This window comes from Ligilactobacillus salitolerans, assembly GCF_003864415.1.
Lineage (GTDB): Bacteria > Bacillota > Bacilli > Lactobacillales > Lactobacillaceae > Ligilactobacillus > Ligilactobacillus salitolerans.
In genome coordinates this window covers 1-46521 of the sequence record NZ_BFFP01000016.1, presented here as the reverse complement: position 1 = coordinate 46521, position 46521 = coordinate 1, and the positions used below count along the sequence as shown (strand labels likewise).

The 46521-nt window shown below is 43.7% G+C and carries 48 protein-coding genes, 2 pseudogenes, 1 riboswitch and 1 other annotated feature; of the genes and pseudogenes, 31 read left to right on the top strand and 19 right to left on the bottom strand.

Annotation, left to right across the window (positions count from 1 at the left end; genetic code table 11):
* Window positions 1–239 precede the first annotated feature (239 nt).
* The gene (locus LFYK43_RS05955) at window positions 240–2765 is read left to right on the top strand and encodes a M1 family metallopeptidase (RefSeq protein WP_124976397.1); all 2526 of its coding nucleotides are present in this window, start codon (window positions 240–242) and stop codon (window positions 2763–2765) included.
* 463 nt (window positions 2766–3228) lie between these two features.
* On the opposite strand, the gene LFYK43_RS05950 is transcribed toward LFYK43_RS05955, so the two are convergent.
* Entirely contained in the window at window positions 3229–4080 is an 852-nt protein-coding gene (locus LFYK43_RS05950; protein ID WP_124976395.1) for an aldo/keto reductase, read from the bottom strand.
* Window positions 4081–4296: 216 nt separating this feature from the next.
* On the opposite strand from LFYK43_RS05950, the gene LFYK43_RS05945 reads away from it, so the two are divergent.
* Genes LFYK43_RS05945 through LFYK43_RS05930 form a run of 4 tightly spaced genes read left to right on the top strand, consistent with a single transcriptional unit; the run spans window position 4297 to window position 7390 of the window.
* Window positions 4297–4752, top strand: a complete 456-nt coding sequence (locus LFYK43_RS05945; protein WP_369692900.1) for a CopY/TcrY family copper transport repressor — start codon at window positions 4297–4299, stop codon at window positions 4750–4752.
* A 17-nt stretch (window positions 4753–4769) separates the two neighbouring features.
* Entirely contained in the window at window positions 4770–5141 is a 372-nt protein-coding gene (locus LFYK43_RS05940; protein WP_124976393.1) for a cupredoxin domain-containing protein, read from the top strand.
* Between the two features lie 45 nt (window positions 5142–5186).
* Window positions 5187–5459 carry a cupredoxin domain-containing protein gene (locus LFYK43_RS05935; protein ID WP_124976391.1) on the top strand — a complete coding sequence of 91 codons (273 nt, stop codon included), beginning with the start codon at window positions 5187–5189 and terminating at the stop codon, window positions 5457–5459.
* On the top strand, window positions 5459–7390 hold the full coding sequence (locus tag LFYK43_RS05930) for a copper-translocating P-type ATPase (RefSeq protein ID WP_124976389.1): 1932 nt from the start codon (window positions 5459–5461) through the stop codon (window positions 7388–7390). Before LFYK43_RS05935 ends, LFYK43_RS05930 begins: the two co-directional genes overlap by 1 nt.
* Before the next feature lie 104 nt (window positions 7391–7494).
* On the opposite strand, the gene LFYK43_RS05925 is transcribed toward LFYK43_RS05930, so the two are convergent.
* The 3 genes from LFYK43_RS05925 to LFYK43_RS05915 form a co-directional block, all read right to left on the bottom strand.
* Window positions 7495–8793: an MFS transporter gene (locus LFYK43_RS05925; RefSeq protein WP_124976387.1), complete on the bottom strand. Its 1299-nt coding sequence runs from the start codon at window positions 8791–8793 to the stop codon at window positions 7495–7497.
* A gap of 424 nt (window positions 8794–9217) precedes the next feature.
* Complete coding sequence (locus LFYK43_RS05920) at window positions 9218–9934, bottom strand: gamma-glutamyl-gamma-aminobutyrate hydrolase family protein (RefSeq protein ID WP_124976386.1); 717 nt, start codon at window positions 9932–9934, stop codon at window positions 9218–9220.
* Between the two features lie 13 nt (window positions 9935–9947).
* A complete protein-coding gene (locus LFYK43_RS05915; RefSeq protein WP_124976384.1) occupies window positions 9948–10442 on the bottom strand; it encodes a C39 family peptidase in 495 nt (164 codons plus the stop codon).
* A 130-nt stretch (window positions 10443–10572) separates the two neighbouring features.
* On the opposite strand from LFYK43_RS05915, the gene LFYK43_RS05910 reads away from it, so the two are divergent.
* Window positions 10573–12183 (top strand): peptide ABC transporter substrate-binding protein, encoded by a 1611-nt coding sequence (locus LFYK43_RS05910; RefSeq protein ID WP_124976382.1) that lies wholly within the window; start codon window positions 10573–10575, stop codon window positions 12181–12183.
* A gap of 287 nt (window positions 12184–12470) precedes the next feature.
* Here LFYK43_RS05910 and LFYK43_RS05905 read toward each other — a convergent pair whose 3' ends face one another.
* The 5 genes from LFYK43_RS05905 to ppsA all read right to left on the bottom strand — a co-directional run bounded on the left by LFYK43_RS05905 (window position 12471) and on the right by ppsA (window position 20172).
* The gene (locus LFYK43_RS05905) at window positions 12471–13151 is read right to left on the bottom strand and encodes a fructose-6-phosphate aldolase (protein WP_124976380.1); all 681 of its coding nucleotides are present in this window, start codon (window positions 13149–13151) and stop codon (window positions 12471–12473) included.
* Between the two features lie 18 nt (window positions 13152–13169).
* Window positions 13170–15608, bottom strand: coding sequence for a glycyl radical protein (locus tag LFYK43_RS05900; protein ID WP_124976378.1), 2439 nt, complete (start codon window positions 15606–15608; stop codon window positions 13170–13172).
* Window positions 15609–16069: 461 nt separating this feature from the next.
* Entirely contained in the window at window positions 16070–16888 is an 819-nt protein-coding gene (locus tag LFYK43_RS05895; protein ID WP_124976376.1) for a glycyl-radical enzyme activating protein, read from the bottom strand.
* 180 nt (window positions 16889–17068) lie between these two features.
* Window positions 17069–17611, bottom strand: coding sequence for a hypothetical protein (locus tag LFYK43_RS05890; RefSeq protein ID WP_124976374.1), 543 nt, complete (start codon window positions 17609–17611; stop codon window positions 17069–17071).
* 164 nt (window positions 17612–17775) lie between these two features.
* Window positions 17776–20172 carry a phosphoenolpyruvate synthase gene (gene ppsA, locus LFYK43_RS05885; RefSeq protein WP_124976372.1) on the bottom strand — a complete coding sequence of 799 codons (2397 nt, stop codon included), beginning with the start codon at window positions 20170–20172 and terminating at the stop codon, window positions 17776–17778.
* A 494-nt stretch (window positions 20173–20666) separates the two neighbouring features.
* Between ppsA and jag the strand changes: the two are divergent.
* The 3 genes and pseudogenes from jag to gloA2 form a co-directional block, all read left to right on the top strand.
* A pseudogene (gene jag / locus LFYK43_RS13045) lies at window positions 20667–21431 on the top strand (RNA-binding cell elongation regulator Jag/EloR); the annotation flags it as partial.
* Between the two features lie 100 nt (window positions 21432–21531).
* Window positions 21532–21999: a MarR family winged helix-turn-helix transcriptional regulator gene (locus LFYK43_RS05875; RefSeq protein WP_124976368.1), complete on the top strand. Its 468-nt coding sequence runs from the start codon at window positions 21532–21534 to the stop codon at window positions 21997–21999.
* Window positions 22000–22122: 123 nt separating this feature from the next.
* Entirely contained in the window at window positions 22123–22503 is a 381-nt protein-coding gene (gloA2, locus tag LFYK43_RS05870) for an SMU1112c/YaeR family gloxylase I-like metalloprotein (RefSeq protein WP_124976366.1), read from the top strand.
* Between the two features lie 117 nt (window positions 22504–22620).
* Here gloA2 and LFYK43_RS05865 read toward each other — a convergent pair whose 3' ends face one another.
* Complete coding sequence (locus tag LFYK43_RS05865) at window positions 22621–23178, bottom strand: M15 family metallopeptidase (RefSeq protein WP_124976364.1); 558 nt, start codon at window positions 23176–23178, stop codon at window positions 22621–22623.
* 311 nt (window positions 23179–23489) lie between these two features.
* Here LFYK43_RS05865 and LFYK43_RS05860 point away from each other — a divergent pair, with 311 nt between their 5' ends.
* From LFYK43_RS05860 to LFYK43_RS05845, 4 genes are read left to right on the top strand one after another with little or no spacing between them, the layout of a single operon-like run.
* Window positions 23490–24104, top strand: coding sequence for a DUF1700 domain-containing protein (locus LFYK43_RS05860; RefSeq protein WP_124976362.1), 615 nt, complete (start codon window positions 23490–23492; stop codon window positions 24102–24104).
* Window positions 24104–25057, top strand: coding sequence for a DUF4097 family beta strand repeat-containing protein (locus tag LFYK43_RS05855; RefSeq protein ID WP_124976360.1), 954 nt, complete (start codon window positions 24104–24106; stop codon window positions 25055–25057). The genes LFYK43_RS05860 and LFYK43_RS05855 overlap by 1 nt, the downstream gene beginning before the upstream one ends.
* 31 nt (window positions 25058–25088) lie before the next feature.
* Window positions 25089–25409: a PadR family transcriptional regulator gene (locus LFYK43_RS05850; RefSeq protein ID WP_124976358.1), complete on the top strand. Its 321-nt coding sequence runs from the start codon at window positions 25089–25091 to the stop codon at window positions 25407–25409.
* Window positions 25410–25432: 23 nt separating this feature from the next.
* Window positions 25433–25699, top strand: a complete 267-nt coding sequence (locus tag LFYK43_RS05845) for a PspC domain-containing protein (RefSeq protein ID WP_124976356.1) — start codon at window positions 25433–25435, stop codon at window positions 25697–25699.
* A gap of 57 nt (window positions 25700–25756) precedes the next feature.
* On the opposite strand, the gene LFYK43_RS05840 is transcribed toward LFYK43_RS05845, so the two are convergent.
* The 6 genes from LFYK43_RS05840 to LFYK43_RS05815 form a co-directional block, all read right to left on the bottom strand.
* On the bottom strand, window positions 25757–26038 hold the full coding sequence (locus tag LFYK43_RS05840) for a hypothetical protein (RefSeq protein WP_124976354.1): 282 nt from the start codon (window positions 26036–26038) through the stop codon (window positions 25757–25759).
* A 61-nt stretch (window positions 26039–26099) separates the two neighbouring features.
* Window positions 26100–26948, bottom strand: a complete 849-nt coding sequence (locus LFYK43_RS05835) for an amino acid ABC transporter substrate-binding protein (RefSeq protein ID WP_124976352.1) — start codon at window positions 26946–26948, stop codon at window positions 26100–26102.
* The gene (locus tag LFYK43_RS05830) at window positions 26945–27601 is read right to left on the bottom strand and encodes an amino acid ABC transporter ATP-binding protein (protein WP_124976350.1); all 657 of its coding nucleotides are present in this window, start codon (window positions 27599–27601) and stop codon (window positions 26945–26947) included. Before LFYK43_RS05830 ends, LFYK43_RS05835 begins: the two co-directional genes overlap by 4 nt.
* A 310-nt stretch (window positions 27602–27911) precedes the next feature.
* Window positions 27912–28553, bottom strand: coding sequence for an amino acid ABC transporter permease (locus tag LFYK43_RS05825; RefSeq protein ID WP_124976348.1), 642 nt, complete (start codon window positions 28551–28553; stop codon window positions 27912–27914).
* 208 nt (window positions 28554–28761) lie between these two features.
* Window positions 28762–28996, bottom strand: a binding site (T-box leader).
* A 73-nt stretch (window positions 28997–29069) separates the two neighbouring features.
* Entirely contained in the window at window positions 29070–29849 is a 780-nt protein-coding gene (locus tag LFYK43_RS05820) for a hypothetical protein (protein ID WP_229717979.1), read from the bottom strand.
* Complete coding sequence (locus tag LFYK43_RS05815; protein ID WP_124976346.1) at window positions 29849–30409, bottom strand: GNAT family N-acetyltransferase; 561 nt, start codon at window positions 30407–30409, stop codon at window positions 29849–29851. Before LFYK43_RS05815 ends, LFYK43_RS05820 begins: the two co-directional genes overlap by 1 nt.
* A 133-nt stretch (window positions 30410–30542) precedes the next feature.
* Between LFYK43_RS05815 and LFYK43_RS05810 the strand changes: the two genes are divergently transcribed.
* From LFYK43_RS05810 to LFYK43_RS05735, 16 genes and pseudogenes are all read left to right on the top strand, one after another.
* Window positions 30543–31712, top strand: a complete 1170-nt coding sequence (locus tag LFYK43_RS05810) for an MFS transporter (RefSeq protein ID WP_124976344.1) — start codon at window positions 30543–30545, stop codon at window positions 31710–31712.
* A 5-nt stretch (window positions 31713–31717) separates the two neighbouring features.
* On the top strand, window positions 31718–31984 hold the full coding sequence (locus LFYK43_RS05805; RefSeq protein ID WP_124976342.1) for an ACT domain-containing protein: 267 nt from the start codon (window positions 31718–31720) through the stop codon (window positions 31982–31984).
* A 34-nt stretch (window positions 31985–32018) separates the two neighbouring features.
* Window positions 32019–32165: a hypothetical protein gene (locus LFYK43_RS12535; RefSeq protein WP_158609195.1), complete on the top strand. Its 147-nt coding sequence runs from the start codon at window positions 32019–32021 to the stop codon at window positions 32163–32165.
* A gap of 13 nt (window positions 32166–32178) precedes the next feature.
* Window positions 32179–33522: a PFL family protein gene (locus LFYK43_RS05800; RefSeq protein WP_124976340.1), complete on the top strand. Its 1344-nt coding sequence runs from the start codon at window positions 32179–32181 to the stop codon at window positions 33520–33522.
* An 81-nt stretch (window positions 33523–33603) separates the two neighbouring features.
* Window positions 33604–33694, top strand: a riboswitch (TPP riboswitch).
* A gap of 148 nt (window positions 33695–33842) precedes the next feature.
* On the top strand, window positions 33843–34415 hold the full coding sequence (locus LFYK43_RS05795; RefSeq protein ID WP_124976338.1) for an ECF transporter S component: 573 nt from the start codon (window positions 33843–33845) through the stop codon (window positions 34413–34415).
* 17 nt (window positions 34416–34432) lie between these two features.
* Entirely contained in the window at window positions 34433–35857 is a 1425-nt protein-coding gene (locus tag LFYK43_RS05790; RefSeq protein ID WP_124976336.1) for an ATP-binding cassette domain-containing protein, read from the top strand.
* Window positions 35854–36510, top strand: coding sequence for an energy-coupling factor transporter transmembrane component T family protein (locus LFYK43_RS05785; RefSeq protein ID WP_124976334.1), 657 nt, complete (start codon window positions 35854–35856; stop codon window positions 36508–36510). The genes LFYK43_RS05790 and LFYK43_RS05785 overlap by 4 nt, the downstream gene beginning before the upstream one ends.
* Window positions 36511–36544: 34 nt before the next feature.
* Window positions 36545–37114: an energy-coupled thiamine transporter ThiT gene (thiT, locus tag LFYK43_RS05780; protein WP_124976332.1), complete on the top strand. Its 570-nt coding sequence runs from the start codon at window positions 36545–36547 to the stop codon at window positions 37112–37114.
* Between the two features lie 114 nt (window positions 37115–37228).
* Window positions 37229–37747, top strand: coding sequence for a hypothetical protein (locus LFYK43_RS05775; protein WP_229717978.1), 519 nt, complete (start codon window positions 37229–37231; stop codon window positions 37745–37747).
* A 102-nt stretch (window positions 37748–37849) separates the two neighbouring features.
* Window positions 37850–38818 carry a phosphoglycerate dehydrogenase gene (locus tag LFYK43_RS05770; protein ID WP_124976330.1) on the top strand — a complete coding sequence of 323 codons (969 nt, stop codon included), beginning with the start codon at window positions 37850–37852 and terminating at the stop codon, window positions 38816–38818.
* A gap of 24 nt (window positions 38819–38842) precedes the next feature.
* Entirely contained in the window at window positions 38843–39313 is a 471-nt protein-coding gene (locus tag LFYK43_RS05765; protein WP_124976328.1) for a VanZ family protein, read from the top strand.
* A 15-nt stretch (window positions 39314–39328) separates the two neighbouring features.
* Window positions 39329–39877, top strand: a complete 549-nt coding sequence (locus LFYK43_RS05760) for a hypothetical protein (protein WP_124976326.1) — start codon at window positions 39329–39331, stop codon at window positions 39875–39877.
* A 402-nt stretch (window positions 39878–40279) separates the two neighbouring features.
* A pseudogene (locus LFYK43_RS05750) lies at window positions 40280–41092 on the top strand (HAD-IIB family hydrolase).
* 50 nt (window positions 41093–41142) lie between these two features.
* Window positions 41143–41670, top strand: coding sequence for a GNAT family N-acetyltransferase (locus LFYK43_RS05745; RefSeq protein WP_124976320.1), 528 nt, complete (start codon window positions 41143–41145; stop codon window positions 41668–41670).
* A gap of 192 nt (window positions 41671–41862) precedes the next feature.
* Complete coding sequence (locus LFYK43_RS05740) at window positions 41863–43077, top strand: RNA-guided endonuclease TnpB family protein (protein ID WP_124976318.1); 1215 nt, start codon at window positions 41863–41865, stop codon at window positions 43075–43077.
* A gap of 358 nt (window positions 43078–43435) precedes the next feature.
* Window positions 43436–43996 carry a GNAT family N-acetyltransferase gene (locus tag LFYK43_RS05735; protein ID WP_124976316.1) on the top strand — a complete coding sequence of 187 codons (561 nt, stop codon included), beginning with the start codon at window positions 43436–43438 and terminating at the stop codon, window positions 43994–43996.
* Window positions 43997–44045: 49 nt separating this feature from the next.
* On the opposite strand, the gene LFYK43_RS05730 is transcribed toward LFYK43_RS05735, so the two are convergent.
* Both LFYK43_RS05730 and LFYK43_RS05725 read right to left on the bottom strand, forming a co-directional pair.
* Complete coding sequence (locus tag LFYK43_RS05730) at window positions 44046–44348, bottom strand: type II toxin-antitoxin system RelE/ParE family toxin (RefSeq protein ID WP_124976399.1); 303 nt, start codon at window positions 44346–44348, stop codon at window positions 44046–44048.
* Window positions 44338–44622 (bottom strand): plasmid mobilization protein, encoded by a 285-nt coding sequence (locus LFYK43_RS05725; RefSeq protein WP_124976314.1) that lies wholly within the window; start codon window positions 44620–44622, stop codon window positions 44338–44340. The genes LFYK43_RS05730 and LFYK43_RS05725 overlap by 11 nt, the downstream gene beginning before the upstream one ends.
* 402 nt (window positions 44623–45024) lie before the next feature.
* Here LFYK43_RS05725 and LFYK43_RS05720 point away from each other — a divergent pair, with 402 nt between their 5' ends.
* Entirely contained in the window at window positions 45025–45399 is a 375-nt protein-coding gene (locus LFYK43_RS05720) for a bacteriocin immunity family protein (protein ID WP_124976312.1), read from the top strand.
* A gap of 209 nt (window positions 45400–45608) precedes the next feature.
* Window positions 45609–45932 carry a MoaF-related domain-containing protein gene (locus LFYK43_RS05715; protein ID WP_124976310.1) on the top strand — a complete coding sequence of 108 codons (324 nt, stop codon included), beginning with the start codon at window positions 45609–45611 and terminating at the stop codon, window positions 45930–45932.
* A gap of 175 nt (window positions 45933–46107) precedes the next feature.
* Here the strand turns inward: LFYK43_RS05715 and LFYK43_RS05710 are convergent.
* Window positions 46108–46521: transposase (locus tag LFYK43_RS05710; RefSeq protein WP_174713969.1), on the bottom strand; the 414-nt coding region annotated here is incomplete at its 5' end.

Sequence of the window (46521 nt, the reverse complement as noted above, 5' to 3'; positions counted from 1 at the left end):
TAAAACAAGTTAAATTACCTAGATAAGGATACAAACAAGAAGTTTCGAAGTAAATTTTTTAATTCACAATCATTTAGTCAGAATTCGTCCAAAATCGGGAGAAGGAAAGTGACCAACTAAAAACGGCCACTTACAATGAAAGTATTTCGTAGCTTATCTGGCATTTATTAGAGTATAATGAAATTACTGATTAACAGCGTTTTTTACGTTGCTTGAAATTTAAGGAGGTATGTATTTTCGTGACACGTTTATATGATGATTTTAAACCGACAGACTACAAGGTATATTTAGACATTGATCGGTCTGCCAAATTGATCACCGGTCAAACGGAGATCAGCGGGCAAGCACTTTCGGCTCAGATCGCCATCAACCAGAAGTTCTTAAAGGTTGCACGCGTTCAAGTTGCAGGCAATGATGTTGAATTTGCTGTGGATGACCAGGCTGAAACGATCAAGGTTACACTGGCTCAACCAGGAAACACAACTCTCACAATCGACTACACAGCTCCTTTGACTGATACTATGATGGGGATCTACCCGTCCTACTACCAGGTTAATGGGGAAAAGAAGCAATTGATCGGGACACAGTTTGAGACTACGGCTGCCCGGCAAGCCTTTCCCTGTGTCGATGAACCAGCAGCTAAAGCGACATTTGAATTAGCAATTAAATTTGACGAGCATCCAGGTGAAACAATTATTGCTAACATGCCTGAAACTGAGGTTAAAGACGGTGTACATTACTTTGAAAAAACAGTTAAAATGTCCACTTACCTGGTAGCCTTTGCCTTTGGCGAGATGCAAAGCAAGCTCACGCAGACTAAGAGCGGCGTGCAGGTTGGTGTTTTCTCAACCAAAGCTCACCAGGAAAATGAACTTGATTTTGCGTTAGACATTGCGAAACGCTCGATCGAATTTTTTGAAGATTTCTACCACACACCTTATCCGTTGCCGCATTCTTGGCAATTAGGACTACCGGACTTTTCTGCCGGGGCAATGGAGAACTGGGGCTTAGTGACCTACCGTGAAGCATATCTGGTCATCGACCCAGAAAACACTTCACTGGAAGTCAAGGAACGTGTCGCAACAGTGATCGCGCACGAATTAGCTCATCAATGGTTTGGCGACTTAGTCACCATGCAGTGGTGGGATGACCTTTGGCTCAATGAAAGTTTTGCCAACATGATGGAATACGTCGCAATCGATGCCTTGGAACCAGACTGGCATATTTGGGAACTGTTCCAGACAGCTGAAGCTTCCGCTGCCTTGCAGCGTGACGCGACTGATGGAGTGCAGTCTGTGCATGTCCAAGTTGAAGAACCAGCTGAGATCGATGCGATTTTTGATGGGGCGATCGTTTATGCTAAGGGTTCGCGGATGCTGGTCATGGTCCGGGCTTTGATCGGTGATGATGCCTTGCGTCAAGGCTTGAAGGCTTATTTTGAAGCACATCAATATGGCAATGCCACTGGGGCAGATCTCTGGGATGCCTTGGGACAGGCAGCCGGCATTGACCTGGCAACAATCATGAATACATGGTTGGAGCAGCCAGGGTACCCGGTTGTTAGTGTCCAGGTCGTGGACGGCAGATTGACCCTCTCACAGCAGCAGTTTTTCGTTGGTGAAGGCAATGAAGTCGGCCGCTTGTGGCAGATCCCGTTAAACGGCAACTATGAGGCAGTACCGCAGATCATGGCGGAACAGACGATCGAACTGGGCGATTACGCAACATTACGCGCAGCTGCTGGCCAGCCTTTGCGTTTGAACTTGGGGAATGATTCACACTTTATCGTTAAATACGATGACGGGCTCTTGGAAGATATTTTGGCAAACGCTAAAGATTTGGATGCTATCACTCAACTGCAATTGTTGCAGGATCTGCGTTTGCTCGCAGAAGGGCGGCAAATTTCATACGCCAGTGTCGTCCCGTTGCTAAAGGACTTCGCTGACAGCAAATCTAACCTAGTGAATGTTGCCTTGTACCAAATCACAGGCAACTTGAAGAAGTTCGTGCAGCCGGACTCAACAGAGGAAAGCAATTTACGTGAGCTGTTTGATCAGCTAAGCGGCGCACAGGTTCAGCGGTTAGGCTGGCAGCCAAAAGACGGCGAATCGATTGATGATCAGCTGACTCGTCCGTATATTTTGAACGCTGCGTTGTATGCGCAAAACGCTGATGCCATCGCGCAAGGGCATGCTTTATATCTTGAGAAAAAATATGAGCCAGCTTCATTGCCGGCTGACACCCGTCCTTACATTTTGCAAAATGAAGTAAAAAATTATGGCAGCCCAGAATTGTTTGATCAGTTACTGGCTGAGCACGGTAAAACTTCTGATGGTAATTACCAAGCCGGCATTGAATTTGCACTGACTAAGACGTCAGATCAGGACTTACTCGCTAAGATCGTAGCCGACTTTGAGAACAGTGACGTGATCAGACCGCAAGACCTGCGGGGCTGGTACCGTGATGTTTTGGCCAACGATAAAGGTCAGCAGGCAGCTTGGGATTGGATCCGGCAAGAATGGCAGTGGCTAGAAAAAACAGTTGGCGGCGACATGGAGTTCCCAACGTTTATTACAGTTACCGCTGGAGTCTTCCATACACCGGAGCGTTTAGCTGAGTTCAAGGAATTCTTTACACCTAAGCTTGATGTCTCTGGCTTGAAGCGCGAGATCCAGATGGATACCAAGGTGATCGAGAGTCGGGTTGCTTTGATCGAGGATGAAAAGGCAGCTGTCAATGAAGCAGTAGCACAAGCTATCAAATAATTATCAAGATAGACCTCTAGTGTGTACCAGGCACTAGAGGTCTATTAAATTATTCAATTTGATTCAATTAGGGATGTGGATACAAGTCGGGCGAAGTAGTATCCAGGAAAGGCGGTCGTGGATACAAGTCAGGCAGAGTAGTATCCAGGAAAGAAAGTCGTGGATACAAGTCGGGCAAAGTAGTATCCAGGAAAGGCGGTCGTGGATACAAGTCAGGCGAAGTAGTATCCAGGAAAGGCGGTCGTGGATACAAGTCGGGCGAAGTAGTATCCAGGAAAGACGGTCGTGGATACAAGTCAGGCAGAGTAGTATCCAGGAAAGAAAGTCGTGGATACAAGTCGGGCAGAGTAGTATCCAGAAGGATGTGGAGGTACATCGTCCAGAGTAACCTCCACATATCAACAAGCAACAAAAAAGGAGCGAGCCTCTCAGTCACGAGAAGCCCACTCCTTTTGTTATTTATTTAAAATGGAACAGTATCGGGATTATTGCCGTAGCCGCCGACACCAACTAAGGCATCGAGTTCGGCCATTTGAGCGTCCGTTAATTCAAAATCAAAAATCTGAGTATTTTGCTGGATCCGATCAGCATGAACTGATTTAGGCAGCGGCAGGTATTCGCGTTGTAAAGACCAGCGCAAGCAGACCTGAGCTACAGAGTGGTTGGTTTCTGCCGCCAATTTTTGTAAGGTCGGGTCGCTGAAGATCTTACCGGTACCAAATGGACTATAAGCCTCCAGCAGGATCTTGCGGTCGCGACAGTAGTTAACTAATTCATCATCATGGTCGCCGGGGCAAAGATGGATCTGGTTGACCATCGGCACGATCGTTTGTGTTTTTTCCAGGACTTCTAAATGGTGCTTGCGGAAGTTGGAGACACCGATCGCGCGGACTTTGCCAGCCTTATAAGCATCTTCAAAGGCACGCCAGGTTTCTTGCAGGTGCTTTTCCCAGTCATCATTTCTGTAAGGGGCTGGGTTTGGCCAGTGGATCAAAAAGAGATCGAGGTGGTCAAGCTGAAGATCCTTCAAGGTCTGGTCCAAACCGGCAGTTGCATCGTCATAGCTGTGGAGGGTATTGGTCAGCTTGCTGGTGACAAAAATTTCATCCCGCGGAACACCGCTGGCCTTGATCCCACGGCCGACACTTTTTTCATTGCCATACATTTCGGCTGTGTCAATGTGGCGGTAACCAGCGTCAAGAGCGGCTTTCACAGAAGATTCAGCAACATCTCCGTCTGGAGTCTGCCAGGTACCAAAGCCGACGACCGGAATTTCAACGCCATTGTGCAATGTGTAGGTGCTTGTTAGATCCATAGATAAAACCTCGCTTTTCATGAATTTATGATTCCTTACTATTATATAAATAATCTGAAGTGATGTAAAATGTTGAATTTTGTTTGAATTGGGTCTAAGAGTTGAAATAGCTTGTTTACTGACAAACAAGAAATATTTTCCTTTTTCGTTGACAAATGTAAATCATGAGGTATGATAAAGGTGAAATGACAGATGTAAACGAAAGGAGCAAAGTCAATGCAAATGGTACAAGAGAGTCCGGAGATGACGACCTCTGAGTGGGAATTGATGCGGATCATTTGGACAAAAGGCAAGGCAACCAGCAGCGAAGTCAGTGATTTGATCCAAGGCAAAAAAGCGTGGACTGAATCGACAGTCAAAACCTTACTGCGACGCTTGGTCAATAAGCGCGCTTTAGCCACGGAAAAGGAAGGACGGCGCTTTATCTACCTGCCGCAAGTCACTGAGACTGAAGCGATGGATCAGATGACTAGTGAAACCTTCGCTCGGATCTGTGCTATGAAAAAGGGCCAGGAACTGGTCAAATTACTGACAGAAACGCCGCTGAGTCAAAACGATATTACAGAGATGCAGGATATTTTGAAACAGAAGGCAAAAACGGCACCTTCCCAAGTCGCCTGTGATTGTCTGGCAGATCGAAGCCAGTGTCAAGCTAACGGATGCTGTCAGTGAAAGGAGCGAAATAAGTCATGGTAAAAATTATTGTTTTACTGGTGGGCTTGGCTTTAATTGGTTTTATTATCTGGTGGTTTTTCGCCAAACATGAGACTGAGCAAGGCACAGCCGAAGTCCAAGCTGATCAGCAAAGTATCGACGTTGAAGTCAAAGGCGGCTATTCACCTGAAACTGTGGTTTTGAAAAAGGGCGTGCCGGCAAAGATCAATTTTACACGCAGGGATCCATCCAGCTGTTTGGACCGTGTCGTTTTTCCGGATTTTGGGATCAACCAAGAATTGCCTAAAGATGAGACTAAGACAGTCAAGATCGATACCAGCAAAGCAGGTGAGTTTCAGTGGGCCTGCGGTATGGACATGTTTCACGGTAAATTGATCATTAAATAGTGCGGCGGCTAGCAAGAGAGAAAAAAATTAATGGAGGAATTTACGATGAGCGAGAACACACAAAAGGTTAATGTAACAGTTGCAGGCGGTTATGACCCAGAAGTAGTCACTTTAAAGCAGGGAGTGCCGGCAGAACTCACCTTCACCCGAACCAGTGAGCAGGGGTGTTTGGACGTCGTGCACTCTAAGGAGCTTGGTTTTGAAGAAGAGCTGCCGTTAAATGTCTCGAAGACAGTGACAGTGGCGACAGATAAAGCCGGGGAATATCAGTTTAGTTGCGGCATGGACATGTTTTTCGGGAAAGTAGTTGTTGAGTAATGAAAATTACAACACGTTTTTGGATCTCACTGGTTTTATCGCTGCCCATGCTGGTGGAAATGATCTTAAAGCCGTTGACTGGGTGGATGCTGCCTGGCGGACACTGGACCATGTTCGTGTTGACGACCATTGTGATGGGACTTTCAGCGGGGCCATTCATTCAGAGTGCCTGGGCCTCATTTAAAAAGCACCATTCGAATATGGACACCTTAGTGGCAATTGGGACCGCAACCGCCTACTTCTATAGTATCTATGCTTTATTGACACACAAGCAAGTCTTCTTTGAAAGTGCAGCTTTTGTGACGACCTTTGTTTTGTTAGGTCAGGTATTTGAAGAGCGAATGCGCAACAATGCATCGAATGCGATCGAAAAATTATTCAGTCTCCAGGCAAAGGAAGCTGAGGTCAAACGTGACGGCCAGTTCGTTAAGGTTCCGCTGGACCAGGTCGTCGTCGGTGATGAGATCAGAGTTAAACCAGGTGAAAAGATCGCTGTTGACGGGGAAGTTATTTCTGGCAGTTCGACGATCGATGAATCAATGGTGACCGGTGAAAGTCTGCCTGTTTCACGCCAGACAGGCGATTCAGTGATCGGCTCGACACTCAATAAAACCGGGACATTAACTTTTCGGGCTAAGAAGGTCGGTGGCGATACACTCTTAGCCCAAATTGTGGAGCTGGTCAAAAAAGCACAAAATAGCCATGCGCCGATCCAGAAACTGACTGATAAAGTATCAGACATTTTTGTGCCGGTCGTTTTGATCGTTGCGATCGCGACATTCTTGATTTGGTATGTCTTACTAGGACTCAACCTGGCAAATGCACTGATTTTTGCCGTGGCGGTCGTTGTGATCGCCTGCCCGTGTGCTTTGGGCTTGGCGACACCGACTGCTTTGATGGTCGGGACCGGTCGCGGAGCTAAGATGGGGATCCTGATCAAAAATGGTGAAGTTTTAGAGACTGTCAATGACGTCAAAACGGTGGTCTTTGACAAAACGGGCACGATCACGGTTGGCAAACCGGTCGTGACAGATGTTCGCGGTGAGCAAGACCAAGTCCTGCAAGTTGCTGCAGCCTTGGAAGAGAACTCGGAACATCCATTGGCTGAGGCGATTTTGGATGCAGCTAAGGAAAAGCAGACAGCATATCCAGCAGCTACGGACTTTCAAGCTATTTCTGGCCAGGGTGTGGCGGCTAAATTCAACGGCCAAGATGCCTTTGTGGGGAATACTAAATTGCGTCATGATTATCAAATGGACGAAGACCTGCAAAAAGAGATGGAAACTTTGCAAGATCAAGCTAAGACGGTAGTGCTAGTCGGGCTTAACCAGCAGGTGATCGGTCTGATCGCAATTCAGGATACCCCAAAGGAAACCTCTGCGGCCGCCATTTCAGCTTTGAAAGCACGCGGCTTGAAGACGGTCATGCTGACTGGCGATAATCAGCGGGTCGCACAAGCAATCGCCAAAGAAGTCGGCATTGATCAGGTGATCGCAGAAGTTCTGCCGGCTGATAAAGCTGAGCAGATCAAGCAGCTTCAAGGCAGCGGCAAAGTGGCATTTGTCGGCGATGGGATCAATGACGCTCCTGCTCTGAGTACTGCTGATGTTGGGATCGCGATGGGGTCCGGAACTGATATCGCGATCGATGCTGGCGGGATCGTCCTGGTCAAAAACGATCTGCGAGCAGTCGATCAGGCTTTGGAACTCAGTCAAAAGACCTTTAATCGGATCAAGTTGAATCTTTTCTGGGCATTTATCTACAATGTCTTAGGGATCCCAGTTGCAGCGGGACTCTTCTATGGCTTGGGTGTCACCTTGAGCCCTGAAATTGCCGGACTGGCGATGGCCTTCAGTTCTCTGTCAGTGGTTACCAGTTCAGTGTTGCTGAATAAGACTAAAATTACTAGTCGGGCGATGCAAACAGAATAAATGCAAGACCTAAAAAGTGCTTCATAACTGTCTGACAGTTATGGGGCACTTTTTTCCTCCTTTAAAAAGCAGGCTTTTTTATGCAGAGTCAGCTTTTCTCACAGTTAATCTTTGCTGTATTGGGTATCGTGCTTAATATTTTTGAGCAAAACAGGTGACAGCAAAATTGTATAGATGAAGAGGGCCAGACCGTTGATCAGCAGGATATAGCCGCCGTTAAAATTATGTTGAAACAGAAAAGTGTAGAATAACGTTCCTAAAGGCATGATTGAAGTATTGGCGACTGTCAGCAACGACATTACTCTTCCTAAAATGTTAGTCGGAATTGTTTTTTGCAGTCTAACTTGCATCGTAATATTCAAGATGGCCAGTGTGATCCCCAAGAGCAGCGTAATGATCGTTCCTCCAATTTCTAGCTGTAAAGCAGTGAGCTGTTTGAGGAAAACACAGGCCAAGCAGACAATCTCGATGCCTAAAAATAACAGAGGCAGCAAGATTTTTTGTGTGAACCATTTTTTATCGGGAATGACCAGCATCAAAATGCTGCCGATCAGCATACCAATCGCTGAGCCGGTATCTAAAAAACCGACGGGACCATTGCCGAACTGCAGCTGGTTTTTAATGATGTAAGGGATACCTATAGTTTGAGCGGTAAAAATAAAGTTAGCAATCACAGCTATGCTAATGATCGTTTTGATTAGTTTGCGCTGGTTGACATACTTGAGACCTGCTTGAAAATCAGCCAACGGGCTTGGCTTTGGACTGGATTGACCCTCATTAGTTTCAGCATAATGAAAATGCATGGTCTGCAAAAGAAGCCAAGAGATAAATGCGGCTAAAATTTCCAGGTAGATAAAGACCTCAAAGCTCACTGTACTGTATAAGCCGACTCCGAGTGCAGGCGCCAAGATTGCAGAAAAAGACGCAGCTCCTTGGGTCAGCGAGTTTAGTTTCTGAATCTGATTCTCATTGACCAGCTCATGGACAGCAGCCGAATAACTCGTATTGCTAAAGTTGATCGAAATTTCGTTAATGATCAAAAAAATAATAACCGGGATCAATTTGAACAGGCCATGGAAGCTATTGATCGTCAGGGCAAAAACTATTAGTGCAGCGAAACGGACTGAAATGCTGAGGTTAAGGATGATTTTATGCGGATAGCGGTCAGTTATATTTCCCACGGGAATTAAGAATAATAGACCGATAATTGGGGCGATGATCATGCTGAGTCCAAAACTGAGCGCTAATTTAGTCTGGTCTAACAGCATTAAACCCAAGCCGTAATTAAACATTTGACTGCTAAGCGAGCCGACAAAATTGCTGGTAACGTCTTTTGCGATCTGCCAATTTGATTCTTTATCACTGATAGCAATAGTTTGCGTCGTGCTGAGTTCCTTTTCCATGTGTTTCCCCACTTTCCTATGTTGACTGCAATAGCTGCTATTCCAACTGCTAGCTTGTTTGTTATGTTATAGCCATTGAACAACTTTGATATAGGAAAATAAAGGCAGTTTGCGCATGTGGTATTGTGCAGTGTCTGACAGGTCAGATTCACTGATCAAAATACTCAACTCAAATTTCGCTAAAAAAAGACGGTTATGATACTCGCAATGAGTTCCATAACCGTCTTGATTAAATACTTTCTACCTATAACTAACAATCAGCTTGAGGAGCAATTTAAAGTACTCTTTGAATGCCTTTTTGGTAATAAAAAGAGGGAACATTTGTAAGAAACATCCCTCAAAAACTATTCTATGCCTCACTAGATCTTTCTTTTTTTCTGAAAGACCCAGTTGCTTTAAATAGAAAGCACTAGCACCACGTATACTAATAAGATTTTTTAGAGCGTTCAACAAAATCACGAAACAGCTCCATTTCTTCCGGCTTCGTATCAAAAAGAAACTCTGGATGCCATTGAACTGCTAATACTTGATCGTTTTTCTTAGATTCAACTACTTCAACTGCATGATCAGCAGCACGACCCGAAACAAATAATTCCGTCCCAGGTTCTTTAACTGTTTGATGATGATGTGAGTTCACATAAGGATGATCCCCCAAAATCGTTTCAGCTTTGGTCCCAGCTTCAGTTGTAATATGATGGCTCGGATAAAAAATCGGTGCATCCTGATGATGTTTAATAAATGCATCTTCACTTTGACTTGGAAAGTCCTGAAACACAGTTCCACCAAGAGCAACTGAAATAATTTGAATTCCTCGACAAATACCAAAAATGGCTTTACCCGCTTGGTAGGCTTGTCGGCAAAGGGCAATTTCAAATTTATCCTTAATTAGTGAAGTTGACCCGATTTTTGCGATTGGTTCTTCACCAAATAAGGTTGGATCAATATCCGGACCACCAAGAAACGCAATGCCGTCTAAATTCTTAACATAGTCTTTGGCAATTTCTTCACTGTTATTAGGTGGTAAAATAACCGGCACGCCTCCAGCTTTAATAATTGCCTGCGCAACATTATCATCAATATAATCTGTAAATCCATGTATTTTAGGATCTGAATCCGATGGCATTCCAATAAATGGTTTCATTCTCTAGGACCTCCTAATAGCTAATGGCTAACTTCATTTTTTTGGCACGGCTTACTTCAAGCTCTTTCGTGGGAAGTTGTGTTTGTTCTCCTGTCCAACAGTCATTATAAAAAATTCGATCAGTATCAAAACCAGTCATTGTTAATGCATGAGTATGAAAGCCATCAAACTGGCCAACCCAAATAACAATTGGATGCCCAGTATTAGCCAAATGATTTTTCAACTCTTGAATTGATTGACCGCTCAAATTGATTGCATTTCCAGCATACTTAGTAACTAATGGCATCAATGCCGGAGGATAAATACTATTGCCATGTTCGGTAAATGGATCGCCAACAAATCCTTTGTTGCAATCATGATCATCATAAGGCATTTCACGGGCCAAATCAGTCTTCTTAACTAATGAACCAGCATAACGCAACATCATAGTGATCGCAGTAATTTCACAACCAGTAGGCAACTCGGGCATCTGTCTAATTAATTCCACATTTAATTTTTTTGAGTGCATGTTTTCTCCTTCTATTGCAAATTCGCTATATTAAATTATAATGTTAATTAGTCTAGTACGTTTCTAACTTTTTTAATCATAATATAATTTTGACAAGGGTTCAATAGGATTTTCTTTGGAGGTTATTGTCATGAAATTGAATAAACACACGTTTATAGTCAGCTTGTTAGGCCTAGGATTACTACTGACAGGTTGCAGTAATACTGAGCGCTCGCAAAAAAATGTTGCCAACATCAGTGCGACTGATCAGATATCAACTTTAGACACCGCTAAAATTGAAGATTTGAGCACATCCAGTTTAGCTGATGATTTATTTGAAGGTCTGTATCGATATACGAGTAGTGGCAAGGTCAAGCCAGCATTAGCAACTAAAACAACAATTTCAAATAATGGAAAAACTTACACTTTCAGTTTGCGCAAAGGAACCAAATGGAGTGATGGATCGACTGTGACAGCCCATGATTTTGTATATGGCTGGCGACGCTTGGTCGATCCAAAGACTGCTAGTGGCAGTACATATTTGTTTACACCAGTGAAAAACTATCAACAGATCAGTCAGGGGAAAATGTCACCAAAGGAACTTGGCATTAGGGCAGATGGGAAATATAAACTCATCGTGGATCTATCCTCACCAACATCTTACTTTAAAGATTTGCTGGCGCGAGATGCTTTTGGTCCTGTTAATTCAAAGACAGTCAAAGAATACGGCAAAGACTATGGCACGAAAAGCAGTAGGGTAACTTACAACGGCCCATTTGTAGCCAAAAAATGGAACGGGTCAAATAATTCATGGTCTCTTGTCAAAAATAACAATTACTGGGATAAAAAGCATGTTAAGTTGGATCGTATAAATTATCAAGTAACAAAGAGTCCAAGTACCAGTTACAGTTTATTCAAAAGCGGCAAACTTGATTTGATCCATCTTCAAGGGGAACAGGCAAAACACTTCGCTAAGAGTAAGCTTGCTGTCACAAGATACCTTTCTAATACAAAGTATATCGAATTTAATGTAAAGAAGGGGCCATTTACCAATCAAAAATTACGTCAGGCACTTTCTCTAGTGATTGATCGTCAAAAACTAACGAAAAATGTATTAAGTAACGGTGCAACCCCTTCGCTTGGCGTTGTGTCGCTTAAAACTGCCAAAGTTCCTGCAACTGGGGAAGATTTCGCAAAGGCTAGCCATGTTAAAAACACGGTTGACTATAATCCAAATTTAGCAAAGAAACTTTGGCTTGCGGGGCTTAAAGAAATCGGAAAAACAAAGTTAAACGTTACAATAATTTACAGTGATGATAATGCCTCAGATGCGGCAATGCAGCTTGTCCAATCCACAGGTGAAAAAAATCTACCTGGTCTAAAAATTAGTTTAAGCAAAATGCCTCTAAAATCCGTTATTACCCGTGAGGAACAACACCAATTTACAATTGGTTATATTGGTTGGTCTGGAGATTATGCAGATCCAAACACTTTCTTGGGAATGTACAATGTTAAAAATGACCCTGGCTGGTCCAATTCAACTTACAATCAGTTAATGGAGGACGCAAATAATAAGTATGCCAATGATCCTGACCAACGATTTAACAATTTGATCAACGCAGAAAAGTTATTGATGAAAGAAATGCCGGTTAGCCCCATCTATCAAGGAAATTCGCGCGACTTGGTCAGTTCTAAGCTTAAAAATGTCATGTATGATCCCGTTAATGGTCACTATAGCTATAAAGAAGCCTATGTAAAATAAGCAAACTGGTAAAGCAAAAATTATTTTATTTTAGTAGTTGCCCTATACTATGTTCTCTTTAATAGATAGTTGGTATCTTTCTACCTGGATGTTTGATGAATTAAAAAGACACTGCCAAGTAGCTTTTTAAGTCTACTAGGCAGTGTCTAAAACTGAAAAAGGCTAATATTCGTTTACACATCTGTGTAATAACAAGAATAGTGGTCTTTTTTGTACTTTCAACCTTTAGTCGTTGAGTTAAGGTTGTGCTTCAACCATATTTATGGGAAAAGGAACTGATTTTTTTCCTATTTTAAATCTGCAATCGTCTGGTCTCCATACAGCGAGACCCAATCCTTTTTAAAATCTGTGACAGCGGCAGCAATCATTGGGGCATTTAAGCCGGCTGCCACCACATCTGTGCCGATTGTCACGGCCTGGGCACCGTTTTTAATGGCGGCAGTGACTTGCGCAACGTTGTGGAAGCTGGCGGCCAGGATCTTGGTTTGGCTGGCACTCAGCGAAATTGCATGGGCTAACTCGGCGATAACTTGCGGGGCATCGATATTCATGTTTAACATCCGGTTATAGTAGGGTGCTAAATAATCAGCTCCGGCTGCGATGGCAAGCTCCCCTTGAAAGACTGTATAAATCGCGGTGGCAGTGATATGGACGCCCTCACTCTTCAAAGTTTTCATTGCTTCCAATCCTTGTTCGTTAGTAGGGATCTTAATATAAACTTGCTGGTCGATTTCCTTTAAAACCCGGTGAGCATCAGCGATGATTTCCTGCGCTGTTGCCCCAACTGCTTGGACGTGTAATGTCTTTTCCGGCCCGATGATTTCCCTGACTTGGCGCAAATGCTCGAAAAAGTCGACTTTGCCTTCTTTTTTGATGATCGTAGGGTTGGAAGTGACCCCGCTTAAATTCAACATCTGGTTATATTTTTTGATCTCATCCAAATTGACTGTATCGATTAAAATTTCCATTTTGTTCTTGCTCCTTTGCTAAATACTTTGTTCCGTTCTTTCGATGATGTCGTCTTGTGTTTCCTTGGATAAGCCGACAAAGAAAGCTGAATAACCAGCTACTCTGACGATCAGGTCCCGATGTTTATCAGGATGTTGCTGAGCGTCAACTAATGTCTTTTTGTCCACGACATTATATTGAACATGGTAGCCGTGCAAACGATTAAAGAAAGTTCTTAACAGCAACACCAATTTTTCACAATTATCTGCACTTCTTAAAAGCTGGGGCGACATTTTCTGGTTGAGCAAAACTCCGCCAGTGATCGCCTGCGTATTTAACTTAGCAACACTCTTAAAGACAGCTGTAGGTCCATCCCTATCCATCGAGTGAGCCGGAGAACATCCTTCAGATAGTGGAGTACGGGCGTAGCGGCCATCTGGTGTTGCCAGGGTGCTATGTCCTTGGCCCACATTGGCTGAAATTGAAGAGGTCCCGGCATAGCGTGTCCCGCCAATTGGTCCCCTGCCATAACGCGTGTTTTTATATTTAGCAATCTCATCGATATACGGCTGGTAAGCAGCGACGATCAGTTGATCGACCTCGTCATTATCGTTCCCATATTTGGGTGCTTCATTGAGCAGCATTTGCCGAAGTTCTTCTTGTCCTTCGCCTTGGAAGTTATCGGTCAGAGCTTGCCATAGTTCTGCCGGAGAGATTTTCTTTTCTTCAAAGACGAGCTTTTTGATTGCAGCTAATGAGTCTGCCAAATTTGCGATCCCGACCTGTAAACCACTGATAAAGTCGTAGATCGTGCCACCTTCTTTGATTGTTTTACCTCTGCCGATACAGTCCTCTGTTAAAACAGAACATAAAATGTCCGGGTAATTTTGTTCTAACGCGAGATCACAAGTATTTTCGATGATCACACTTTGACGGGTGATCTCGCGCAAAGATTTGTCCCACGCAGTAAATAATTCAGCGTAGGAGGTCATTTCCGTGAAATGACCATAGTTAGGCAAGAGCTGTTTACCTGATTCGGGATCTTTGCCACCGTTCATCACGATCAAGAGTGTCCGGGGAAAATTGATGAAACTCATCCCGGTGCAACGATAGCCCCATTTGCCAGGCACGGCCGTTTCAACGCAACCGATCGCGCTATAGTTATAGGCATCTTCTTTCTTGATGCCGCGGGAAATAAATGACGGGATGATGATCTCATCGTTATTGAAGGCAGGCATTCCCAGTCCTTCCTTGATCACTTCAACGCACTGGCGCATGAAGTGGTCGCTTAAGCCGCGATGGTAGCGCACAGTGAGATTGGGCTGTGGTAAATGAGCCTGTACAATTGCGTTCAAGATCAAGTATGACATGCTGTTAACGGCATCTTTACCATCTTTAGTTTGACCGCCGATGGTGATATTTTGGTAGAGCGGACTGCCGGCCGAAAACTCGGTGTGGGCCCAGGACCGGACTTTATTGATCGTTAAAGTTTTCATGCACAAGTTGGTCAGTAATTCTGTTGCCTGTCCAGCGGTGATCTGGCCGTTCGCTAGGTCCTTTTCATAAAATGGTTCTAAATATTGATCCAAACGACCGTATGAAACTGAATGGCCGTTAGATTCGATCTGCAGGACTAAGTGGATCAGCCAGACTGATTGGATCGCCTCGTAAAAGGTGTCAGCCGGCTGGTAGGGGATCTTGTGCATGATCCGGGCAATCTCTAATAATTCGGCGTGTCTTTCTGAACTAGTAGTCTTTTTCGCTTCCTGTTCAGCTAGGAGGGCATATCTGGCGGCGAAGTCGCGCACAGATTTGATCACAATCAGACCTGCCTGGTAGAAGTACAGTTTCTTTTGCTGGTCGATGTCTGTTAGGTCAAGCTGCTCCATTTGTTCTTTGATCCGTTGTTCATAAGAAACTAGTCCATACTTGATGACTGTCTCATAGTTGACTGCGATATGACCATCGCCAGAGGTAATGTTTCCGTCAGCACCAATGAGACCCAGGTCGTAGAATAACTTGCTTTTTTCTGGGAAGGCAGCATACCCGCGGTCTTCGAGGGTGTTATGTTGCCAAAATGGTGCGATCTGACGCAATTGTTCTTTAGCGTCATCGGTAATGTAAAAAACATCGCCTGAACGTTTTTCAAATGTGTCTAATTCATCAATGACCCAGTTCATTGAGTATTCAGGAAAAACAGGGGCCCAGCGGTTATGTTGAGCTTGATTACCTACAAGCAGAGTATCTTTTTCGATGAAAATTGTCATGTTATGCAAAATGTGTTCTAAGACACGAGCGCGTAAGATGTCGACTTGTTGATCTTGATATTTCTGATAGGCTTCTGTCGTTAAAACAGCTCTTTCGGGATCGACGTAGGGTTTTGCATTTAAAATGTCTTCACGATAGCGTCTCATTTTAGGTGTTAATTTGCCAAAATCTCCTAATGTGGTTGTGGGTGCAATTTTTGTCATGACCATAGATATAACCTCCTATGTTAAAACAGAGCGGAGCATGGCGTTCAGAAGGTGAGCACTAACAGACTATAGCCAAAAATGCGGGTTTCAGCATTTTTGGCTAAAGTAAGTTAGGCACAGCCTTCTGCCATGAGCAGCTCGACTACAAAAACAGAGCGGAGCAGCGCGCTTAAAAGATGAGCATTATCGGACTCTAAGCTTAGGGTACGTACTTTGCACCATGGGCTTGGAGTTGGATAAGCGGAATTTTTGCGCTGTGAAGATCGACTAAGAAAACAGAGCGGAGCAAGCCGGGAGAACTCGAGCACCAATGGGCTCTGGCATTATGACAAGTGCATTTCTTGTCATGATGACGGAGTTGATTGGGCGGAAAGTTCTGGCTTGAGCACCTCGCTTACAATCGCAACTAAAAAAGATGACACTAACTGTTTTTTTGTTCAAAGTTTCACATAAGTTTGCCGGTTTTACCAGCCATTGATCTGCGCATCAATTCCGGAGTTTTGCAGGATCCTTTGATAGGCTAATAAGTCTTCTGTGTGCAGCTGGGCAACATCTTTTAATTTGTATTCCCGCCCTAAGTCAGTGTATTTTTTCAAGCCGAACTGGTGGAAAGGCAGCAGCTCGACTTCTTTGACCCCCATCTGCTGAAAAAGTTCGCCAAAGTGTCTGGCATCATTATCGGTATAGTTAAAACCTGGGATCACTGGGATCCGGATACAGTAGTCTTTGCCCGAATCGATGACGGACTGCATATTTTTTAAGATCATTTCATTTGTCCCGCCAGTCCCTTTGCGATGGAGCAGGGGGTCCCATTGTTTGCAGTCAAAATAGATCAGATCCATATATGGGTAGAACTCATTGAAAACGGCTGGTTTGGCGTAACCGGTAGTCTCGCAAGCCAAATGGATCCCTTTTTCTTTAACAGCTTGTGCTAGTTTGATTGCAAAGGGTGCTTGAAACAAAACTTCACCACCGGAAAAAGTTACCCCGCCACCAGACTCTGCGTAGAAATCATAATCTTGCATGATGACTTCCATGATTTCAGGGATTGTTTTGTATTCACCAACCATGATCTTGTGACCCTGGGCTTCATCGTACATTTCTTCTGGGTGCCGCAATTGTGATTCCGGGTTAGCACACCAGGCACATTTTAAGGGACAGCCTTTAAAGAAAACAACTGAACGAATACCAGGCCCATCGTTTAAACTAAATTTTTGAATGTTGAACAGCAAACCTTTATCAGCTGTTTTTGTCTGTCGGGGAATCTTTTGTTTTGTTAGCAATGAGTACACACCTCCTTTTCTATTTTCCAAATGAATTATATCACAATATTACGAACGAAACACATTAATGTTTCTTAAGAAAAATAATAGTCAAAAACAGCTATGAAGCTCGCACTGAGTTTCATAGCTGTTAGTAGAGAAAATATAAAATTTTGAGGATCAGTTTGAAATTAGAATTCGTTATTTGCTAGCCCGGATCCAATCAACCGCTGAATTAGCCTTGTTGATCGTTTTTTCAGTGTCGTAAGCTTTGTCGCGTGCCAAAGAAAATTTCTTCTTTTTTCCATTTTTGAATGTGATCTCGATCCAATACAGGTTCTGGATCGATGAGAGGAGTCCAGTATAACCCACTAAGGCATTAGGATAGGGGATAGCAGTCTGCAGCTCTTTTCCTTTGCGTCTGCCAATTGCTCTGGCGTCAGCAATTTCTGTCAAATCGATACTTTGTAAAGGTGTTAAAGGACCCATGAAAATCATTAAAACCCTTTTCCACCAACTGCTGAAGTCATAATATTTGATTTGACTGTCTGTGACTTCAAAATAATTGAATTCCACTTCAAGTACCCCAGGATAATGAACACCAGCTACTAAGATAAAGGCGATCAGGCCGGCGAACCAGCCCTCGGGTCCCAAGAACCCTCCTGCAATTAGGCCGAATACAAAAAAGTAAAGCAATGAAATAATCAAAGGACGAAATGATAATTTTTTTCCGAACGTGAACATTTTTCTACACCTCCATGTTGTCTACGGTTATGATATCACTATGATATTATAAAGACAACAATTTAGTTTCGCAGTTTACAATGCAGTTCCTAGGACAAAAGAAAAGGCACTAGCGTACAAGCTAGTGCCTTTTTGGTATCAGCTAATTAGGAAGATCTGACTCTTTACCACTGATAGTCGGTTGGATCTTGCCGGCCTCTGCCGGTGGCCTTGTCCAATAAAATTCTTTGTTCAAAGCGGGCGACGTTGTGTTTCGTAGCCTTGACCATATCTGGGTTGACGGAAACATAGTCGATGCCTTGCTGAACCAAGAATTCCGTGAATTCAGGATACTCAGATGGTGTTTGGCCGCAAATCGAAACCGTCTTGCCGTCACGATGGGCAACTTCGATCAGGTGAGAGATCGCACGTTTGACAGCCAAGTTGCGTTCATCAAAGAGATCCGAAACAGTGTCGTTATTCCGGTCACATCCTAGCAGCAGCATGGTCAAGTCGTTAGAACCGATCGAGTATCCGTCGATAAACTGGTTGAATTGGTCGGCCAAAATGATGTTTGAAGGGATCTCAGCCATCATATAGACTTTAAAGTCAGGTGTCCGGACCAGACCAGCTTGGGTCATGATCTCCGTGACCTTCGAAGCTTCAGAAACGGTTCTGACAAATGGGATCATGACGTTTAAGTTGGTCAGTCCAAATTCATTGCGGACCTTCTTAACGGCTTCTAGTTCAAGCTTGAAAGCTGCAACATATTTCGGATCGTAGTACCGTGAAGCACCGCGCCAACCCAGTAAATCGGCTGATTCATGCGGTTCATACTGATCGCCGCCCTTCAAGTTGCGGTACTCGCTGGACTTGAAGTCTGAGAAACGCAAAACTACGGGCCGCGGACTCATCGCACGGGCCACCTTGCTGATGCCTTCTGCTAACATATTGACCACTTTTTCTGGGTGGCCTTGTTCGATCAGATAGAGCGGATGCTCGTGAATATAGCTGGTCCAGATAAATTCTTCGCGCATGAGGCCGATCCCGTCGGCTGGCAAATTAGCGTATTTGTGAGCCAAATCAGGATCACCCAAGTTCATCATGACGCCAGTCGCAGTTGCAGCGAAGTATTCGGCATTGCCGGCAACTTCACCGGTTGGGACCTCTTCTTTGGCTGGAGCGACGATCGATTGAACTTCGCCTTCGTAGACGATCCCGTTTTTAGCATCGACTGTAATTGTGTCGCCTGTCTGCAAGACATCCATTGCGGCTGTTCCGCGACTGGTTGTCCCTACGATACATGGGATCTGCATTTCTCGGGAAACAATGGCCGCATGACAAGTCATTCCGCCATTATTAGTGATGATCGCCTTTGCCTTCTTCATGGCTGGGACCCAGTCTGGTGAAGTCATGGTGGTAACTAAGATTTCGTCTTCTTTAAATTGATCGATATCTTTCGGATCGGCGATCACATGCACTTTTCCAGCGGCTGTCCCAGGACTGGCTGCCAAACCTCTAACCAGAACTTTAGCATCGGTTACGTTATCCACGGGCTCATCTCCTTTGGCAGCGGAATTTTTCTTTTTCTGTGACCAGACAGTTTCCGGCCGAGCCTGAACCAGCCACAGTTTGTTGGTATTTTCGTCCAAGGCAAATTCCATGTCCATATAAGAACCGTAATGTTTTTCGATCTCAATGGCATAACCAGCGAGTTCAATGACTTGTTCGTCAGTTAATGAAGGCTTTTTTGCTTCTTCAACAGGAATCTGCCGTTCTTCTACACCGCCATCTTTGAGTCGAACCAGCTCGATATCTTTTTGAGTGATATCCTTAGAAACGATCTTCATGGTTTCTTTGTCGACGACAAAATCATCAGGGGTAACAGTTCCTTGGACGATATATTCGCCCAGGCCCCAGATACTATCAATAATGACCTTGGAGTCATCCCCGGTCCCAACGTTGATCGAAAACATGATCCCGGAGGATTTGGAGAAGACCATCATTTGAACTGTCGCGGATAAAGCAACCTTTTCATGCGGAAAATGTTGTTTATGCCGATAATAAGTTGCCCTTTCCGTGAAGAGGGAGGCATAACACTCTTTGACTTTTTGCACGACATCGGCTGCGCCGCGAATGTTGAGGTAAGAATCCTGTTGGCCGGCAAATGAAGCATCGGGCAGGTCTTCGGCAGTGGCACTGGAACGAATCGCAACGAAAGGCTCGCTTTCCCCGACTTTTTGGGCTAGTTCTTCATATGATCGTTCGATGCTTTGGGCAAGGTCGGCCGGCATTTCGCTGTCGGTGATCACTTTACGGATCTGCGTGCATTTCTGGTGTAATTCATCTGAGTTTTCATAATCTTGAATGCTTTCCAAGAGTTCTTTAATTTTGTCATTAGCGCCTGTTTGATCCATGAAGTAGCGGTAGGCATGCGCGGTAGTAGCGAAGCCGTAAGGAACAGGAATATTGGTTGCAGAAGTTAACTCGCCGAGGGAAGAAGACTTACCACCAACGAGGTCGACATCAGAGCGGTGAAGGTCATCGAACCATAAAACATTAGCAGTTTCTCGATTTTTCATGAAATTATCTCCTCGTATTATAAATGACAGAGCGAAGCGTGACTAAAGAATACCAAGCATTTCAACTAACTTTCCCCTAGCAGCAACTAATTGAACAAATGTCGGACAAAACATTTTGAAAACGGTTACATCACCTCAAATAAATTGTAGTAAAATAGATAAAGATAGTCAATAATAAGCTTATCCGATCTAAAAAAATGGGTAAATTTTTAGAGCAACTTGACATATTAGAGCATAATCTTGTTAGAACGGTACTGAAAATTTGCGCCCAGTGCTAAAAAAATGTAATCAATTTCAATTTATCAGGACAAGCAGCTGTTGTTGCTTTAAGAACGCGCCAAAATGTTGAATTTAAAAGCCGGATCAGCTATAAAATTCGTATCTCAAAAAAGTGTGTTGTGTTATACTAAATTATGTTGATCACGAATAAACGTGATTATTTTTTAAAGAAAAAAGGAAAATGACAGGAGGGGACACCGACGAAATATACAGGAAATTCAGTCGATGAAGCAATTACTGCAGGCTTGGCTGATTTAAACAAAGCTCGTGAACAAGTAGATGTCCAAATTATTTCGAGCGGTAAAAAAGGCTTTTTGGGAATTGGCAAGCAGCTTGCTGAGGTTGAGCTCTCGGTCAAGGAGGATGCTGTCAAGGAAGAAAAGACACCGCTCCAAGCAAACACTGCAGCTGATGCGCAGCCTGAACAAAGCAAGAAAGAGGACAAGCCTCTAAGAAAAGCAGCAGAGCCAAAGACTCAGCCGCAAGCTCAGCAGCCTGCTAGAATAAGTCACCGGGAAAAAGAAGCCAGCTTTGATGAAGTGCTGGTAGATCTGGGCAACTATTTGGCAGAAGTTACCAAGAATATGGGGATCAGCGCTACTATCAGTGTGACTCCAGAAAAACATACTGTTTATTATGATTTTGAGACTGAACAGGAAGGATTGCTGATCGGCAAGCGCGGACGGAATTTAAATTCCTTGCAGCTGCTAGCGCAAGATTTCTTGGATAAGCGGATCCACCACCGCGTGAGAGTTGTTTTGGATGTGGCAAATTACCGCGCTCGTCGTGCTGAAACATTAGACCATTTAGCACAAAAAACTGCGCGTGATGCGATCGCAGCGGGTGAACCGGTGATGCTTGATCCGATGCCGGCAATCGAACGTAAGGTGATCCATAAAAGTTTGGCTGAGAATAAGCACGTTAAGACTTATTCTCAAGGAACAGAACCGCGCAGAGCGGTAGTTGTGGATCCAAAATAAAAGCGTCAAAAAGTGAGGATCTCTGCTTGACGCAGCTTAAAATGAGCACTGCGATTTCAATGAAGAGAGAGCTTGTTATTGTAATGGGGAGGAAAATTTAATGAAAGAATATAAACCTGACCATATTGAAGATGAACTTTGTTTTGCAATTTATTCGGCACAAAAATTTTATACTAAATTTTATTCCCAAGCTTTAAAGGAATTCAAATTGACTTACCCGCAATACCTGACGCTACTGGTTTTGTGGGAAGAACAGCGTCCGATGATGATCAAGGAGATCGGTGCGCGCTTGAAACTGGATACAGGAACATTGACACCACTCTTAAAACGAATGGAAAAAGATGAGTGGGTCAACCGGACACATGTCCCTGAAGATGGCCGCAAAGTTTATATTGAATTAACTAAAAAGGGCAAGGCCAGTGAAACGAAGATCAAGAATAGTGTTAAAACTTGCTTGGATTCAATTGATATGACTTATCCTGAATATCAAGACAGCGTTAATGCTGTTAAAGAAATTGGGCAAAAGATCAAGAAGGTTGATGAAACGCTCGAGGATCTTTACGAATAAAAATTTAGTTGCATTGGCTAAACTGAAACTCTGTTCTTATGGCAGAGTTTTTTTGAACTGATCAAAAGCCAAAGCAAAGGGATAATTTGCGCTCACTTAGCGGGACAAATAGGAGGCTTTGACTTGAATTTAAACAAGCTCGACCATATTGCAGTGATCTGTCACGACGAACAAGCCGCACTGGATTTTTACGTGCACAAACTGGGTTTTGAAATTCAGGACCGCCATCAGCGGCCAGATAAAGGAGATATTTTATTTCACCTGGTTTGTGGGCCAGTGGTCCTTGAATTGTTTATCAAGCCTGATGCTCCTAACCGCGTGACTGGTCCGGAAGCTGCGGGCTTGCGACACCTGGCCTTTCATGTTGCTGACGTCGAGAAAAAAGTCAAAGAACTGGCAGAAAAGGGCATAGAGTGTGAGCCGATCCGTCATGATACCTTTACTGGTGAAAAAATGACCTTCTTCTTTGACCCAGATCATTTACCTTTGGAATTGCATGAATAACCTGAAAATAGCATTGCTTTGCACATGATAGTTCTTATCGTGAGCAAAGCAGTGCTTTTTTGATGGAGACAAACGAAAAAGCCCCCCGCTGCATTTAGCGGGAGGCTGACTTGGAGCTTATTTGTAATCGTTAGGGTCAGCAGCAAGCGGACCATATTCATCCATTTGGGAGTCGCGGAAGTCCCACCACTCACTTTCATACCCGATGAAACCTGCTTCTTTCATCGCAGCATCCAGGATCTGATGGTACTTAGCTGCTTCTTCGGGCCATTTTGCAGACCGACGAGCGAGTCCGGTGAAGTCATCGAAGCCGGTCGGCATCGGACATTCTGTCCCATCGGCAAATGTCATGGTCAGATCGAAAGTGACCCCTTTTTGGTGGCTGTAGTTAGGATTTGAAGGTGCCACGAATTCAGGATCAGGGTAAACTTCAAAAAGTTTTTCTTGGGCTTCGGTTGGACGGTAAGCATCCCAGACCTTGAGCCGGTAACCTTGCTCTTTGAGAAGTGCACTGGCCTTGGCAAGCTTCTGTGCTGTGCCCGTCCGTGCAATTGCGACCTTAAAGTTATAAATGACGTGGCCAGTAAAGTTGTTAGTGGTGGCATAGCGTAAATCGACGATAATATCTGGATCAAGTTTTTGGATATTCGTAAAACCAGTTAATGCAGCATCCATAAAAAAGCATCCTTTCAATGATAAATTTTGCTTCCTGACTTATATTTTAACCGAAACTGACCAACTTTGGTACTGCAATCGGTTTCCAACTTTTGGAGGGCATTTATTTGTGCAAAAAGCGGTCGTGTATTTTGAAAATAGAGCGGGTTAAATGCTATTATGACAATGAAAAGGACTGCTTGGGCAAAATTTTGCCAGAAAGATAAATATTATTGCTTTACATTCTATATTATACGCTATATAATATTGTCAGAAGTTAAAGAACTGCACTAAATCTGGAATGATCAGTCAGATGCAGGGGGGAGTACACAATGGATAAATCAAGGTACCTGGTTGACTTGGAAGATTATTTGACTGGGTTAAGTGAAGAGGAAAAAAGAAATGTTCTGCAATACTATGATGAATATATTTCCGATGCTGGGTTAGAGACAAGAGAAGAAATTGAAAAGGAATTAGGGTCGCCGCGGCAGTTAAGCCGGATGATCCTCGCAGATGAATCGATCAAAAAGAGTGAAAAAGAGGCACAGGGCGGAAAATTTGCTTCGCCGCAATCTAACTCGAAGATGATCTGGCTGATCTTGCTTGCGATCATCACCTCACCATTCACTTTGGCAGTTGGTTTTTTCGCCTTAGTTTTCCTGATCATTATCGGCGGAATTCTGCTGGGATTGGCAATCACTTTAGTTGTAATGATCGCAGCTGCGATCGTTGCCGCTGGCTTGGCATTATACGCGGGTCTAGGACTCTTGTTTAGCGCTCCATTTGTCGGGCTGTTTTATGTTGGGATAGCTTTGACAGGCGCGGCTGTTGTAATGATCATGGTTCCGCTGCTGTACTGGTTGTGCTCAGCACTAATTCAAGGAATCGCTAATTTTTCCCGGTTTGTTTACCGCAAATACGGAAACAGTAAGGGAGGCAGAAAATAATGAAGAAAGTTTTTAAGTGGGGTTGGATCTTTTTAGTTGTTGGTGTGATTTGCTTAGTATTTGGCGGTTTTGCCCGTGGCGCAAAAGACGTGGTCTTCAACAATTGGCGGCCAGTTGTTTATAGTGCAAAAGCGAATTTTCAAAAGGAATATGCCGTAGGAGAGTTTAAACAGGTTGATAGTAATGTTGGCAATGCGAATGTTGTGATCCGTAGAGGTGATGACTATCGTGTCCGGTATGTCGGGCAAAAGAGTGCGCGCCCATCTGTCAAGGTGTTAAACGATCGGGTGACAGTTAGACAAAAAGCCTCCGGCAGCCAACGGGCCTCGATCGGTTTTCGCTGGCATGATCGTTCACAGAAGGTTAGAAACAAGGTAATTATCGAGGTTCCAGATAACGTGAAGTTGGAACAAGTGCGGAATTTAAATAATAATGGTTCAACTAAGATCATCGGACTCAGTACAGCCAATTTAGAAGCACTCGGTTCGCATGGTGCATTAGTTTTGAATAACATGAACATTGATAAAGCCAATGTTGAGCTTCGCGATGGTGAGGAGATCCGTTTGAATAATACAATTCTTTTAGGCGGGTTGATCACGAGTGATGATAATGATGTACTGGTAGAAAACGGAACTTTGAGAAACGTGGAGATCCAGCAAAATGATGCCGACCTTGCCATGCATAATGTTGCTTTGGACGGCGGTAAGGTCGATATGTCCGATGGTGATGTTAAAATTGCGCAAAGTACTGTGACAAATGGGTATACGGTTAATAATGATGATGGAGATAACATCATTGATGGTGTCAAAGCAGGTGGTTATGTCAGCACAACAGGCGAGACTTCAGACAATAATTTGTTCAGTAATCACGCTAATGGCGGAACATTACGCAGCGGTTTGACACGAAATGTTTTAAACATTAAGAATAACACGGGTGACAACGTGATCCGTTAAGCAGAAGCTAGCGAAGAAAGGGAGAATTGGTATGAAAATTCAAGTAACCGCTGATCTGCTTGATGGATTGGTCTTAGCCTTACTGGACCGAGAAGACTTTTATGGCTATGCTTTAACGCAAGAGATGCAAAAGGCAATTTCTATTTCAGAATCAACAATGTATCCAGTGTTGCGGCGGCTAAAAAAGGATGGCTATCTAACAACTTATGACCAGCCGTTCCAAGGTAGAAATCGCAGGTACTATCAGATCACTGAGAGTGGTGAAGAGCATTTGGCGAAGGTATATCGGATGTGGACAGACTATAAGGAAAGTTTAGACAAGGTGTTTACAGCTAAGCAGGAAAATCAGTAAGCAAAAAAGGATGGCGGATAAAAATGAAAGAAAAGAAAAAGTTAACTAAATCGCGCGAAAAAGTTGTCAGCGGCGTTTTTGGCGGCCTGGCAGAGTACTTCGACTGGGATAAAACGATCGTCCGGCTGATCGGGGCGGTGTTGATCATCTTCCCTGGCAATGTGATCGGCGGGCTGTTACTGTACTGGCTGGCTGCAATCATCATGCCTGATCAGCCTTATGATGATCATGATCATCACGACCACGACGATGACTCGGTTCTTGAAGGCGAATTTAAAGAAAAAGATTAGTTTTACGCTTGACCTGGCTGTGCTGTTGCAGTCGGGTTTTTTGGTAGTTATTTACAGTTAGGCAAACAAAAAGTCATACTGCCAACGTTTAGCAGTATGTTGGGTAAAGATGCGACCAACTGAATCCATCTCGCCTGACTTTAATCCAGACTGATTCCGTTTGGAGCAAAGTTCGGCCGACATTAATCCAGACTGATTCCGTTTGGAGCAAACTATGCCTGACATTAAGCCAGACTGATTCCATTTGGAGCAAACTTCGCCTGACTTGTAACCAGCCTTCGAACCAACTAGATAATATCCTATGATTTGTCCAGGTTCCTGGATAACTTTATCCAGCATCTATAGATATGAAAATATAAGAGCCGCTAGCCTAATTTTGTGTAGGCAGCGGCTCTTGTACTTATTTATTATTTTGCAGTAAAGGCGAATCGGCTTGATCTCCAAACCATTTTTGATTGATGCGTTCTAACGTGCCATCGGCTGCCAGTTTTTTCAGACCGGCATTGACTTTTTGGCGGAGACGGTCATCACTTTTACGCATGCCGACACCGAATGCTTCAGGCGGGAAGGCGCCGCGGATCGTTTGAAAGTCCCCCGGATTTTTCTGATGGGCAATGTAGTAGTCAGCATAGCTGCTGTCGATCAAAAGCCCTTGGATCCGGCCAGAGTTGAGATCGATAAAGGCGTTAGTAAAAGATTCATACAGGACTGGGTCATGGTCTTTGATCCGGTTTTTTAATAATTTTGGGTACTTGTTAATATCATTGGAGCCCGAAGAACCGGTTTGAGCTCCTAAAACTTTACCCGTCATATCTGCATAAGAGTTAATGTGGTTTTTCTTAAGCGAGACTAGGACCTGGTCATTTCTCAAATAAGTGCGGCTAAAGGCGACCTTGGCTTGGCGTTCTGGAGTCTTTGTGAAGCCATTCCAGATCAGGTCGATCGTACCGTTTTTTAATTCAGTTGCGTTCATTGCCCAGTCGATCGTCTGGAAGTTTGTCTTGACGCCGTAGAGTTTGAAGACAGCTTTGGCGAGATCGACATCATAGCCGACCAGCTGCCCATTTTTTTGCCGAAAGCCCATTGGGACAAAGGTGTCGTCAACACCAATTGTGACATAGCCGCGTTGTTTGATCTGGCTCCAGTTGTCGGTTTGGTCTGCCTTTTTGCCGATCGAAACCCCGCAACCGCTTAAAATTACTGTGCAGGCTAGGACTAAAAGGCAGGTGAATAGATTTTTCCTTTTCAAACAGCGGTCCCTCCTTTGGCGTCTAAGGCTTCGACAGTGAAGATCTTGTCAGCAGTTTGTTTGGCAAAATCCATATCATGGGTCACGATGACTTGGGTCATTTGATCATTTTTCAATTTCAAAATGATTTGGCTGACCTTTTCGCGCAAAGCCGGATCCAGAGCAGATGTTGGTTCATCGTAGCAGAGAACTTGAGGTTCCATCGCCAAGGCACGCACGATGGCAACACGTTGTTGCTGACCACCGGAAAGTTGGTAGGGATACAAGTCTTCTTTGCCGGCTAAATCAAGTTTATTCAGCAGTTCTTTGGCTTTCTTTTGAGCAGTAGTTTTATCTTGCTTTAAAGCCAGTTTAGGAGCCAGGGTGATGTTATCCAGAACAGTCAGGTTAGGAAAAAGCTGATAGTCTTGGAAAACGACACCAGTGATCTGTTCATTGCTGGCTGGCTTAGCTGGGTCAAAAGCCTGACCATCCAGCAAGAAGGAACCTGAGTCAGGAACTTCAAGACCGCTGAGGCAACGCAGAAGAGTAGTTTTGCCGGCACCAGAAGGGCCAACGATAGCCAAGATCTCGCCCGAGGGGATCTGGAGGTTGAGGTGATCGAGAATAGTACGTGAGCCAAAAGTTTTAGTGATATTTTTTAATTCAAGCATGAAAATTCCTCCTATCGAAAAACAGAGTGGAGCGAGGCGTTTAGAAGATGAGCACTAACGGACTTCAGACGATAATGCGGTTTTCAGCATTGTTGGATGAAGTAGGTTAGGCGCAATCTTCTGCCTCGTGGAACTCGACTAAGAAAAACAGAGCGGAATCAGGCGCCCAGAAGGTGAGCACTAGCAGACTTTGGCATTATAGTGCGGTTTTTGCACTATGATGACGAAGTTAGCTAGGCGGAACCTTTTGCCTGATGTAGCTCGACTAAGAAAACAGAGTGGAGCGGGGCGCTCAGAAGGTTAGTACTCATTACTTCCACTTAGCATAGTGTTGTTCGACCTTCCGCAGTGCGTAGGCAGCAATTCCTGTCATGAACAGGTAAACCACCCCAACGAGGACTAATGGGATCAGCGTTACATCTCTGGCGGTCGCAACGTTTCCTGCTCGCAGCAAGTCTCCTAGGCCGATCACATAAACGAGTGAGGTATCTTTGACCAGATTCACAACTTCATTTCCAATTGAAGGGATCACGATCTTGACCACCTGAGGGATCACGATATGTAGCAGTGTTTGAGTTCTGGTCAAACGTAAAACTTTGGCACTTTCGAATTGACCCGCTGGGATCGCCTGGAAGCCGCCCCGAAAAATTTCTGCAAAGTAAGCAGTGTAATTCAAGATAAAAGCAAAAATAGCCGCATCATAACGTTGGAAGATAATGCCCACGATCGGTAAACCGTAGAAGACAAAAATCAGCTGCAGCAACAGAGGTGTGCCACGCATGATCCAAACGTAAAACTTCAAGACGGCTTTTAGCGGCTTAAATTTAGAAGTCAGGCCCAGGCTGACGATGATACCTAAGGGAATAGAAGCAACTAAGGTCCAGAAAAAGATTTTGAGAGACATCCAAGCCCCTGAAATGAGCGATGGAGCAATTTGTTCAATATAGTTCATAAAGATCCTCCTTTTTTTGAAAGCAGCGGCTGGGGTAAATAAAAACAGCCGTCCTTTTGCATCAAAACTGATACAAAAGGACGACTGCTGTCGTGGTCCCACCTTTTTTCGTTACATGCTCGCACATGCAACCTCGGCGAGTTTGTTCACATTAAATTTTACGATAAGGCCGGAAAAATAAAAAAGCCGCCTTCCTAGGCCAAAAGCCTAAGAGGACGACGTATCGCGGTTCCACCTCACGTTTATCATTTGCTCGCACAAATGAACTCACTAAGTTTAATATGATCAAACTCACGCGCTAACGGGGCAACCGGAATTTCTTACTGTAAGGTTTCAGAAAATCAACTGACAGGTGTGATTCGCTGCAAAACAACATATACCATTCCCAGCACCAGGTACTCTCTGAATGCGTCTGCAACTACTAGTCTGCTCTTTGTTTTTAATGATTATTTAATGTTGAATTCCATTATAGACGTTCAAAAGAAGATGTCAAGGGAAATTAACAAAATAGTTGAATCAACTGACCACGGTCCATTCATTGATCGATTTACCGTTCTCATCTTTGAGCTGCAGCCAGCTGTTTGTTCCGGCAAAATATAAGAATAGCCCGACCTCATTGACACTTTTCAAGACAATATCTGCAGTCGTATAACCATCTTTGAACTCAGCTTGATGTTCACTGCGTAATTTTTGCGCAAAGCGGGCTGAAAAGCCGACACTGCCGTCTTTATTTAAAGGCACTTCTGTTTTGAGTTTGGCGCCGGCCTTGATCAGCATTTCAGTGCGCTTTTGCCAGAAAACGGTGGCTTTGCTGTCGGAATGATCCACATAAAAGGGGATAGCAGCAATCTCTTTAGTCCATTTGTGCCGTGGCTTGCCGCCTTTCTTCTTTTGATCCTGCCCGAGGCTATAGCCAAACCTTTGCAAAACCAGTTGGACATCTTGTGAGATTTGAGCTGTCAGAGCTGCCAGGTTTTGGGGAATTTTTTCTTCCTCTAGTTCGGTCAAATGGCCGGCCTGATGGGCAGCTTGAATCAGCTGACGTTTAAGATAGGTTGGTTCGGTCTGCCAATCTGTTGAGCTGATCACGATCAGTGTTTTCTTTAGGTCCTTAGCGGTGGGTGCTGTTTCTGTGATCAGATCCACTTGGTTTTTGGCAGTTGTCAGATAAATCGCCTGTGTCGGTTGGGGCGTTTGCTTAAGGTCAGACTGGGTAATTGTGATAGTCAACCTGTGCTGGTCTAAAAGGATCTCTGTAGATTTTTCAGTTAACGTGACCCGTAAATTCAGTACCATTATCTTTTCTCCTCACGTTTTTCCCAATCCGATCTTAAAAGCGACCAGACATTGCCGTCATGGTAACCGTCAGCCAGCAATTCATTGGCGCGCATGGTTCCGTCCAAATGAAAACCGGCTTTTTTAGCGACTTGATTACTGGGGGCGTTTTCGACCGCGGCTTCGATGACGATCTTATTGACCTGATAATCCTGAAAGCCGATAGCACACATCCCGGCTACTGCGCGGTGCATAATGTTTTTGTGACTGTATTTCGTCCCTAGCCAATAGCCGATCTCGGTACTCTGGGCTAGTGGGTTGAAACGATTAAAGCTGATCATCCCTGCGGTTTGACCCTGGTACAAAATCACAACATTCAATGATTCCCCGGTCGCAAAATGCTGGACCACTGTAGTTAAGAAAGCCTCTTCGTCAGCAGCAGCTTGCATTTTGGGGACCCAAGGCAGCCAAGGTGCTAGTTCGCTGCGACTTTCATCGACCAACTCAAATAACGGTTGTGCGTCGAGTTTAGGGCGTGGGAGAGCAAGGCTGATTTCCTCATCGATTTGATATGTAAACATAAAAACACCTCCAGAGAGTATATTTGTAAATAACTATAACTGGCTGTTGCAAAATTAGCAATAAGTCAGTACGATAGCAACAATAGTAAAAAATCATACACTTAGCTGTGTAATGGAAGGTAGATCATGTTGTGTGAAGAATAAGTTCGTCTTGTTAGCGGATATGTTTGTCAATATGGGGATCGGGCTGATCATGCCGATCACGACACTTTTTGTACATAACTCATTAGGCAAAAGTTTAGTTGTTGCTGGATATGTGCTGCTGGGATTTTCGGGGGCGATGACGCTGGGAAATCTCGCCGGCGGCCGCATGTTTGATGCGTGGAACCAAAAGGCAACCATGTATACTGGCGGTGGGCTGGTAGTCGGGGCACTTTGCTTACTGGCGGCATTTCCAGTTTGGCCGCTGTACCCGATCTTGCTTGCTTTCTATGGCTTTGGTCTGGGCATTTTGAATTCGGCAGTCAACGGCTACCTGGCTTTTTTGCAAAAAAGCGATGCGAATATCTTTAATAACGGCTATTGGTTCGCCAATATCGGAATGGCCATTTCAACCTTGCTAGCGGGGTATTTGTTTGATATCAACATTCGCTTGATTTTTGGACTGGCCGCGCTGCTTTTTACCACTACCGTTGTTTTGATCAGGTTGAAATTTCAAGATTTCAGCGTCAAACAAACTGCGCCCCAGCTGACCCAAGGATCCCATAAAGAATTCAGCAATTTACTGGCGATTTTTCTGGTCTGTTTGATTATGATCACGATTTGGATCTGTTACGAGCAGTGGAACAGCAACGTTTCAGTTTTGATGACTGATATGGGGATCTCCGTGCGTAAATACAGCATGTTATTTACGATCAGCACGGTTGAGATCTTAGTCTTGCAGCCGATCTTGACTAGGCTTTTTTCAAATACTTTTCGCTCTGACAAAATGCGGGTCGTGTTAGGCGTGATTTTCTTTGCCTGTTCCTATTTGACAATTGCTTCAGCCCAATTATACTGGCAATTCGTTTTAGGGATCACCTTTGTCTCGGTCGGAGAAATTCTGGCTTTGACCGCGATCCCGATCCTGTTGAACCGCTATGCAACAGATCGAGATCGGGGAACGATTCAGTCTTTAGGCAGCTTGTCAGGTTCACTCGGTCGGGCATTGGGCCCCTTATCCGGCGGATGGCTGATCACGATGCTGGGGTATGACAAAACATTTATAGTGTTCTTTGGGGCACATCTTCTTTTGCTGGTACTCCTGGCCTTCATCCGTCGGCCAGCTGGAGCGAGTCAAGTCACTAACGAACAGAAAGGATAGATCTTATGAAGGCGATCTTAACAACAATTGGGACAGATAAAGTTGGCATTATTGCCGGAGTCAGTCGGTATTTGGCTGACCATGAAATTAATATTTTAGATGTTTCACAGACGATCATGGGCGGCAACTTTACGATGATGATGATGGTTGCGTTGCCTGATACTGCAGATTTTCAGAAGTTGACTGCGCAGTTAAACGACTTGGGGCAAGAGTTGGGTGTTGAAATCAACATCCGAAACGAGCAGCTTTATCGGTCGATGCACCAGTTGTAAAAAATTCCATTGATAGCATTTATGTGGAGAGTACTTGGTCAAAGAAGGAACCAGACAGGGGAAGTCTGGTTCCAAGTTTACCAAAGAAGGAACCAGACGAGGAAAGTCTGGAGCCAACTTGGTCAAAGAAGCTGCTAGAAAAAGGTCTGAGCTGACCTTGTCAGAATATCATTCGTTTTGAAAGGAAGTCACTCATGGAAACTGAAAATATTCTTGAAACGATCAAAATGATCTCCGATGAAAACTTGGATGTCCGCACTATTACGATGTCGATCTCTTTGCTAGATTGCATAGACAGTGATAGTGACATTGCTTGTCGTAAAATTTATGAAAAAATTACCACTACCGCGCGGGATCTGGTTAAAGTTGGACAGCAAATCGAAAACGAGTACGGGATCCCGATCATTAACAAAAGGGTAACCGTGACTCCAATTGCGATCGTTGCTGCCGCCAGTCACGACCATGATTATGTTAAATATGCCAAAACCTTGGATCGTGCAGCACATGAAATCGGGATCGATTTTATCGGCGGTTACTCGGCTCTTGTCCAAAAAGGCTTCCAGAAAGGCGATCGGACGCTGCTTTCGTCTTTGCCCGAGGCTTTGGCTGAAACTGAGCTTGTCTGTGCTTCGGTCAATGTCGGTTCAACTCGTTCTGGGATCAACATGGATGCCGTCGCACAAATGGGCGAGATCATTGTCGAGACGTCCCAAAAGGATGTGATGGGCAATGCCAAAATGGTCGTTTTCTGCAACGCCGTTGAGGATAATCCGTTTATGGCGGGCGGGTTTCAAGGAGTGAGTGAACCCGATGTTGTCATTAACGTTGGTGTTTCAGGCCCTGGCGTTGTCAAAGCAGCTTTAGAACAGGTCAAAGGACAATCGATGGATGTCGTGGCGGAAACGATCAAGAAGACTGCTTTCAAAGTCACTCGGATGGGACAGTTAGTTGGTACTTTGGCTGCTGAAAGGTTGGGTTTTCCATTTGGGATCGTTGACCTGTCGCTGGCACCGACCCCGGCTGTTGGTGACTCGGTTGCTCAGATCCTGGAAGAGATTGGCCTGGAATCTGTTGGGACCCACGGCACGACGGCGGCTTTGGCAATGTTAAATGATGCCGTCAAAAAGGGCGGGATCATGGCCTGCAGTCATGTTGGCGGACTCTCTGGTGCTTTCATCCCCGTTTCAGAGGACGCAGGCATGATCAAAGCAGCCGCCGCTGGAAGTTTGAACATCGAAAAGCTTGAGGCAATGACAGCCGTTTGTTCTGTCGGTCTCGATATGATTGCGATCCCGGGCGATACTCCGGCTTCAACGATCAGTGCGATGATTGCTGACGAAGCGGCAATTGGGATGATCAACAACAAGACAACTGCGGTCAGGGTGATCCCAGTGCCGGGCAAAGGCGTGGGAGACACCGTTGAATTTGGCGGTCTGCTCGGGCACGCTCCAATTATGGCAGTTAACCAGGCAGGCGCTGCTGAAATGATCCAGCGGGGCGGTACGATTCCGGCGCCGATCCATAGTTTTAAAAACTAGCTTTATTTCTCGCCAACAGCAGAGCAAGTATTTGCTTTTATGCTGGACAAGGTTTATTATTACACTTGTTATTTTAAAATTTAAAAACATCTGGGGTGCCATTAGGCTGAGAAAAGACCCATTGAACCTGATACGGTTAATACCGGCGAAGGGAGTCAGTTTTATCTGGTCGCATTGCGCGAATGTTAATGATAATTAATGATCTCTTTTGGTGGATTCTGCCAGGAGAGATTTTTTTATTATGATTTTGCAGTCCGCGTTTACGGGCATCTTTGGCGTTTTCTCAGTCTGGCAGCCTCTCAGGTGGTGAGGAGAGAGAAATGAACAAAACACGTAACAACGCCTGGCATTTGCGGGATGTGATCTTACTGACACTAGTGGCGATCCTGACTGGTGTCTTGTATTTCGGAGTAGTTTTTCTGTATAACGCTTTAAGCGTCGCCTTGACTCCACTAGGTCTTGCACCTTTTGGCAACGATTTGATCTTAGGCCTGTGGACCTTGGCAGCCCCGCTAGCTGCCTGCCTATTGCAAAAAATTGGCTCCGCCACGATCGGTGAAATTTTAGCCTCTGCGGTGGAAGCCATCATGGGCGGCCAGTGGGGGATCAGTACTCTGATCTCCGGCTTTATTCAGGGGATCGGCTCTGAACTTGGCTTCACTTTTACCGCCTACAAACGCTACGATATGGTCAGTTTATCCTTATCAGCTCTGACCACCACGATCGTGACTTTTACCTGGGATCTTTTCCAGCAAGGTTATGCCGCCTATCACTTATGGATGATCATTGCTTTGTTCTTTACCCGTCTGCTCTCAATTTGGCTATTTGGCGCCTTACTGGTCCATGCAGTCGTGAAGTTGTTGGAACGTTCGCACATGCTTCGGGCTGAATAACTTAGAGGAGAAGCCAATTGAGTTACATTGACGTTACTGATTTAACTTTTTCTTATGTTCAAGGCGGACAGCAAATTCTGCAAGACCAGCAGCTCAGGTTTGACCAAGGGACTTTTAACGTGTTGACTGGACCGTCTGGGTCAGGCAAATCAACTTTTCTGCGCTTATTATGCGGGTTATTTCCGCAATTTACCGGGCACTTGTTGGCAGGAAAAATCTTGCTGGACGGACAGGATGTCGGGCAAATGTCAGTTACACAACGGGCACGAAAAATTGCCTTGCTCTTTCAAGTCCCGTCTGAGCAGTTTGCCATGCCGACACCGCGCGAAGAGTTGGTTTTTACCTTAGAAAATTTGCGCACGGATCCAGCTGAGATCCCGACTCGACTTGAACGGGTTTTGGCATTTACTGGAACAACGCAGTTTGCCGACCGTAAATTTACCACTTTATCGGGTGGTGAGCAGCAGCGTGCAGCTTTGTCGGTAATTCTGGCATTAGACGCTGATATTATTTTATTGGATGAACCTTTTGCCAACGTGGACCCGCAAACCAGGGCGTTCTTGCTTAAAAGATTGGCTGCTTTAGTTTCAGAGCAGGGCAAAACAGTCATCATTTCTGATCATGACCTGACTGACTATCAATTTGTAGCCGACTATCTGTATGTTTTGGATCCTGCAAAAAAACAGATCCACCTGGCTGACCCAGCAGAAAGAGCTCAACGTTTTAAAGCCTTTGATCAGCAAAAGCACCAAGCAGTGGCGGTTGATTTGCCTCAGAAAGATGGGCCAGTGGAATTTGCCCTGCATGATTTTGCCACAGGCTATCAGCAAAATTTGCTCAGCCAAAAACAATTCCAATTGTTTCAGGGACATTTAACGGTTTTTACCGGTCCAAACGGTGTCGGTAAGTCTACTTTGTTCAATGCGATCGCTAAGCTTCAAGGCTATCGAGGGTCCTTGACCTGGCATGAACAAGAAATTGCCAAACTAAAGGCCAAACATTATAACCGAAAAGTTGCTTTGGTTTTTCAGAATCCTGTCAGTCAGTTTATGCAAGTGACCGTTAAGGAAGAACTTGAATTGAGCTTGAAAAATCGTTTGGCAAATGGCTGGACCAAAGACCAGGTTCAAGCTGCCCTGGTTGACTTGGACCTAGCCGGTCGGCAAGAACAGGTCGTCTACCAGTTAAGCGAGGGGCAGAAACGCAAACTGCAAATTTTATTGATGTTGTTGTTGGGCGTGCCGACCTTGCTGCTAGATGAACCATTAACTGGGTTGGACTTAGTTTCAGCTAACAAGATCATGGGTTATTTGCAGCGAGCTGTGAAAACCGAAGGCAAAACAGTGATCATGATCAGCCACCAGCTGACCAATCTCGCCCAGTATGCTGATTACCATATCAAATTAGATCACAAAGAATTATCTTACGAGGCGACGCTATGAATCCAACAGTCTTATTAGCCGTAGTTCTTGTCTGCGGGATCGAATTGTCGTTTGCCCGCGTGATCACTGCGAATCTGCTGGTGATCATCGTTGGGGTCGTGGTGTTAGTCTACAAGCATGCCGGCTGGCGGACCTATTTGCGGTTACTTTTAGTTCCGCTCTTGCCTGCGCTTGGAGTCTGGTTTTCGATGGCATATTTTGCTGTCGATCATCAACTGCACTATGCCTGGGTCTTGGCAACGCGGATCTACGCCTACTCATTTTTAGGTGCGATCTTCACCTTTTCGACCACAGTGAGTCGAACGCTTGCCTCCCTGGAACAAAACGCACACCTGCCAACGACATTTGTCTACGGCATGCTAGCGGCGCTAAATTTTGTTCCTAAAATCAGAAGTGAAGTGACGACGATCAAGGCTAGTGCACAGATGCGGGGGATCACTTTGCATTTCTGGTCGCCGCAGCTGATGTTTAAAGGGATCTTGGCAGCACTGAAATGGTCAGAAAGTTTAGCTGAAGCAATGACCTCACATGGCTTTGCTGAAAATCAGCCGCGCACACATTATCTGGTTATTCAGATCCCAAAATGGAATTACTTCGCTGCAATCTTGACTTTAGCTATTTTTCAAATTTTTATTTTTTCAGCTTGGCCGTAAAATAATGGCTGGGCATTGTTTAGGAGGAGAAGTTATGTCACAAACCAAAAGCAATACTCGTCTTTTGACCGAAACTGCCATTATGGCAGCTTTGTCGATCGTTTTAAGTTATATCGTGGTCTTCAGAATGCCCCAAGGCGGCAGTGTTTCATTAGTTTTAGTGCCGCTGATCTTTCTTTCATTGCGGCGCGGACCCTTGTGGGGGTGTGCTGCTGGTGTGATCTGCGGTGTTGTGCAGTTGATGTTTGGCGGTTCGTTCCTGAATCCGATCCAAGTTTTGTTTGATTATGTCTTGTCATTTGGCACGGTCGGCTTGTGCGGCTTTTTTGCGCGTCCTTTCCAAGCAGCAGCTGATAACCGGGAACATGGCAAAATTTTCTGGTATAGCTTGGCTGCTAGTTTTGTCGGCGGTTTTATGGCCTATGTCAATAACGTGATTTCCGGGATCGTCTTTTACGGTGAGTACACACCTAAAGGCCAGTCGGTTTTTGCTTATTCCACGATCTATAATGCGACCTATATGATCCCTGAGGCTCTAGCTGCCATGCTGGTTGTTTGGCTGTTAGCTGACCGGGTCCCAAAACTTTTTGTACCAAACAAATAAATCAGTTAAGGCAGAGCTGCTTGAAATTTAGCCCTGCCTTTTTGCTTGTGCAAAAATGGGCATACGGTTAAATTTTTGGATAAAAATGCTATAATAAAGGTGGAAATCAGTTAGATGGAAGGGGCAATTATTATGGCCGTTGAAAAAGTTAGTCTCGCCTTTGGACCGGAAAAAGGATTACGCCTGCAACAGGAGAAGTATCCTGACCGTGACTTAAAGTTACTCAAATCAGTAACGGATGAAAATAAATTCTTACTGTTAGACTCCTCGAATCAGAAAAGTGTTTTTCATGCGGGTTTAAACTATGAGACCAGACACGAAATTGGCGAAGAAACGTGGCAAGGTTTCTACGAATTTCGCTATTTTACGCTGGGGACTCAGCAAAAAGATCTGCTAGCTTCGATCGTGCAGAAATGGGAGAATAACTACCAGATCCCAGCAGGGTTGCGTTACAGTCTGATTTTGCGGGATGAAAAGAAGAACCTGCAGTACTTGATGTTAAATGTCTGGAATTCTGAACTCGACTTTTTCGACTGGAACACAGCAGACTCGAATCAAATTAACCAGTTTGGCTATAATGAAAACAAAAAGCCTTATATCGCGCACTTTGAACCTGCACCTGCCAAGCGCTAGGCGAAAAGTATTTAGAAAAGACTGCTAAAGAGTGGCACAAGGCCGTTCTCTAGCAGTCTTTTTGCGGGTTAGTGTATAATGAATTTTACGAGGTGATCCGGAATGAAAATTTTAGTTTTAGGCGGGAACTTGATCCATGAAGGTGCTAATGAAGCTTTCGCTCAGTTTGAAGAGCGGACCGAAGATCAAGTTATTTTTGCCAATGAAAGTTTAACCGATGAAGAATTAAGCCAAGTCGATATCGTGCTTGGAAATAAGGCTGAAATGGTCGAGCGGATCCTTAGTTTACCGCATTCGCGCTTGAAGTGGATCCAGGCTTTTTCGGCTGGGGTCGACTATTATCCGCTAGCAAAATTTGCCCACCAAGGCATCTTGCTGTCCAATGCGAGCGGGATCCATGCTGAACCGATCGCGGAAACTGTTTTTGGGATCATGCTCAGCCAAATGCGCGGGATAAAAGAAGCTGTCTTAAATCAGGCTGATAGTAAATGGGATCCTTCTGCTGGTAAATTTACCTTGTTGTCCGGTAAGAAAATGGTAGTCTTTGGAACTGGCCATATTGGCAGCAGGATCGGCGAATTGGGGCAGGCCTTCAAGATGGAGACGATAGGGATCAACCATTCTGGGCATGCGGCAGCAGGGTTTAACTCAACTCTGCCGATCAGTGAAGCTGCAGATCCTGCAATCGTCCAGGCAGATGTGATCGTGAACGCCTTGCCGCTGACCAAGGAAACGAAGGGCTTTTATGACCAGAAGTTTTTTGCCAAATTAAAGCGCAGTCCCTTGTTTGTTAATATTGGACGCGGACCGAGCGTAGTGACAGCAGATCTGATCAGTGCCTTAGAAAACGGGCAAGTCGGTGAGGCTGGGTTAGACGTCGCAGACCCAGAGCCATTGCCGGCAGACAGCCCTTTGTGGCAGATGCCAAATGTTTTGATCACTCCGCATGTTTCGGGCTCTTACAGTAATTATGTTGAGGGAGTGCTGGAAATTTTTGAAGAAAACCTCCGGCAGTATCATCAAGACGGCACGCTGGTTAGAAATGAAGTTGACCTGCAAAAGGGTTATTAAAGGCAGAAAGTTGGAGTAATTATTTTGGAACAAAAAAAGAAGTCAGTCCGGATCGTTCTCTGGCTGGCTTTTATCTTTTACATATTAGCGGTCGGCTACCTTTGCTTTTCGCCGACGTTACCGCTGGTGATCCCAGCCAATAATCCAGTGCCCTATATTTATTTAGGAAAAGCACCATTTATCTGGTTACCATTTGCGGAAATGCTGGACATTCAGTTTTACTTGAATGTGTTGATGACAGTACCATTTGGCGTCTTTACTGCTCTGCTAGTCAGAAAACCTCTTTCACTTTGGCGAAGTGCTGGGTTGGGCATCGTAGTGGGGGGCTTGATCGAATCAACCCAGTTGATCTTGGATAACCTGCAGCTGACCAGCCGCTGGGTCGACATTAATGATGTCATTGCCAATGCATTAGGGGTCTTTGCCGGTTACCTTGTTCTTGTCTGGATCAAAGGGGTTATTCAGCGGTGCATCCACGGTGCGGACGGGAACTAAAGATGTGTTTTGTTGATGGAAGCTGGGATTTATGGTAAGTCTTTTTTGTTAAGATTTAAAAATATAAATAGAGGTATTTTAATGAAAATCCTGAATTATTTACGAGCATCTGCAAAAATTGAAGCCGATTTTGATAAAAAACAAAGCTTTCAAAAATATCGAAGGTCATTATTTTTAGTTATTATCTTGGTTGTTTTAGTTACGATCAACCTGGGGATTAACCTGCACTTAAGACAAACGAAATTTGATTCGGCAAAGTTTTATTTTTATGAAAAATCTGAGTACGTTCATGTTGGTTATCATGGCTTTTTTGAAGATAGTTACTACCAACGCGCACCTGCACGCAATGTAGTTGAACGCCATGTAAGACGATTGTTAGAAATAAAAGATCAGCTTTGGTATTTTTATACCTTTGGGTCGATTATGTTTCTATTTCAGTTACCAGCATCATGGTCAGGTAAACACGTATGGCCTAAAACTGCTAAACATATAGTACTGGGGCTGTTTGGTATTAGTTTAATACTCGCTTTGTATGCTTCAAATTTGCTTGTTTTACCTTCTTAAGCAAATTTAAGGTGAATCTCAAAAAAGAAGGTTAAGTCGGTTTTAGTTTTTTTGATTGCAGCAGCTTTTACAACTTTGTACATATATCAGGTGATTAGAAGCTTTTAGCAGTTAAGAAGTTTGCACGAAGTTTTCTTGTGCTTATTAAGGGGACTTTTAAACGTCTGTGCGATGAGCATAGCGAATGTAGGTGAACGTGAGGGTGTTTTTTTCTCGGTCATTTTTAAGCAAAGATACTGAGCGAGGTCTTTGTCCTTTGGCCCTTTGTATTAATAAAACCTCTTTATGCGGCTGAACCCGCTTGATATAATTAAGCTTCAGCAATTATTGTGGGACATTTTACGCACTTATGTGAGTTTTTTGGTTTCAGTACAATAACTTTGAAGGCTTATTTGTGAGTGAATGGCCCTTTTATTTTTGGAGGAAGAAATGAAATTTGTATTTGATATTGATGGAACAATCAGCTTTAATGGTCAAAAAATTGAAAAGCCAATCGTAAGAGCGATTAATAGTATCTCTAATAATGGTAAAAATGCCATTTTTGCTTCTGCCAGACCCATTAGAGACTTACTTCCACTTGTAAGAGGTTTTTAAAACTCAACTTTAATTGGCGGTAACGGTTCAATCGTTTCGGCCCAAGGCAAAATAGAAACCATGGAGCAGATAGCATCAAACGATTTCCAACTCATCAAAGATCTTATCGCAGCAAACAACTTGGATTACATTGTTGATGATACCTGGAACTACTCCGCTCGAGTTAGTCCAAAAAACAAAATATTAAAGCAATTAGACCCTGAACACTTTGCTGAAAATATTTCCATTGAAGAAATAAACAAGCCAATTAAAATTATTTTACTGAATTTAAAGCCTACGTTATTTGACAGCTTGTATAAAATGTTAAAAAACAACACTAGCCTAGCTATAATCAGGCATCAAGGGGAAAACAATCTTGATTTGACTGCGACAGGAATTAATAAGTATACAACCTTGCAACGTTTATTACCAAAAAAGGAATATATAGCTTTCGGTAATGATGCCAATGACACAATTTTGTTGAACCATGCATATAAAAGCGTGTGGGTCGGACAGCTAGATGGTGCAAATAAAAGTGGTGTTTTTCAGCCGAATTTTATTTGCTCTCCTAATGCAAATAGTCTTGTTTCTATCATTAACCGAGTAGGTTCATTATCTGAAGAACTGGCAAGGGAAAAGTGATTAAGGGGTCGATTTAAAATGATTAAACATTACAAAATTTGGAGGAGCAGATGAAAGTTACTTTAAAAGAACTAAAAACTAACGAATTATCAGATTTTTGGAACCTCGCTTTTAGTGACACTAATGCTGAATGGACAAAGTGGAATGGTCCGTACTTTCACGATCAACTACCCGCAAAAAAGGAGTTTGTTGATTCAACAAAGGACAATAACTATGTGCAAAACCCTTTTCGTAAAGTTATATGGGTGGATGGTCAAATGGTGGGAATGGTTTCTGCCTATTATGACGATGAACCATTAAACCAATGGCTAGATGTTGGCCTTACCGTGTATCAGCAAGACCAATGGAAACATGGTATAGGCAAGGCTGCTCTAACACAATGGATAGACGAGTTGTTTGAGACGGTCCCACTACCACATATAGGATTAACAACATGGTCGGGAAATTATCGGATGATAGCTCTAGCAGAAAGTCTTGGATTGAAAAAAGAAGCCGAGGTTAGGCAGGTTCGCTACTGGCAGGGAAGATACTGGGACTCTATCAAATACGGTGTTTTGCGTTCAGAATGGAAGAAATAATCAAAGATGAAAGCTTCCACGGGAATTATCAACTTTCTTGAAATTTTTGACTTAGATTTTGGCGACAAGCCCCCGACTTCAGTCGGGGGAAGGATAGCCGTAGCGTGCTTAGCACGCTAATACCACTAAATGCGGTCAAGCCTTGCTTAGAACTGACAATGTGCTATCTTAAATTAAAAGGCGGTGAAATCAATGACTTTGAAAGCTTTTAAAATGCGCTTATATCCAAACCAAAAACAAATTAAGCAAATTAAGCAGACTTTTGGTTCAACCCGTTTTGTGTGGAACCAAATGTTGGCTAGGCAAAGTGCAAGGCACAAGAATAATCCAAACGCTAAGTATCAAAATAATTATGCAATGGACTTAATGCTAACAACGCTAAAAGCAGAATATCCGTGGTTAAAAGACGTGGACAACACAGCACTACAAGCAACTAACAGTAATCTGCACGACGCTTTTCAGCGTTTCTTCAACAAGAAATTAAGTAATGGCTATCCATGCTTTAAAAGTAAGAAAAACTATGCGCAAAGCTACACGACTAAAAACAACGGTCAAAGTATCAAAGTCATTGATGACCACCACTTGAAACTGCCGAAACTAGGGAAAGTCTATTTTCGTGCCGGTCGTATTTTGACCGGCAAAGTCAAACGGGCAACCGTCCGTATCAACTCGCAAGGACAATATTACGCAATCGTTTTGGTTGAGAGCGAAAAACAAGTTCTCAAGCCCAAAACAAAGCAGGTTGTCGGTATCGACCTTGGTTTAGATAGTTTGATGATTTTGTCTAACGGGCAAAAAGTCAACATGGTGCATTTTGATAATGACGCTAAACAGCAAATTAGAGTGTGGGAGCGCAAAACAGCTCGTCGGCGCCAAAACGCACTCAAGGAAATTGCCTTTGATAAGCACGAAAAGGTCTTGTTTCCACGTACTAGTTTGCGTCAATTTCCACGTTACCAACAAGCCCGTCTGACAGTGGCAAAGCTCAAACGGCAGGTCAGTGACCGCCGAAACGATAAACTGCAAAAACTGACCACGCAATTAGTGCAAGGTTACGACGTGATTGTGGTGGAAAAACTCAACACGCAAGGTATGTTGAAAAACCACCACCTTGCTCGGGCAATTTCCAACGCTGGTTGGGGAAACTTGGTCAGAATGTTGCAGTATAAATGCGACTGGTACGGGAAACAACTAATCATAGTAGACCCGAAATATACGAGCAGGATATGCAGTGCTTGTGGGCAACACAACCACCAATTTGATGGTTTAAGTCAACATGAGTGGTTAGCCGTGCGTGAGTGGCAGTGCCCGACTTGCGGAACCCACTTAGACCGTGACCTTAATGCTAGTCAAAACATTCTTAAACGTGGACTAGCTCAAATTGAAAAAGAAAAAGCACTAGCCTAAGCTAGTGCCTATAAAAATAAGGCACGGGACGTGCCGTGGTAAATAGCAGTGACCGCTATCTGTTTAGAGAAATCTAGCTGACAAGTTTGCTGTGTTCCCAGAATCCACCCTTTTTAAAGGGTGGTAGTTCAAAGTCAGGTGAAAAAACACACTTATTTTGGGAATTTCTGCTTAGACAAATTATGCGCTGGAAACTGAATTTGTCTCTAGAGAAGCAAAGGGTGCAGGAAATTAAATTTTGGGTCTATTTGTGAGTAGTAGGCCTTATGTTTATGTACTCATTTGTAGCATTGTTATCCATACACTCTTGTTATATTATTAGAAATAAATATATTCTTGAGACTACCGGGGGAAAAACATGTTTACATATCAAATTGACGATGAAGTCAGCCTTGCAATACCAAGACCAACCCAAGATTCTGAAATTCTTTTTAACTTGATTGATAAAGACCGTACCGAATTAAGTACTTGGTTACCTTGGGTAAAATTCGTAAAAAGCAGTGAAGACGAAGAAGGTTCACTTAAAGAAGCTTTACAGAATTATGCAAACGGCAAAGCGTTAGATACGATCATTTTCTACCAAAACAAAATTGCTGGTATGATAAGCTTTAACAGTTTTGATGAAAGTAATAAAAAAGCTGAAATAGGCTATTGGCTCAGTCCTGATTTTGTGGGAAAAGGTATCATGCACCGTGCAGTGACTGGTATGTGTGATCTTGGTTTTAAAGAATATAACCTGCACAAAATTGAGCTTTTAACAGCTAAGGACAATGATCGCAGTAATCATGTGGCAAAAAAAGCAGGCTTTCACCTAGACGGAGAAGTACGTTCAGTAGAGTTATTGGCTGACGGTTTTCATGACGGCTATCTTTGGACCTTACTTGAAGACGAATGGATCATTAAAAAGGCAGACATTTAGGGTTAATAGTAGCCCCTGATTATAAGCTAAATCAGGGGCTTTATCTTTCCTATTGTGTCAAAATTTCATGTGGGCCAGTGGTGACCAACAATAAAACCAACTCTTCGTGATCGAGTTTATAAACTACGATCCAGCCATCATATTGCTTACCATAGCTGCCATAACGAGCAGGATGAAATTCCCGATATCCGTGCCACTTACCTTGGAGGGCATGGTCTTTGATCTGTTTCAAAGTTTGCCGATCTTGTGCAATGATTGCTGCTAAACATGGCTTTAATACTTTAATTGGATACTGTTTTTTGTTGAGCCGTTTTAATTCTCGTTCAAATGCTTTGGTTGCCTTAATTTTCATCTTCATCTAGTTGCTCGATCCAATCATCGAAATCAGCCAAAGATCCAATCTCTGTCACTGCGCCATTTTCAGCCTCTTGTTTGGCTGCCAAAGCCTCAGGAGAATTGAGAAAACTAATTAAGCGTACCTCATTATTGGCCGCTTTAACCAATGAAAGACGAATATATTCTGAAACAGTTAAACCTTGTTTAGCTAGATTTTCTTTGGCACGCTCACTAACTTCTGACGTGACACGGGTTGAAACAGTTTTATTTTTAATTGGTGCCTTACTCATTTAAATCGCCTCTTTTGTTTACGATCGTATTACATAATTTATTATAACCAAAATTATTCAGTCTAGCAAACACAAACCAAGGGGCGGTAACATGGCGTAAAAAATCTCTCTAATCAAAGATTTCAATTTTTTAACGCAAGTGCAACGTTGTTGATTGGAGAGTAATTTTATCAGTTAATGCGAAATGTCGCTGGCCTTGTAAACATAGCTTAGCTTGAACCCAGACCGAGCACAGGAAGAATGATCATCCATTCAACATCCAGGTCTAACTGTAAGATTGGACTGGCCATGTATTTTTTGAACAACAATAGCGCAGCCATGGTCATGATTTGTTCTAGCTTAAATCAAGCCAGGATGAAGAAAGGTTAAATATTATCGACTTTGGGTAAAAGGTGATACCATGTGGATAATAAACTAAAAGAGGCGGGGCTGCTGATGAGTGAAAACAAAGAAAAAAAGCTGATGGACATGATGAGCACAGCCTATGATGACACTGAAGTGACTAAATGTCCTGATTTAATGGAACTCTTGCTGAAAAGTGCGACCGAACTCAACAACGAAGAGCCCTATATTAAAGTAGTCACTCAATTAGGCCGGGGTATCTCTGATCATTACATGAAAAACGGGAGGAACTTGCCGAATGTTATGACAGCCATTTACCACTTTATTCAACCCGACATGAAAGAAGGCAGTATTAACAATGCCGCCCTGAGACAAAAAGCAATTGGCTATGGCATTGCCTCTATGCCGGCAATGTTTGGCTTTTTTTCAAATTAAATTTGATGTCATTAGTCATTATAGAAGAGGCGAGCTAAAGGAAAAATAGCTTGCTGATTTTTTGTGTTTTGAAATTTCAAATTAGGACTATTGAAAAACTCCATCTATAGGTATTTTCTTTTACTAAGAAACATTCACTTACTTATTGTAAGTTAAAAGCGAAAGGTGTACAGTAGAGATAAGATAAAAATAGGTGGAGGATGATTGTTATGACAGCACAGAATATTATTGGCAAAACATATTTGTATGATTTTGGTGAAGGTTCAAAATATCAGTTGCATTTCGTCGATGAAACCCATTTGGAAGTCACGGTCGTTGAAGATGGTTTCTATGCCCCAGGTACGATCAATCATTTCGAGATCGAAATCACGGATCTAGCAGAAGGGCTTGCAATGATCACTTGGACCGAAGAGGAAAGTAAAAATACCGTGACTCATGTTGATGACTTCAACAAGTTAGTTAGCTACACCAATATTACCAGTGTCCCGAACAATGAATTCTGGCGCTTAAAAGGTCAGATCATCCCGCAATAAGAGCTCCTAAGTTCTGCCTGGAAATTTACCAAACCGAATAATATGTATCGTATGAACTCAAAAGCCCCAACCTAAAGCAGATAGGTTGGGGCTTTTTAAATGAAAAACTGGCTCTTCGTCAAGTGGTACTGATGGGGAATGATATTTAAAATTTCAAAAAATTGGTATAGCTTGATCAAGCTGCCTGTTCCTGAATGGGACGGGTGGCTTTTTTGATCTCTCTGCGCATATTCATGCTTAAAAAACTGGTCTTTAATGCCAGGAGAATACGCAGGCGGAAGTTGGCAAAGTTTCTAAAGCCATAGGCAGTCTTCTTGATAACCTTGATTTTGTTGTTGGTGCCTTCAACCGGGCCGTTTGAATATGAGGTTTTGAAGCTGTTGACGATCTCATCAAAGTGTTCGAGCAGGGTTTTATTGACTTTTTTCATTACCTCAGGCAGTTCCTGGGTCTCATTTAAGAGCTCCTTCAATAAGACTGCATCCTTGCGGTGTACAGCCAGTAAAAGCTCTTGATAGTACTTGTAAGCCTGAGCTAGCTCAGGAGACATTTTCAAAAGCCGGTCGACAACTTCTGAATCAGTCAACAA

Excerpts from the sequence above, each read along its gene's own strand:
- LFYK43_RS05950 (WP_124976395.1), bottom strand. The coding sequence starts at position 4,080 with ATGGATCTAACAAGCACCTACACATTGCACAATGGCGTTGAAATTCCG.
- LFYK43_RS05945 (WP_369692900.1), top strand. The coding sequence starts at position 4,297 with ATGCAAATGGTACAAGAGAGTCCGGAGATGACGACCTCTGAGTGGGAA.
- LFYK43_RS05940 (WP_124976393.1), top strand. The coding sequence starts at position 4,770 with ATGGTAAAAATTATTGTTTTACTGGTGGGCTTGGCTTTAATTGGTTTT.
- LFYK43_RS05935 (WP_124976391.1), top strand. The coding sequence starts at position 5,187 with ATGAGCGAGAACACACAAAAGGTTAATGTAACAGTTGCAGGCGGTTAT.
- LFYK43_RS05930 (WP_124976389.1), top strand. The coding sequence starts at position 5,459 with ATGAAAATTACAACACGTTTTTGGATCTCACTGGTTTTATCGCTGCCC.
- LFYK43_RS05925 (WP_124976387.1), bottom strand. The coding sequence starts at position 8,793 with ATGGAAAAGGAACTCAGCACGACGCAAACTATTGCTATCAGTGATAAA.
- LFYK43_RS05920 (WP_124976386.1), bottom strand. The coding sequence starts at position 9,934 with ATGAAACCATTTATTGGAATGCCATCGGATTCAGATCCTAAAATACAT.
- LFYK43_RS05915 (WP_124976384.1), bottom strand. The coding sequence starts at position 10,442 with ATGCACTCAAAAAAATTAAATGTGGAATTAATTAGACAGATGCCCGAG.
- LFYK43_RS05910 (WP_124976382.1), top strand. The coding sequence starts at position 10,573 with ATGAAATTGAATAAACACACGTTTATAGTCAGCTTGTTAGGCCTAGGA.
- LFYK43_RS05905 (WP_124976380.1), bottom strand. The coding sequence starts at position 13,151 with ATGGAAATTTTAATCGATACAGTCAATTTGGATGAGATCAAAAAATAT.
- LFYK43_RS05900 (WP_124976378.1), bottom strand. The coding sequence starts at position 15,608 with ATGGTCATGACAAAAATTGCACCCACAACCACATTAGGAGATTTTGGC.
- LFYK43_RS05890 (WP_124976374.1), bottom strand. The coding sequence starts at position 17,611 with ATGTTCACGTTCGGAAAAAAATTATCATTTCGTCCTTTGATTATTTCA.
- ppsA (WP_124976372.1), bottom strand. The coding sequence starts at position 20,172 with ATGAAAAATCGAGAAACTGCTAATGTTTTATGGTTCGATGACCTTCAC.
- LFYK43_RS05875 (WP_124976368.1), top strand. The coding sequence starts at position 21,532 with ATGAAAGAATATAAACCTGACCATATTGAAGATGAACTTTGTTTTGCA.
- LFYK43_RS05865 (WP_124976364.1), bottom strand. The coding sequence starts at position 23,178 with ATGGATGCTGCATTAACTGGTTTTACGAATATCCAAAAACTTGATCCA.
- LFYK43_RS05860 (WP_124976362.1), top strand. The coding sequence starts at position 23,490 with ATGGATAAATCAAGGTACCTGGTTGACTTGGAAGATTATTTGACTGGG.
- LFYK43_RS05855 (WP_124976360.1), top strand. The coding sequence starts at position 24,104 with ATGAAGAAAGTTTTTAAGTGGGGTTGGATCTTTTTAGTTGTTGGTGTG.
- LFYK43_RS05850 (WP_124976358.1), top strand. The coding sequence starts at position 25,089 with ATGAAAATTCAAGTAACCGCTGATCTGCTTGATGGATTGGTCTTAGCC.
- LFYK43_RS05845 (WP_124976356.1), top strand. The coding sequence starts at position 25,433 with ATGAAAGAAAAGAAAAAGTTAACTAAATCGCGCGAAAAAGTTGTCAGC.
- LFYK43_RS05840 (WP_124976354.1), bottom strand. The coding sequence starts at position 26,038 with ATGCTGGATAAAGTTATCCAGGAACCTGGACAAATCATAGGATATTAT.
- LFYK43_RS05830 (WP_124976350.1), bottom strand. The coding sequence starts at position 27,601 with ATGCTTGAATTAAAAAATATCACTAAAACTTTTGGCTCACGTACTATT.
- LFYK43_RS05825 (WP_124976348.1), bottom strand. The coding sequence starts at position 28,553 with ATGAACTATATTGAACAAATTGCTCCATCGCTCATTTCAGGGGCTTGG.
- LFYK43_RS05820 (WP_229717979.1), bottom strand. The coding sequence starts at position 29,849 with ATGGTACTGAATTTACGGGTCACGTTAACTGAAAAATCTACAGAGATC.
- LFYK43_RS05815 (WP_124976346.1), bottom strand. The coding sequence starts at position 30,409 with ATGTTTACATATCAAATCGATGAGGAAATCAGCCTTGCTCTCCCACGC.
- LFYK43_RS05805 (WP_124976342.1), top strand. The coding sequence starts at position 31,718 with ATGAAGGCGATCTTAACAACAATTGGGACAGATAAAGTTGGCATTATT.
- LFYK43_RS05800 (WP_124976340.1), top strand. The coding sequence starts at position 32,179 with ATGGAAACTGAAAATATTCTTGAAACGATCAAAATGATCTCCGATGAA.
- LFYK43_RS05795 (WP_124976338.1), top strand. The coding sequence starts at position 33,843 with ATGAACAAAACACGTAACAACGCCTGGCATTTGCGGGATGTGATCTTA.
- LFYK43_RS05785 (WP_124976334.1), top strand. The coding sequence starts at position 35,854 with ATGAATCCAACAGTCTTATTAGCCGTAGTTCTTGTCTGCGGGATCGAA.
- thiT (WP_124976332.1), top strand. The coding sequence starts at position 36,545 with ATGTCACAAACCAAAAGCAATACTCGTCTTTTGACCGAAACTGCCATT.
- LFYK43_RS05775 (WP_229717978.1), top strand. The coding sequence starts at position 37,229 with ATGGAAGGGGCAATTATTATGGCCGTTGAAAAAGTTAGTCTCGCCTTT.
- LFYK43_RS05770 (WP_124976330.1), top strand. The coding sequence starts at position 37,850 with ATGAAAATTTTAGTTTTAGGCGGGAACTTGATCCATGAAGGTGCTAAT.
- LFYK43_RS05760 (WP_124976326.1), top strand. The coding sequence starts at position 39,329 with ATGGAAGCTGGGATTTATGGTAAGTCTTTTTTGTTAAGATTTAAAAAT.
- LFYK43_RS05745 (WP_124976320.1), top strand. The coding sequence starts at position 41,143 with ATGAAAGTTACTTTAAAAGAACTAAAAACTAACGAATTATCAGATTTT.
- LFYK43_RS05740 (WP_124976318.1), top strand. The coding sequence starts at position 41,863 with ATGACTTTGAAAGCTTTTAAAATGCGCTTATATCCAAACCAAAAACAA.
- LFYK43_RS05735 (WP_124976316.1), top strand. The coding sequence starts at position 43,436 with ATGTTTACATATCAAATTGACGATGAAGTCAGCCTTGCAATACCAAGA.
- LFYK43_RS05730 (WP_124976399.1), bottom strand. The coding sequence starts at position 44,348 with ATGAAAATTAAGGCAACCAAAGCATTTGAACGAGAATTAAAACGGCTC.
- LFYK43_RS05725 (WP_124976314.1), bottom strand. The coding sequence starts at position 44,622 with ATGAGTAAGGCACCAATTAAAAATAAAACTGTTTCAACCCGTGTCACG.
- LFYK43_RS05715 (WP_124976310.1), top strand. The coding sequence starts at position 45,609 with ATGACAGCACAGAATATTATTGGCAAAACATATTTGTATGATTTTGGT.